This is a genomic window from Streptomyces flavotricini (assembly GCF_020639365.1).
Classification (GTDB): domain Bacteria; phylum Actinomycetota; class Actinomycetes; order Streptomycetales; family Streptomycetaceae; genus Streptomyces; species Streptomyces flavotricini.
The window spans coordinates 6561157-6616478 of sequence record NZ_JAINUL010000001.1; the positions used below are offsets into that span (position 1 = coordinate 6561157).

57 protein-coding genes, 1 pseudogene and 1 riboswitch (1 of these 59 running past the window's edge) are annotated in these 55322 nt (G+C 72.4%); of the genes and pseudogenes, 35 read left to right on the forward strand and 23 right to left on the reverse strand.

Translation table 11 applies throughout. The features are described from left to right. From K7B10_RS29920 to K7B10_RS29930, 3 genes and pseudogenes are all read right to left on the reverse strand, one after another. Nucleotides 1–200, reverse strand: a pseudogene (locus K7B10_RS29920) (cobalamin biosynthesis protein); the annotation flags it as partial. A gap of 38 nt (nt 201–238) precedes the next feature. Then, a riboswitch (cobalamin riboswitch) is annotated at nt 239–389 on the reverse strand. A 134-nt stretch (nt 390–523) separates the two neighbouring features. Next, a complete protein-coding gene (locus tag K7B10_RS29925; protein WP_229340794.1) occupies nt 524–745 on the reverse strand; it encodes a hypothetical protein in 222 nt (73 codons plus the stop codon). A gap of 28 nt (nt 746–773) precedes the next feature. Then, entirely contained in the window at nt 774–2054 is a 1281-nt protein-coding gene (locus K7B10_RS29930; protein ID WP_229340796.1) for an inorganic phosphate transporter, read from the reverse strand. 355 nt (nt 2055–2409) lie between these two features. Here K7B10_RS29930 and K7B10_RS29935 point away from each other — a divergent pair, with 355 nt between their 5' ends. Together K7B10_RS29935 and K7B10_RS29940 are read left to right on the forward strand one after the other, a co-directional pair. Then, nucleotides 2410–3540, forward strand: coding sequence for an alpha/beta hydrolase family protein (locus K7B10_RS29935; RefSeq protein WP_229340799.1), 1131 nt, complete (start codon nt 2410–2412; stop codon nt 3538–3540). Nucleotides 3541–3657: 117 nt separating this feature from the next. After that, the gene (locus tag K7B10_RS29940) at nt 3658–5112 is read left to right on the forward strand and encodes a hypothetical protein (protein WP_372481484.1); all 1455 of its coding nucleotides are present in this window, start codon (nt 3658–3660) and stop codon (nt 5110–5112) included. Between the two features lie 45 nt (nt 5113–5157). On the opposite strand, the gene K7B10_RS29945 is transcribed toward K7B10_RS29940, so the two are convergent. Together K7B10_RS29945 and ypfJ are read right to left on the reverse strand one after the other, a co-directional pair. Then, nucleotides 5158–5553, reverse strand: a complete 396-nt coding sequence (locus K7B10_RS29945; RefSeq protein WP_229340801.1) for a VOC family protein — start codon at nt 5551–5553, stop codon at nt 5158–5160. 60 nt (nt 5554–5613) lie between these two features. Next, on the reverse strand, nt 5614–6504 hold the full coding sequence (ypfJ, locus tag K7B10_RS29950) for a KPN_02809 family neutral zinc metallopeptidase (protein ID WP_229340803.1): 891 nt from the start codon (nt 6502–6504) through the stop codon (nt 5614–5616). Between the two features lie 248 nt (nt 6505–6752). Here ypfJ and K7B10_RS29955 point away from each other — a divergent pair, with 248 nt between their 5' ends. From K7B10_RS29955 to K7B10_RS29965, 3 genes are all read left to right on the forward strand, one after another. Beyond that, nucleotides 6753–8351, forward strand: coding sequence for an ABC-F family ATP-binding cassette domain-containing protein (locus K7B10_RS29955; RefSeq protein WP_030859065.1), 1599 nt, complete (start codon nt 6753–6755; stop codon nt 8349–8351). Between the two features lie 352 nt (nt 8352–8703). Then, the gene (locus K7B10_RS29960; RefSeq protein ID WP_030163146.1) at nt 8704–8925 is read left to right on the forward strand and encodes a helix-turn-helix domain-containing protein; all 222 of its coding nucleotides are present in this window, start codon (nt 8704–8706) and stop codon (nt 8923–8925) included. Between the two features lie 162 nt (nt 8926–9087). After that, nucleotides 9088–9867 (forward strand): enoyl-CoA hydratase/isomerase family protein, encoded by a 780-nt coding sequence (locus K7B10_RS29965; protein WP_053692585.1) that lies wholly within the window; start codon nt 9088–9090, stop codon nt 9865–9867. Nucleotides 9868–9911: 44 nt separating this feature from the next. Here K7B10_RS29965 and K7B10_RS29970 read toward each other — a convergent pair whose 3' ends face one another. After that, complete coding sequence (locus tag K7B10_RS29970; RefSeq protein ID WP_229340805.1) at nt 9912–10820, reverse strand: zinc-binding dehydrogenase; 909 nt, start codon at nt 10818–10820, stop codon at nt 9912–9914. A gap of 231 nt (nt 10821–11051) precedes the next feature. Here K7B10_RS29970 and K7B10_RS29975 point away from each other — a divergent pair, with 231 nt between their 5' ends. From K7B10_RS29975 to amaP, 5 genes are read left to right on the forward strand one after another with little or no spacing between them, the layout of a single operon-like run. After that, on the forward strand, nt 11052–11483 hold the full coding sequence (locus K7B10_RS29975; RefSeq protein WP_229340807.1) for an Asp23/Gls24 family envelope stress response protein: 432 nt from the start codon (nt 11052–11054) through the stop codon (nt 11481–11483). A 14-nt stretch (nt 11484–11497) separates the two neighbouring features. Further along, nucleotides 11498–11680, forward strand: a complete 183-nt coding sequence (locus K7B10_RS29980) for a hypothetical protein (protein ID WP_229340809.1) — start codon at nt 11498–11500, stop codon at nt 11678–11680. 7 nt (nt 11681–11687) lie between these two features. After that, complete coding sequence (locus K7B10_RS29985) at nt 11688–12104, forward strand: Asp23/Gls24 family envelope stress response protein (RefSeq protein ID WP_229340811.1); 417 nt, start codon at nt 11688–11690, stop codon at nt 12102–12104. Then, nucleotides 12101–12703 carry a DUF6286 domain-containing protein gene (locus K7B10_RS29990; protein ID WP_229340813.1) on the forward strand — a complete coding sequence of 201 codons (603 nt, stop codon included), beginning with the start codon at nt 12101–12103 and terminating at the stop codon, nt 12701–12703. The genes K7B10_RS29985 and K7B10_RS29990 overlap by 4 nt, the downstream gene beginning before the upstream one ends. A gap of 3 nt (nt 12704–12706) precedes the next feature. Then, a complete protein-coding gene (amaP, locus tag K7B10_RS29995; protein ID WP_229340815.1) occupies nt 12707–13282 on the forward strand; it encodes an alkaline shock response membrane anchor protein AmaP in 576 nt (191 codons plus the stop codon). 6 nt (nt 13283–13288) lie between these two features. Here the strand turns inward: amaP and K7B10_RS30000 are convergent, their stop codons facing one another. The 6 genes from K7B10_RS30000 to K7B10_RS30025 form a co-directional block, all read right to left on the reverse strand. Beyond that, nucleotides 13289–14044 carry an SDR family oxidoreductase gene (locus K7B10_RS30000; RefSeq protein ID WP_229340817.1) on the reverse strand — a complete coding sequence of 252 codons (756 nt, stop codon included), beginning with the start codon at nt 14042–14044 and terminating at the stop codon, nt 13289–13291. Nucleotides 14045–14054: 10 nt separating this feature from the next. Next, nucleotides 14055–14849: an SURF1 family cytochrome oxidase biogenesis protein gene (locus K7B10_RS30005; RefSeq protein ID WP_229340818.1), complete on the reverse strand. Its 795-nt coding sequence runs from the start codon at nt 14847–14849 to the stop codon at nt 14055–14057. Nucleotides 14850–14932: 83 nt separating this feature from the next. Then, nucleotides 14933–15166, reverse strand: coding sequence for a metallothionein (locus K7B10_RS30010; RefSeq protein WP_078622409.1), 234 nt, complete (start codon nt 15164–15166; stop codon nt 14933–14935). Nucleotides 15167–15230: 64 nt separating this feature from the next. After that, nucleotides 15231–16208, reverse strand: a complete 978-nt coding sequence (locus K7B10_RS30015; RefSeq protein WP_229345512.1) for a DEDDh family exonuclease — start codon at nt 16206–16208, stop codon at nt 15231–15233. Between the two features lie 43 nt (nt 16209–16251). Beyond that, nucleotides 16252–18840, reverse strand: a complete 2589-nt coding sequence (locus K7B10_RS30020; protein ID WP_229340820.1) for an MXAN_6230/SCO0854 family RING domain-containing protein — start codon at nt 18838–18840, stop codon at nt 16252–16254. Between the two features lie 152 nt (nt 18841–18992). Then, nucleotides 18993–19628 (reverse strand): TetR/AcrR family transcriptional regulator, encoded by a 636-nt coding sequence (locus K7B10_RS30025; protein WP_229340822.1) that lies wholly within the window; start codon nt 19626–19628, stop codon nt 18993–18995. Between the two features lie 125 nt (nt 19629–19753). On the opposite strand from K7B10_RS30025, the gene K7B10_RS30030 reads away from it, so the two are divergent. The 7 genes from K7B10_RS30030 to K7B10_RS30060 all read left to right on the forward strand — a co-directional run bounded on the left by K7B10_RS30030 (nt 19754) and on the right by K7B10_RS30060 (nt 27255). Beyond that, a complete protein-coding gene (locus tag K7B10_RS30030) occupies nt 19754–20563 on the forward strand; it encodes an acetoacetate decarboxylase family protein (RefSeq protein ID WP_229340824.1) in 810 nt (269 codons plus the stop codon). Nucleotide 20564: 1 nt separating this feature from the next. Further along, a complete protein-coding gene (locus tag K7B10_RS30035) occupies nt 20565–21449 on the forward strand; it encodes an SDR family NAD(P)-dependent oxidoreductase (RefSeq protein WP_229340825.1) in 885 nt (294 codons plus the stop codon). A 19-nt stretch (nt 21450–21468) separates the two neighbouring features. Continuing rightward, the gene (locus K7B10_RS30040) at nt 21469–22761 is read left to right on the forward strand and encodes an amidohydrolase family protein (protein ID WP_229340827.1); all 1293 of its coding nucleotides are present in this window, start codon (nt 21469–21471) and stop codon (nt 22759–22761) included. Beyond that, nucleotides 22761–23978 (forward strand): amidohydrolase family protein, encoded by a 1218-nt coding sequence (locus K7B10_RS30045; protein WP_229340829.1) that lies wholly within the window; start codon nt 22761–22763, stop codon nt 23976–23978. The genes K7B10_RS30040 and K7B10_RS30045 overlap by 1 nt, the downstream gene beginning before the upstream one ends. Before the next feature lie 562 nt (nt 23979–24540). Beyond that, complete coding sequence (locus tag K7B10_RS30050) at nt 24541–25491, forward strand: sterol desaturase family protein (RefSeq protein WP_229340831.1); 951 nt, start codon at nt 24541–24543, stop codon at nt 25489–25491. Further along, complete coding sequence (locus tag K7B10_RS30055) at nt 25488–26183, forward strand: lysoplasmalogenase (RefSeq protein ID WP_229340833.1); 696 nt, start codon at nt 25488–25490, stop codon at nt 26181–26183. The genes K7B10_RS30050 and K7B10_RS30055 overlap by 4 nt, the downstream gene beginning before the upstream one ends. A gap of 28 nt (nt 26184–26211) precedes the next feature. Further along, complete coding sequence (locus K7B10_RS30060) at nt 26212–27255, forward strand: zinc-dependent alcohol dehydrogenase family protein (RefSeq protein WP_229340835.1); 1044 nt, start codon at nt 26212–26214, stop codon at nt 27253–27255. A gap of 138 nt (nt 27256–27393) precedes the next feature. Here K7B10_RS30060 and K7B10_RS30065 read toward each other — a convergent pair whose 3' ends face one another. Next, nucleotides 27394–28935: a S8 family peptidase gene (locus tag K7B10_RS30065; protein WP_229340836.1), complete on the reverse strand. Its 1542-nt coding sequence runs from the start codon at nt 28933–28935 to the stop codon at nt 27394–27396. Between the two features lie 274 nt (nt 28936–29209). Between K7B10_RS30065 and K7B10_RS30070 the strand changes: the two genes are divergently transcribed. From K7B10_RS30070 to moaA, 3 genes are all read left to right on the forward strand, one after another. Next, nucleotides 29210–29575 carry a DUF485 domain-containing protein gene (locus K7B10_RS30070; protein ID WP_030859109.1) on the forward strand — a complete coding sequence of 122 codons (366 nt, stop codon included), beginning with the start codon at nt 29210–29212 and terminating at the stop codon, nt 29573–29575. Then, nucleotides 29572–31212, forward strand: a complete 1641-nt coding sequence (locus K7B10_RS30075; RefSeq protein ID WP_229340838.1) for a monocarboxylic acid transporter — start codon at nt 29572–29574, stop codon at nt 31210–31212. Before K7B10_RS30070 ends, K7B10_RS30075 begins: the two co-directional genes overlap by 4 nt. A gap of 195 nt (nt 31213–31407) precedes the next feature. Beyond that, complete coding sequence (moaA, locus tag K7B10_RS30080) at nt 31408–32397, forward strand: GTP 3',8-cyclase MoaA (protein WP_229340840.1); 990 nt, start codon at nt 31408–31410, stop codon at nt 32395–32397. Nucleotides 32398–32426: 29 nt separating this feature from the next. On the opposite strand, the gene K7B10_RS30085 is transcribed toward moaA, so the two are convergent. Together K7B10_RS30085 and K7B10_RS30090 are read right to left on the reverse strand one after the other, a co-directional pair. Next, nucleotides 32427–32693 carry a hypothetical protein gene (locus K7B10_RS30085; RefSeq protein ID WP_229340842.1) on the reverse strand — a complete coding sequence of 89 codons (267 nt, stop codon included), beginning with the start codon at nt 32691–32693 and terminating at the stop codon, nt 32427–32429. A 146-nt stretch (nt 32694–32839) separates the two neighbouring features. Beyond that, on the reverse strand, nt 32840–33118 hold the full coding sequence (locus tag K7B10_RS30090; RefSeq protein WP_229345513.1) for a DUF3099 domain-containing protein: 279 nt from the start codon (nt 33116–33118) through the stop codon (nt 32840–32842). A 234-nt stretch (nt 33119–33352) separates the two neighbouring features. On the opposite strand from K7B10_RS30090, the gene K7B10_RS30095 reads away from it, so the two are divergent. Beyond that, nucleotides 33353–33631 (forward strand): GlsB/YeaQ/YmgE family stress response membrane protein, encoded by a 279-nt coding sequence (locus K7B10_RS30095; RefSeq protein WP_229340844.1) that lies wholly within the window; start codon nt 33353–33355, stop codon nt 33629–33631. Between the two features lie 81 nt (nt 33632–33712). On the opposite strand, the gene tyrS is transcribed toward K7B10_RS30095, so the two are convergent. The 3 genes from tyrS to K7B10_RS30110 are packed head-to-tail and all read right to left on the reverse strand — an operon-like array spanning nt 33713 to nt 37944. Beyond that, nucleotides 33713–34978: a tyrosine--tRNA ligase gene (tyrS, locus tag K7B10_RS30100; protein ID WP_229340846.1), complete on the reverse strand. Its 1266-nt coding sequence runs from the start codon at nt 34976–34978 to the stop codon at nt 33713–33715. 57 nt (nt 34979–35035) lie between these two features. After that, entirely contained in the window at nt 35036–36424 is a 1389-nt protein-coding gene (locus K7B10_RS30105; protein ID WP_229340848.1) for a metallopeptidase TldD-related protein, read from the reverse strand. Beyond that, on the reverse strand, nt 36421–37944 hold the full coding sequence (locus tag K7B10_RS30110) for a TldD/PmbA family protein (protein WP_229340850.1): 1524 nt from the start codon (nt 37942–37944) through the stop codon (nt 36421–36423). Before K7B10_RS30110 ends, K7B10_RS30105 begins: the two co-directional genes overlap by 4 nt. A 185-nt stretch (nt 37945–38129) precedes the next feature. On the opposite strand from K7B10_RS30110, the gene fabG reads away from it, so the two are divergent. The 3 genes from fabG (at nt 38130) to K7B10_RS30125 (ending at nt 40327) form a co-directional block, all read left to right on the forward strand. Further along, entirely contained in the window at nt 38130–38849 is a 720-nt protein-coding gene (gene fabG, locus K7B10_RS30115) for a 3-oxoacyl-[acyl-carrier-protein] reductase (RefSeq protein WP_030300576.1), read from the forward strand. Nucleotides 38850–38854: 5 nt separating this feature from the next. Next, nucleotides 38855–39625: an enoyl-ACP reductase FabI gene (gene fabI, locus K7B10_RS30120; RefSeq protein WP_229340852.1), complete on the forward strand. Its 771-nt coding sequence runs from the start codon at nt 38855–38857 to the stop codon at nt 39623–39625. A gap of 243 nt (nt 39626–39868) precedes the next feature. Further along, nucleotides 39869–40327, forward strand: a complete 459-nt coding sequence (locus K7B10_RS30125) for a hypothetical protein (RefSeq protein ID WP_229340854.1) — start codon at nt 39869–39871, stop codon at nt 40325–40327. Between the two features lie 22 nt (nt 40328–40349). Here the strand turns inward: K7B10_RS30125 and K7B10_RS30130 are convergent, their stop codons facing one another. After that, nucleotides 40350–41021: a FadR/GntR family transcriptional regulator gene (locus K7B10_RS30130; RefSeq protein WP_229340856.1), complete on the reverse strand. Its 672-nt coding sequence runs from the start codon at nt 41019–41021 to the stop codon at nt 40350–40352. Between the two features lie 71 nt (nt 41022–41092). Between K7B10_RS30130 and K7B10_RS30135 the strand changes: the two genes are divergently transcribed. The 4 genes from K7B10_RS30135 to K7B10_RS30145 all read left to right on the forward strand — a co-directional run bounded on the left by K7B10_RS30135 (nt 41093) and on the right by K7B10_RS30145 (nt 43557). After that, entirely contained in the window at nt 41093–42412 is a 1320-nt protein-coding gene (locus K7B10_RS30135) for a CynX/NimT family MFS transporter (protein WP_229340858.1), read from the forward strand. A gap of 5 nt (nt 42413–42417) precedes the next feature. Beyond that, entirely contained in the window at nt 42418–42537 is a 120-nt protein-coding gene (locus tag K7B10_RS40975) for an SGM_5486 family transporter-associated protein (protein WP_099893511.1), read from the forward strand. Nucleotides 42538–42684: 147 nt separating this feature from the next. Then, nucleotides 42685–42885: a hypothetical protein gene (locus K7B10_RS30140; protein ID WP_229340860.1), complete on the forward strand. Its 201-nt coding sequence runs from the start codon at nt 42685–42687 to the stop codon at nt 42883–42885. Nucleotides 42886–43035: 150 nt separating this feature from the next. Continuing rightward, nucleotides 43036–43557, forward strand: a complete 522-nt coding sequence (locus K7B10_RS30145) for a SixA phosphatase family protein (RefSeq protein WP_229340862.1) — start codon at nt 43036–43038, stop codon at nt 43555–43557. Nucleotides 43558–43635: 78 nt separating this feature from the next. Here K7B10_RS30145 and serB read toward each other — a convergent pair whose 3' ends face one another. Both serB and K7B10_RS30155 read right to left on the reverse strand, forming a co-directional pair. Then, a complete protein-coding gene (gene serB, locus K7B10_RS30150; RefSeq protein WP_229340864.1) occupies nt 43636–44835 on the reverse strand; it encodes a phosphoserine phosphatase SerB in 1200 nt (399 codons plus the stop codon). A gap of 229 nt (nt 44836–45064) precedes the next feature. After that, nucleotides 45065–46597 carry a streptophobe family protein gene (locus K7B10_RS30155; RefSeq protein ID WP_229340866.1) on the reverse strand — a complete coding sequence of 511 codons (1533 nt, stop codon included), beginning with the start codon at nt 46595–46597 and terminating at the stop codon, nt 45065–45067. A gap of 254 nt (nt 46598–46851) precedes the next feature. Between K7B10_RS30155 and K7B10_RS30160 the strand changes: the two genes are divergently transcribed. Further along, on the forward strand, nt 46852–49383 hold the full coding sequence (locus tag K7B10_RS30160) for an ABC transporter ATP-binding protein/permease (RefSeq protein WP_229340868.1): 2532 nt from the start codon (nt 46852–46854) through the stop codon (nt 49381–49383). Nucleotides 49384–49485: 102 nt separating this feature from the next. Here K7B10_RS30160 and K7B10_RS30165 read toward each other — a convergent pair whose 3' ends face one another. After that, entirely contained in the window at nt 49486–50199 is a 714-nt protein-coding gene (locus tag K7B10_RS30165) for a transglycosylase SLT domain-containing protein (protein ID WP_229340870.1), read from the reverse strand. Nucleotides 50200–50686: 487 nt separating this feature from the next. Between K7B10_RS30165 and K7B10_RS30170 the strand changes: the two genes are divergently transcribed. The 4 genes from K7B10_RS30170 (at nt 50687) to K7B10_RS40980 (ending at nt 53333) form a co-directional block, all read left to right on the forward strand. Beyond that, entirely contained in the window at nt 50687–51817 is a 1131-nt protein-coding gene (locus K7B10_RS30170) for a GAF domain-containing sensor histidine kinase (protein WP_229345515.1), read from the forward strand. Next, nucleotides 51810–52451 (forward strand): response regulator, encoded by a 642-nt coding sequence (locus K7B10_RS30175; protein WP_229340873.1) that lies wholly within the window; start codon nt 51810–51812, stop codon nt 52449–52451. The genes K7B10_RS30170 and K7B10_RS30175 overlap by 8 nt, the downstream gene beginning before the upstream one ends. A gap of 150 nt (nt 52452–52601) precedes the next feature. Then, nucleotides 52602–52847, forward strand: a complete 246-nt coding sequence (locus K7B10_RS30180) for a chaplin (RefSeq protein ID WP_229340875.1) — start codon at nt 52602–52604, stop codon at nt 52845–52847. Between the two features lie 351 nt (nt 52848–53198). Further along, on the forward strand, nt 53199–53333 hold the full coding sequence (locus K7B10_RS40980) for a hypothetical protein (protein ID WP_267501503.1): 135 nt from the start codon (nt 53199–53201) through the stop codon (nt 53331–53333). On the opposite strand, the gene K7B10_RS30185 is transcribed toward K7B10_RS40980, so the two are convergent. Continuing rightward, nucleotides 53330–54139, reverse strand: a complete 810-nt coding sequence (locus K7B10_RS30185) for an Rv1486c family protein (RefSeq protein ID WP_229340877.1) — start codon at nt 54137–54139, stop codon at nt 53330–53332. The two genes, K7B10_RS40980 and K7B10_RS30185, sit on opposite strands and share 4 nt — an antisense overlap. A 145-nt stretch (nt 54140–54284) precedes the next feature. On the opposite strand from K7B10_RS30185, the gene K7B10_RS30190 reads away from it, so the two are divergent. Together K7B10_RS30190 and K7B10_RS30195 are read left to right on the forward strand one after the other, a co-directional pair. Next, nucleotides 54285–55085 (forward strand): ABC transporter ATP-binding protein, encoded by an 801-nt coding sequence (locus K7B10_RS30190; RefSeq protein ID WP_229340879.1) that lies wholly within the window; start codon nt 54285–54287, stop codon nt 55083–55085. Between the two features lie 77 nt (nt 55086–55162). Next, nucleotides 55163–55322, forward strand: the 5' end (the start) of a protein-coding gene (locus K7B10_RS30195; RefSeq protein WP_099893522.1) for an NfeD family protein. 269 nt of this gene lie beyond the right edge of the window; the window shows 160 of its 429 coding nt (coding positions 1–160); its start codon is at nt 55163–55165; the stop codon falls past the right edge of the window.

The window sequence follows — 55322 nt, forward strand, 5'->3', positions numbered from 1 at the left end:
CCCACGGCGGCCGCGCCCCCGGCGCACAGGAGGGTGTGTATGACGCCCCGGCCGCGGTCGTCGCGCCACAGGGCGCGCTCGACGGCGGCGGCGGCTCGTCCGAAGGCGGCCACGGGGTGCCCGCGGCGCGGATCACCGAGGATCCGGTCGCCGATCAGGCCCGCCGTGGCGCCGTACGCGAAGACGCGGTCGGCACGCATGGTGCAGGTATGTCCTCACTCAGGGTCCGCGCCCTGGTTCGACGTGTCCGGCGGTGGGAGTTCCTGGCTCCCGGGGCGCACGAGCCGTGTGCTCCCCGGTGACAGTGGCGGGACCGCGCCGGATTCGCACCGGACTTCCTCTCCATGCCGCCGTATTGGCTCGGGCAGTCCACCACGCACCGCGAAGGCCCGTCAACTCGCCGTTGACCTGCGGCGGGGCAGGTGAACGGCACACGTCACAGACGTACGAAAGCTCCCCCCGGGAAACCCGGGGGGAGCTTTCGTACGCCGTGCCCGAATCGATCGGGTCGTGTCGGCCGGGATCAGCTGACGATCAGGTAGATCCCGTAGGCCACGGCCCCCGCGACGAGCGCGAAGCAGGCGTACGCACCGCTGCGGGCGAGGGTGGCGGTGCCGCCCTGCTCGGTGGCGGCCTCGTGCTTGGAGAGGCCCACCAGGCCCAGGGTGAACAGGGCCACGAGGGCGACGGTGGCGGAGAGGCTGACCCCGAAGACGGAGCCGAGTGCTGCCCAGTCGATCTTCATACTGCGGATTCCTCTGTCGTTCTCGGGGTCAGACCGCGGCGGCGGGAGCCGCCGGCGCGGCCGGGGTGGCCGCCGGGATGGTGGCCTTCAGAGCCTCGTCCGTGACCGCGGCGGTCGTACCGGCGGCGGCCTCGGCGGCCAGCGTCGGCGGGACGGTGACGGCGGCCATGGCCGTGGTGACCACACCCGGCTCCTCGGCGGCGGCCGGCTGCACCTCGTTGACGTTGCTGTGGTCGACGACCTGGCGGCGCGAGATGAGCCAGATGGCGACGCAGGAGGCGGCGAGGAAGAGCGCGACGGCGGCGACGCCGACGTCACCGGTGCGCATGACCAGCTCGGCGCCGGAGGCGACGACGGCGGCGGCCGGCAGGGTCAGGCCCCAGGCGATGAACATGCGGGAGGCGGTGGACCAGCGGACCACGCCGCCCTTGCGGCCCAGACCCGCACCCATGACGGCGCCGGAGCACGCGTGGGTGGTGGAGAGGGAGAAGCCGAGGGTGGAGGAGGCCAGGATGACGCTCGCGGCCGAGGTCTGGGCGGCGAAGCCCTGCTGCGGCTGGAGGTCGGTCAGGCCGCTGCCCATGGTGCGGATGATGCGCCAGCCACCCAGGTAGGTGCCCATCGCGATCGCCATGCCGGCGGAGACGATGACCCAGACCGGCGGGTTGGAGCCGGGCGCGAGCGCGCCGCCGGCGACCAGGGCCAGGGTGATGATGCCCATCGTCTTCTGCGCGTCGTTGGTGCCGTGCGCGAGGGAGACGAGACCGGCCGAGGCGATCTGACCGGCCTTGTAGCCCTTGGCGGAGGTCTTCCTGCCGACGTTCCCGCCCAGCTTGTACGTGACCTTGGCGGCCAGCATCGCGGCCGCGCCGGCCACGATCGGCGCGGCGACCGCGGGGAGCAGCACCTTGGTGACGAGCGTGCCGCCGTTGACGGCGCCGAGGCCGGCGGAGGCGACGGCCGCGCCGACCAGGCCGCCCATCAGGGCGTGCGAGGAGCTGGAGGGGAGCCCGACCAGCCAGGTGACGAGGTTCCAGAGGATCGCGCCGACGAGGGCCGCGAAGATCACTTCCGGCTGGATGCCCTCTTCGTTGACCAGGCCCTTGGAGATCGTCTTGGCGACCTCCACGGACATGAACGCGCCGACGAGGTTGAGCACGGCGGACATGGCCACCGCCGTCTTGGGCTTGAGGGCGCCGGTCGAGATGGTGGTGGCCATCGCGTTGGCCGTGTCGTGGAAACCGTTCGTGAAGTCGAACACGAGAGCGGTGATGATCACGATCCCGAGGAGAAGCGTTATGTGCTCCATTTACCCAGGCTTCTGTTTGGCGTCAGTGGCTCGGCGACCGTAGGCAACCTGGATGAACGGAAGGTGAACTGACTCCGGCGGAGCGGTGTACTGGCCCGTCGTGCCATCGGGACCTTCATCCCCATTTTGGCGCTGATACGGCGATTAATGCACGTCAAAGCCGGGTGAACGGATGGCTCCACAGGGGTTCCGAGGCCCCCGGACCCGCCTCGGAGGCACTCGCGGGGAGACGCAGATCACTCCCGGCCGCCTGCCCCGGCGGTCCGTCCCGGGATCCCTTCCCGGACCCGCCGGGCCGCAATCGGAACATTCCGCTCCAGTGGCCCGCTCGCCCTTGCGCCTCGACACTGGAGCCGTGCCTTCCGCCACAGCGACGGCCGCGGCCGTCGCGACCACTCTCGTCGGGGCCGGCGCCGCCGCGGTCGCGGCCGGCCGGTACGCCGCCGACGCCGCCCTGCGCCACGAACCCGGCCGCCCCCTGCCCGGCGGGCCCCGGCTCAGCGTCCACTCCAGCGGGTCCGGGCGGGTCACGCTGACCCGTTCGCTGGCCTCGCTGCGCCCCGGTACGTACGGGCTCTGCGCCCCCGGGGTGCACGCCGTGGTCGGACCCGTCCTCGACGGATTCGACCCCGGACCGGACGCCGTCGTGCGCCGGCTCCTCGCCGTCACCCACGGCAGCCTCGACCCGGGCGCCCGGGTCACCCTCACCCCCCAGGTGTACGCGGGCAACCCGCGTACCGCCCTCGGCCTCGACCACGCCGACGTGGACGTCCCCGGCGAGCTCGGCGGGCTGCCCGCCTGGTTCGTGCCCGGCACCCGTGACACCTGGGTGATCACCGTGCACGGGCTCGGCACCGGCCGCGAGCACCCGATGGTGGTCATGCCCTTCCTGCACGGCCAGCGGATGCCGGTCCTCGACCTCGCCTACCGCGGGGACCTCGGGGCCCCCGCGTCGCCGGACGGTCTCGGCCACCTCGGTGAATCCGAATGGCGGGACGTGGACGCCGCGATCCGCTACGCCGTGCGCTACGGGGCCCGCCGGGTCGTGCTGCACGGCTGGTCCACCGGCGCCGCGATGGCCCTGCACGCCGCCGAGCGCTCGGCGCTCGCCGACCGCGTCTGCGGGCTCGTGCTGGACTCGCCGGTCCTCGACTGGCACACCACCCTGCGCGCGCTCGTCGCCGCCCGCCGCACCCCAGCCGCGCTGGTTCCGTTCGCGGTGCGGGCCGCCGAGGGGCGCGCCGGACTGCGCGCCGACCGGTCGGGGCCCGGGGCGGACCCCGGGGCGCTGCGCGTCCCCGTACTGATCTTCCACGGGCCGGACGACGCGCTCGCCCCCTGGGGGCCCTCGCGCCGGCTCGCCGAGGCCCGTCCCGACCTGGTCACGCTGCGGACCGTCCGCGAAGCCCCGCACGGGGCCATGTGGAACGCGGATCCGGCCGCTTACGAGGAGGCCCTGAGGCGGTTCCTGACCCCTCTTATGTGAAGGCCGTGTGCCGGACGGGACGGGGCGGGGCCATTTTCCTGGTATGTCCCCCCGTCGAGTGGCGATAATGGCTGGTTCCGTTTGGGCTTTCGGCCGGTGACGGGCGAGACTGCTTCCGTGACGTCCCGAAAGCCTGATGAGCAGTTGGCTCGCGACTCCAGACTCCGACTCGTCTCCCCGCGTTCCGTCGCCGCGGCCCGCAAGGCGGTGACCGACCGACGCGCCCGTTCCGCCTCCCGGCCCCCGGCGGGCACCCCGGCCACGGCCGAACTCGCGAGCCGGGCCCGGGCCTCGCTGGCCGACGCGGTACGGCTCGCCCGCTGGGCCGAGCTCAACCTCGGCGCCGGCGACGGAGGCCGGCCCGCGCCGGCGGGAGCGCTGCCCGCCGCCGACGTCGAACGCGCCGCCGGTGAACTGAACCTGACACACGGGCAGATCCGGGTCGGCTGGGACCGCGCCCGGCTCGCGGGCCTCGTCGAGGTGCACGGCGGCCAGGCCCGGCCCGGCTGGCGGCTGCGTGCCTGGGACCGCGACGACACCGCCGTACTGCGCGGCTGGGTCGCCCTGTTCGACGCCTGGTCCCTGGTCCACCCGGCCCCCGCCGACATCGCCCCCGCGGCCGTCGCCGAGGTGGTCGAGGCGATGCCCCAACTGCTGTCCCTGCTCCAGCTGTCCGCCGGTCCCGTGACCGTTCCGGACCTGCTGGACCTGCTGGGGCAGCGGGTCACCGAACTGCGCGACGAGCGCTGCGAGATCCCGTACGACGCCCCCGCGCGCGAGGCTTCGCCCGCGGACGGCGCGGGGTCCGACCCGGACGCCGGCCCCGAGGCGGCCGGCCACACGGCGCCCGTCCCGCTCGCCCGGCTGCTGCGCTGGGCGCTCGGCGGGCTCGCCGCCGTCGACGCCGTCACCCTCGGCCCCGCGCAGGCCGCCCTCACCCCGCTCGGCAGCTGGGCCGTCTGGGTCAAGCTCGAACAGATCTGCGTCGCCGCGCAGAGCCCCGCCGGGAACATCGAGCAGTCCGCCGCCGCGATGCTGCACGGCTGCGCCCGGCTCACCCCGGGACCGGCCCGCGCCGAATACCAGGCCTGGCTCGCCGCCCGGCCCGTCGGCCACGCCGTCAGCGAACTGCTGCACGCCGCACGCGGCGAGGACGCCCTGCTGCGCGGGCTCGCCTTCGAGGCGCTGCGCGTGGTCGGCGCCCCGGCCGAAGCCGAGGTGCGTGCCGCCGTGCGCGACGCGGCCCTGCGGCCCTACGCCCTGCTCTGGCTCGCCGAGCACGAAGGGGTCGATCCCGACGAGGCGCAGGACGTGCTCACCGCCGAGGAGACGACCTGGCTCTGGGTGGACACCGCCGCCGCCATCGCCGACCACGGCGAGGCGGACCTGCTGGCGCGCCACCTCGACTCGGCCGTCCGCACCACCGTCCCGCGACTGCTGGACGAGGTCCGTGCCGTCGGCCATCCGCGCACCGTCCAGGTCCTGGTCGCCCTGGCGGCGGCGCACCCGGACCCGGCCCTGGCCAAGGCGGTCCGCCGGGCCGCCTTCCAGGTCCACACCGGCGGCGCGTAGCGCCCGGAGCGCCGCGTGCGGAGCAACGGGAACGCGCCGCCGGTCTCAGACCTGCGGCGCGTACGTCCCGAAGCTCCAGATGTTGCCCTCGGCGTCCCTGGCCATGTAGTCGCGGGACCCGTAGTCCTGGTCGGTGGGCTCCATCAGGACCTCCACGCCGTGCTCCGCGGCCCGCCGGTGATGGGCGTCCACATCGTCGACCACCACGTAGACCCCCACGGGCCCGCCGTCGCCCATGGCCTTGTCGAAGACGCTGCCGGTGCCCTTGCTGCCCAGCATCACCAGGCCGTTGCCGTACGCCAGCTCCGCGTGCATCACCGCCCCGTCCTCGCCTTCGTACACCGCGATCTGGCTGAAGCCGAAGGCTTCCGTGATCAGCCTGACGGCCGCCTTCGCGTCGCGATAACGCAGTGTGGGACAGATGGACGGAACGCCTGCCATGACGACCACTCCCTCTCGTGACGGTGACCTGCGTCACAGCATGGCAGGCGCCACCGGCAGTCAGCGGAAGGTGTTGCACTGGGCCATGTCGCCCGTGCGGTAGCCCTGGTAGAACCACTGCTGGCGCTGCCGGGCCGAGCCGTGCGTCCAGGACTCCGGCGTCACCCGGCCCTGGAACTTCTCCTGGATCCGGTCGTCGCCGACCGCGGCCGCCGCGTCCAGGCCGTCCCTGATGTCCTGGTCGGTCAGGCTGGTGATCAGCGGGCGGCCCGTGGACTCGTCCGGGGTCCTCGTCGCGTTGTGCGCCCACACCCCGGCGTAGCAGTCGGCCTGCAGCTCCACCTTGACCGCGTTGCTGTTCGCGCCCTGCTGCCCGTCCTGGGCCTTCTGCAGGGTTCCGGTCAGGTTCTGGACGTGGTGCCCGTACTCGTGCGCGACGACGTAGGCCTGGGCGAAGGGGCCGCCGCTCGCGCCGAACTTCGTCCGCAGCTCGTCGAAGAAGCCCAGGTCCAGGTAGACCTGCCGGTCGGCGGGGCAGTAGAACGGGCCGACCGCCGAGGTGGCGGCCCCGCAGGCGGTGTTCACGCGGCCGGTGAAGAAGACCGTCGAGGCCGGGCTGTAGCGGCCGCCGCGCCGGGTGAACTCGTCCTTCCAGAAGTCCTGGGTGCTGTTGACGACCGCGACCAGCCGGCAGTCCTCCCGGGTGTTCGCGTCCCGCCCGGTCTTGCAGGCCTGCTGGACCTCGCCGGCCGACGAGGAGGTCGCCGCCGGCTCCGGGTTCCCGGAGGACAGTCCCAGCTGGTCCGGGCCCACTCCGAAGAGCAGCCCGAGGATCAGTGCGATGAGGCCCGCGATACCGCCGCCGATCGTCGCGCGTCCGCCCGGGACGCGGCTGCTGCGCACATCCTTGACCTCGGACGTGTCCAGGTTGGCGTCGTCGTCGAACTGCATCCCGCACCGCCTCGTCTCAACGTGGCCGCCCCTGCGGCGAGTATCACCCGGTCCATCCTGGTACGCGCCCCGCCCCACCGGGGTGATCCGTACGCCGAACGGGCGACATGTCAAGGGCGGGACGCCCCCAAAACTGGTTGCGCACCCCCGGTAGAATGAATCCCATGGCAAATCTCCTCGCGGATTAGCGGCGTCGAAGCATCGCGTCCTGCCCCCCTTCCGCCGTCCCCCCGCCCTGGAGTATTTCCGTGATCACCGCCACCGGCGTCGAGCTGCGCGCCGGCGCCCGCGTCCTCATCGAGTCCGCTTCCTTCCGCATCGCCAAGGGCGACCGCATCGGCCTGGTCGGCCGCAACGGAGCGGGCAAGACCACGCTCACCAAGTGCCTCGCCGGCGAGGGCCAGCCCGCCGCCGGCTCCATCACGCGCTCGGGCGAGGTCGGCTACCTCCCGCAGGACCCGCGCACCGGCGACCTCGACGTCCTGGCCCGCGACCGGATCCTGTCCGCCCGCGGTCTCGACGTCCTGCTCAAGAAGATGCGCATGAACGAGGAGCGCATCGCGACCGGCTCCGGCGGCACCCGCGAGAAGGCGCTCAAGCAGTACGAGCGCCAGGAGACCGAGTTCCTCACCAAGGGCGGGTACGCCGCCGAGTCCGAGGCCGCGACCATCTCGGCCGCCCTCAGCCTGCCCGACCGGGTCCTCGGCCAGCCGCTGCACACCCTCTCCGGCGGCCAGCGCCGCCGCGTCGAGCTCGCCCGCATCCTCTTCTCGGACGCCGACACCCTGCTCCTCGACGAGCCCACGAACCACCTCGACGCCGACTCGATCGTCTGGCTGCGCGACTATTTGAAGACCTACCGCGGCGGGTTCGTCGTGATCTCCCACGACGTCGACCTGGTCGAGACCGTGGTCAACAAGGTCTTCTACCTGGACGCCAACCGTTCGGTGATCGACATCTACAACATGGGCTGGAAGCTCTACCAGCAGCAGCGCGAGGCCGACGAGAAGCGCCGCAAGCGCGAGCGCCAGAACGCCGAGAAGAAGGCCGCGGCGCTGAACTCGCAGGCCGACAAGATGCGCGCCAAGGCGACCAAGACCGTCGCCGCGCAGAACATGGCCAAGCGCGCCGACCGCCTGCTCGCCGGCCTGGAGGCCGTCCGCGCCTCCGACAAGGTCGCCAAGCTCCGCTTCCCCGACCCGGCGCCCTGCGGCAAGACCCCGCTGACCGCCGAGGGCCTGTCGAAGTCGTACGGCTCCCTGGAGATCTTCACCGACGTGGACCTGGCCATCGACAAGGGCTCGCGCGTCGTCATCCTCGGCCTCAACGGCGCCGGCAAGACCACGCTGCTGCGCCTCCTCGCGGGCACGGAGAAGCCGGACACCGGCGAGGTCACCCCCGGCCACGGCCTCAAGCTGGGCTACTACGCCCAGGAGCACGAGACGCTCGACCCCGACCGCACGGTCCTGGAGAACATGCGCTCGGCCGCGCCCGACCTGGACCTGGTCGCCGTGCGCAAGACGCTCGGCTCCTTCCTGTTCTCCGGCGACGACGTGGACAAGCCGGCCGGAGTCCTCTCCGGCGGCGAGAAGACCCGTCTGGCCCTGGCCACGCTGGTCGTCTCGTCGGCGAACGTGCTGCTCCTCGACGAGCCCACCAACAACCTGGACCCGGCCAGCCGCGAGGAGATCCTGGGCGCGCTGCGCACGTACAAGGGCGCGGTCATCCTCGTCACGCACGACGAGGGCGCGGTCGAGGCGCTGGAGCCGGAGCGGATCATCCTGCTCCCGGACGGTGTCGAGGACCTCTGGGGCCCGGACTACCGGGACCTCGTCGCCCTCGCCTGATCCTCCCGGAGCCGGTGATCCAGTTCCTTATGGATCATTCGGCTCAGGCGTGATCCATCATCTGAGTGAGACGGTCTCGTACCTCTGCGCTCTGTACGACGGCCTCGGCCGTGCCCGCCCGGGTACGCGTCCGGGGCCGCCGTTTCTTGCCGTCCGGCCCCTGACCTGGAGATTCCCGGTGAGGGTGGAGAAGTGTGACGGACGTCATGCAGCGGAAGAGGAGATTCCGTTCTGCTGATGTGTCCACGACTCGGGAAATGTCGTCGTACCGACCTTGCTGAATGGGTGGCCAGGAAGCCGGGGAGGGGTGATCATGAGAAGTCCAGAGCGCACTTCCCATGAGGAGGCACGGGTGGCCGAGACTCTGAAGAAGGGCAGCCGGGTAACCGGCGCCGCGCGCGACAAGCTCGCGGCAGACCTGAAGAAGAAGTACGACTCCGGTGCGAGTATCCGTGCACTGGCCGAGGAAACCGGCCGGTCCTACGGATTCGTCCACCGGATGCTCAGTGAGTCCGGAGTCATTCTGCGTGGTCGCGGTGGCGCGACGCGCGGCAAGAAGGCGGCTTCGGCCTGACCCCGATCCGGGCCGTCAGGCCCGGCGCCGGGGTGGATCACGCTCGCCTGCCCACACCGCGGTTCCTTCGGTGACCCCCGGTCGGCCCTCCGGCCGACTGGGTGGTTACTGTGCAGTCACTTAGGCCGGGATTGCGGCCGACTGCACACCGGAGGCACACAGATGGCTCTGCTCGACAAGGACGGCGTACGGCTCACCGTGGACGACTCGGTCGCGACGGTGACACTGACCAATCCGGCCAAGCGAAACGCCCAGTCCCCCGCGCTCTGGCGGGCGTTGGCGGAGGCCGGAAGGTCGTTGCCGGGCACCGTCCGGGTCGTGGTGCTGCGCGGTGAGGGCAAGTCCTTCTCCGCCGGACTCGACCGGCAGGCGTTCACTCCCGAGGGTTTCGAGGGTGAGCCGTCCTTCCTCGATCTGGCGCGCGGTTCGGACGAGCTGCTCGACTCCACCATTGCCGAGTACCAGGAGGCGTTCACCTGGTGGCGGCGCAACGACATCGTCTCCATCGCCGCCGTTCAGGGACATGCGATCGGCGCCGGCTTCCAGCTCGCGCTGGCGTGTGACCTGCGCGTGGTCGCGGACGACGTGCAGTTCGCCATGCGCGAGACCAGCCTGGGTCTCGTGCCCGACCTGGCCGGGACCCAGCCGCTGACCTCGCTGGTCGGCTACGCCCGCGCGCTGGAGATCTGCGCGACGGGCCGCTTCGTGCATGCCGAGGAGGCCGAACGGGTCGGTCTGGCCAACCTGGTCGTACCGGCCGATGAGCTGGACGCGGCGGTGCAGGACCTCACGACGGCGCTGCTGGCTCCGCCGCGCGATGCCGTGATCGAGACCAAGGCACTGCTCCGCGATGCCGGATCCCGGCCGTACGACGCCCAGCGCTCGGCGGAGCGGGCCGCCCAGGCCCGTCGCCTGCGCGACCTGGCCGGCCTCTCGGACTGACCCGGAGTTCCGGGGGCTCCCGCCCCCGGACCCCGGTGGGCCCGTCACGGGATCAGCAGGGCCTTGCCCGGGATCTCGCGGGCTTCCATCGCGCGGTGGGCCCGCGCTGCCTCCGTCAGCGGGAACCGCCGCGCGATCACCGGGCGGAGCCGCCCCGCCGCCGCCTCGGCCAGGGCGAAGCCCGCCAGGCGGGTGATCTCCGCCGGTGGGAACTGGACCTCGGCGATCCCGCGCAGCGCGATCCCGCGGCGCTGCGCCTGCGCCGGGTCCAGCGCGGTGAAGCCGCCGCTGGGGGCGCCGTGCGCCGAGACCCGCCCGCCGTCGCGGACCAGCCCGAAGCCGGCCAGGCCCAGCTCGCCGCCGACCCCGTCCAGCAGTACGTCCACCGGACCGCCGACCGCCTCGGTCCACCCCGGCTCCGTGTAGTCCACCGCCCGGTCCGCGCCCAGCTCCCGGATCAGCGCCAGCTTCCGCTCGCCCCGCGCCGCCCCCACCACGTACGCCCCCGCGGCCACCGCGAACTGCACCAGCAGCGTCCCCATCCCGCCGGCCGCGCCCAGGATCAGCACCCTCTCGCCCGCCTCGATGCCGACGCCCTCCGCGATGCCCGAGCCGGTCACCCCGTCGTGCGCCAGCGCCGCCGCCTCCGCCGCCTCGAGCCCGTCCGGGACCGGGACCAGGAGTTCCACCGGGACCCGGACCAGTTCCGCGTACGTCCCCTTCGTCCCCGGGGCCGCCACCACCCGGCGCCCGTGCCAGCCCGGGTCCACCCCCTCGCCCACCGCGACGACGGTGCCGGCGGCCGCGCCGCCCGGCACGTACGGCGGGTGGATGCCGAAGGACTCGCCCCAGCCCCCGCGGATCTGGGTCTCCACGAAGATCGTGTCCACGGCCTCGGCCCGGACCACCACCTCGCCCGGCCCCGGCACCGGATCCGGCAGTTCCACCGGCACCAGGACCTCCGGACCCGTCCACCCGTACCGCCCGCATGACGCTTCCCCCTGCCTTGTCCGAAAACGGCCTCTCGGCCCTGATCACCTGCCCACTCTCCGACCTCAACCGCAGTTGAGGTCAAGGGGTGAAGGGCGTCCGTTCCCGGCCGACCGGCGTAGTCCCGGTGCGCCGCGGGGGCACCGCGCATACCGTGGTGCGGAGTGAGTCCAATCCGCGCGAAGGGACACGCGATGACCGAATCCACATCCGGGGGCGCCTCGCGCAACCCGGCCGACCGTGGCCGCACCACCATCTCGGACGGGGTGGTCGAGAAGATCGCCGGACTCGCCGCCCGCGAGGTGGTCGGCGTCCACGCCATGGGCAGCGGCAGCGGCCTCTCCCGTACCTTCGGCGCCGTCCGCGACCGGGTGCCCGGCGGAGCGAAGTCGTCGGCCACCCGCGGGGTGAAGGCCGAGGTCGGCGAAGTACAGACCGCCCTCGACCTGGAGATCGTCGTCGACTACGGCGTGTCGATCCGCGACGTCGCGAGGGCCGTCCGTGAGAACGTCATCTCGGCGGTCGAGCGGATGACGAGCCTGGAGGTCGTCGAGGTCAACATCGCGGTCAGCGACGTGAAGCTGCCCGACGAGCCCGACGAGGAACCGGAGTCCCGACTCCAGTGAAGGAGGAGACCCCCATGAGGATGGCCGTCGTCGGCCTCTTCGCCGGCATGGCCCTCGCGTTCGCCGGATACTTCGGCGGATTCGGGGCCTTCCTGCTGGTGGCGGCGCTCGGCGCCGTCGGCTTCATCGTCGGGCGGTTCCTGGACGGGGACCTGGAACCCGGCGTCTTCTTCCGCCCCCGCGACCGCGACAGGTGAGGCCCCGATGACCACGCCACGGGTGGTTCCCCCGCACGCGCCCCCCGCCGAACGGGGGGCCACCCGGATCGCCGACCGGGTCGTCGCCAAGATCGCGGCCCAGGCCGCCAGGGAGGCGCTCGCCGCACAGCCGGACGGGTCGCCCCGGCCCGCGGGTGCCCGCGGTTCCGCCGGGGCCGCCGGCGGGCAGGCCGCCCCGCACGCCACCGTCACCGTGCACCACGACATCGCCCGGGTACGGGTGAGCCTCGAACTCGACTACCCTTCCGACCTCGCCGCCCGGTGCGCCGCCGTCCGCAGCCGGGTCGTCCGCCTCGTCGAGGAGTACGCCGGCATGTCCGTGCCGGAGGTGGACGTCGACATCGAGCACCTGCACTCCCCGCACACCCGCACCGCCGCCCTGCGGGACCGGAAGCTGCGGTGACGGCGCCCGCCCCCGGCCAGGCCCCGCCGCGGCAAGCGGCCCCGGCCCGCGTCCGCCGCTTCTGGTCCGCCCGGCGGATCCCGTCCGCGCTGACGGCACTGGCCGTGCTCGCGGCGGCGGGCCTGTTCCTGTACGACCTCGCCGCCGTCCGGGCCGGCCGCCCCGCCATGCAGTGGCGCGGGGAACTCGCCGACCAGCTGGAGCGGCACACGCCCGCGGACCCGTGGGTGATCGTCGGCGCCGCGGTACTCGCCGTGGCCGGGGCGGTGCTGCTGCTCCTTGCCCTCACGCCCGGGCTCCGCGGGATCCTGCCCATGCGGACGCCGGACCCGGACGGCGGGGTACGGGCCGGGCTCGGCCGCAAGGCCGCCGCGCTGGTGCTGCGCGACCGGGCGATGGAGGTGTCCGGGGTGCGCTCCGCGCGGGTCGCGGTGCGGCGCTCCCGCGTCGCGGTCCGGGCGCAGTCCCACTTCCGCGAGCTGGAGGACGTACGGGCCGACCTGGAGGAGGTCCTGGCCGTCGGCATCGGGGAACTGGGCCTCGCGCACGCGCCGAAGCCGCGCGTACGGGTCACCAGGGCCCCCGTCGGGAAGAGGTGAGGGATGCTCGGGACCGTGAACCGGATCCTGCTCGGGATCATCGGCGCCGTACTGCTCGGCGCCGCGGCGGTGGTGCTGACGGCGCTGCGGCCGCTCGGCGGCCGCCACGAGCCGCTGCTGTCCGCGGCGACCCGTCAGCGGTACTGGCATGCCGAGGGCTGGTGGTGGTGGGCGGTGGTCGCCGGGCTCGGGGTGTGCGTGGTGCTCGCGCTGTGGTGGCTGCTGGCGCAGCTGCGGCGCTCGCGGCTGCCCGCGGTGTTGGTGGACACGGGCGACGGCGCCTTCGCGGTGCTGCGCGGGCGGGCGTTGGAGGAGGCGGTGGCCGCGGAGGCGGGGGCGCTGGACGGGGTCGCCCGGTGCCGCGTCGCCCTGCGGGGCAAGCAGGGCCGCCGGAGCCGGCGCGCGGGCCCGAAGCTGCGGATGGAGCTGGAACTGGAGCCGCACGCCGTGCCGGCCGATGCCCTGGCGGGGCTGGCCGGGCCGGTGCTGGGCCATGCCCGCCGGTCGGCGGGCCTCCCCGAACTGCCCGCGGAGGCCCGCTTCCGGATCACCTCCCACCGCGCCCGGCGGGTGGCCTGAAGGGCTTCAGAAGCCGTGGCGGGAGCCGCCGTCGACCGGAAGCATGATGCCCGTCAGGTACGAGGCCGCGGGCGACAGCAGGAACGCCGCCGAACGGCCGAACTCCTCCGGGGTGCCGTAGCGCCGCAGCGGAATGCCGGATTCGTTGGCCGTGCGGGCCGCCGCCGCGTCGCCCGACAGGGCGTCGAGCTCGCGCACGCGGTCGGTGTCGATCCGGGCCGGCAGCAGTCCGACCACGCGGATCCCGCGCGGTCCGAGCTCCACCGACAGGGACTTGGCGAAGCCGGCCAGCCCCGGCCGCAGCCCGTTGGAGATCGTCAGGCCCGGGATCGGCTCGTGGACCGAACCCGACAGGACGAAGCCGATGACCCCGCCCTCACCCAGCTCGGCCGCCGCCGCGCGGGCCAGGCGTACCGCCCCCAGGAAGACCGACTCGAACGCCGCCGCCCACTGCTCGTCGGTGTTGCCCGCCGCCGAACCGGGGGCGGGGCCGCCGACGCTGATGAGGATGCCGTCGAGACGCCCGAAGCGTTCCTTCGCGGTGGCGACGAGCGCGGCCGCCGCCTGCGGGTCGGCGTTGTCCGCGGCGACGCCCACGGCGTTCGGACCGAGCGAGGCGGCCGCCTCGGCGGCGCGCGCCGCGTCGCGGCCCGTCACGATCACCTTCGCGCCGTCCGCCGCCAGTTCGCGCGCCGAGGCGTAGCCCAGTCCGCGGGTGGCTCCGGTGACGACGTAGACACGGTCTTTCAGTCCAAGATCCATGCCCGACACGCTACGCCGTCGGCGCCGGCTCCCGCTCGGGGGTGGCGCCGGCGTCCGCGGCCGCGGCCCGGTCGCGCTTCTCGCGCCGTACGAGGACCAGCCAGCCCACCGGCACCGCCGCGGCGAACAGCCACCACTGCACGGCGTAGGCCATGTGCGGGCCGATCGAGTCGTGGTCGGGATCGGCGATCGGCTCGGGGCTGCCGCCCGCCGGGGCCGGAGCGGTGAGCTCCATGTAGCCGCCGAGGACGGGCTCGCCCAGGTACTTCGCCTGCTGGGCGCTGTTGATCAGCATCACCTGGCGGTCCGGCAGGCCCTTGCGGTCCTTGATGCCGCTGCCGCCGCTCGTCTCGTCGGCCTTCAGCCGCCCGGTGACGGTCACCTCCCCCGAGGGCGCGGCCGGCACCGGCGGGTACGCACGCGGGTCGTCGCCGCCCGCCACCCAGCCGCGGTTGACCAGGACCACCCGGCCGTCGGCGAGCACCAGCGGGGTCAGGACGTGGAAGCCGACCTTGTCGTCGTTGTCGGTGCGCATCCGGACGACGACCTCGTGCGCGGAGTCGTACGTGCCGGTGGCGGTGACGGCGCGCCAGAAATCGGCCCGCGGGACCTGGTGGCCGGGGGAGGTCATCTCGGTCATCGGCACCGGCTTCGCGGACAGGTTCGCCGCGATCAGCTCGTTCTGCGCGACCCGGTGCTCATGGCGGTGGTACTGCCAGAACCCCAGCTTGATCATCGCGGGGACGAGGGCGAGGGCGATGAGGGTGAGGCACACCCATTGCCGGGTCAGCACAAAGCGGTACACGCCCACGACGGTACCCCCAGCCGGGAAGACCCCGGCGGCCGGGTGGCCGTCCGGGGTCGGGAGGGGCGGGAGGGAGAGGAGGGTCACACGCGGTCGACGATGCCCACCTTCCCCTCCGCGCGGGCGCAGTGCGCCCCGCAGTACCACTGGCCCTCGACCTCGACGCCCTGTCCGATGATCTGCACCCGGCAGTGCTCACAGATGGGCGCCATGCGGTGGATGGCGCAGGAGAAGCAGTCGAAGACGTGCACGCTGCCCTGCGCGTGCACCTCGAAGGACATGCCGTAATCGTTTCCGCAGACCTCACAACGTGCCATGCGCCACAGGGTGGGACCCGACGGGCGGGACAGGAAAGGGGGTGCCGGGCGAGTCGCCCGACGCTCACCCGTCTGCCGCAGCCACGTCCCGCAGCAGTTGGGTGAAGGCCGCCTCGTCGACCACCGGCGTACCGAAGGACTTCGCCTTGACCGTCTTGGAGGTGGCCGAGTCGGGGTCGTTCGTCACCAGCAGGCTCGTGAGCCGCGACACACTCGTCGCGACGTGCAGCCCCGCCTCGACCGCCCGGTCCTCCAGCAGCTCCCGGTCCACCGAGGTGTCACCCGAGAAGGCGATCCGCATGCCCTGCTTCAGCGGTTTGCCGTCCTCGAAGCGCCCCGGGTTCGGGTGCGGGCACGGGGGCCGCTTGCGCGACGGCCGCCAGCTGTTGCTCCCGTACGACGCCTGCGGGCCGATCCGCGGGGTGACGGGGGAGTCCGACCACTCCGTCAGCGGCCGGCACTCCAGCAGGGGCAGCCGTACGCCGTCCCGCGCGGCGGCGTGCAGCGACGGACGGAACGCCTCCGCGAGCACGCGGGCGTCGTCGAGGGCGTGGTGGGCGCGCTGCTGGACCACGCCGAAGTGCGCGGCGAGGGACTCCAGCTTGTGGTTGGGCAGCGGGAGGTTCAGCTCCTTCGACAGGGCGATGGTGCACAGCCGCTGACGGACCGGTGCGGTCTCGGCGGCCCGCGCGTACTCCCGGGCGATCATCTGCCAGTCGAACATGGCGTTGTGCGCGACGAGCACCCGGTCCGCGAGCCGGCCCGCGAACTCCTCGGCGATGTCCTTGAACAGCGGCGCGTCCTGGAGCATGTCGCTGGTGAGCCCGTGGATCCAGACCGGGCCCGGGTCCCGCTGCGGGTTGACCAGGGTGTACCAGTGGTCCTCGACATTGCCCTGCGCGTCGAGCCGGTAGACGGCGGCGGAGATTATCCGGTCGTCGCGAGCGAGCCCGGTCGTCTCCACGTCGACGACCGCGTACCCCTGCGGGTACGCGGTCGGCCACGTCGTCTCTGCGGTCGTACGGTCGTCGAGCATGGTCACAGAGGATATCGGCACACACTGACACCCCGCGCCCTGCGGACCCTCACGCCAGGGCCGCCACGAGGTCGCCCGCCGCGAGCTGTTCGAGCCCGCAGCCGTCAACGGGCCCCGGCAGCAGCCGGTATGCGGACCCGCTGGCCCCGGCCGGCGCCACATCGCCCTCGACCAGTGCGAGGAACACCGACTTCCCCGAGGCCGCGGCCCCCGCCAGGGCGTCGACGTCCTGCGCCGGCCGCCGGCCGTCCGGATCGCGCAGCCCGACCAGCCGGGAGGCGAAGGCGACGGTGTCCTCGTCCGCGCCCCGCCGGTACGTCCAGAGCTCGTCCGGGTCGCTCGGCCGCGGGGTGCGCCGCAGGACGAGCACCTCGGGGCAGCGCGCGGCCGCGTGCCAGGCCGCCAGCTCCCACAGGGTGGTGCGGCCCGTCGAGAAGTACGTGAACAGGTCGCGGCCGATGCGGGCCAGGTCCTCCTGGTGCGCCCACACACTGTGGTAGCCCTCGTCGTCCGGCAGGTGCACGTCCGTCCACAGGAACCCGCGCCGTTCCAGGTCGACCAGGAGCGGAACGTGGATCCGGGAGTTCCCCACCAGGTCGTAGCGCTGGCGTACGGTCCGCGGATCGTAGCGGGAGGTGCGCCCGGAGCGGTGGGGCAGGGCCATGAACCCGGCGAAGGCGTCGGGCAGCAGCTCGAAGGGGATGTTGTTGTAGCTGAAGACCACGGGCATGGCGAAGCGCACCCCGGTGTCGGCGAGCCGGTCCAGGTCGATGTCCACGTACTCGCTCGCGCCGCGGGGCGCGGGGGCGGAGGTGAGGTCCCCGGAGTGGACGACGGCTCCCTCGCGAAACACCAGGTTCGTGAAGTCGCACAGGCCCGCGTAGTTCCAGTCGGCGTCGAACAGGACCACGGACAGGTCCAGGTCCACCCGCTTCTTCGGCGGTTCCATCCAGTGCAGGAACATCCGCAGCACGTCGCCGCCGGGCAGTGCCTGGAAACTTCCCTTGGGCACCGTGACCAGCGCCTTGGCCGCCGCCCGCTCGGCGGAGGGCACATGGAGGTGGGCGAGCCGGGAGTCGAGCACCGCCGCCTCGTACGGGTCCGCCGCGGCCAGCCGGCGCAGCAGCTCGCGCTCGAACAGCTCGCACACCGAGCGGGTCACCGCCTCGGCCAGCGGCGCCCGGTCCTCGTCGCGGGTGTACGAGTGCGCGACCCGGCCGCGCGGGAAGAACACCCGCCGGGTGCCGGGCAGGTGGCGGACCCGCAGCCGCCCGAGCGCGCAGAGCACGGGCCCGGGACCCGCCTTCGGCAGCCGATCGGCCAGCACCCGCGCCACCCGTTCGGGCAGCGCCTCGGCCGCGTACAGCCGCAGCAGGTGGTCGAGCCGCCGTACGAGTTCGCCGGGCCGCTCGGCGAGCACCGCCAGGGCCGCGTCCGGGTCGCCGGACCGCAGGGCCTCCTCGGCGCGCCCGGTCCAGGTGGCCGGGCGCAGGCGCGCGCCGTCGACCCGTACGGCCTGCGGGTGCGCGGCGGCGGTCGCCCGCAGAGCGGCGCCGAGCCCGGGCCCGGAGGTGTCGGTCCCCCGCAGGACGGCGAAGGCGAGCGTGGCGCGCGGGTGGCGCTCGTACCGCTCGAAGGGGTGCAGGATCTCCGCGGCGCGCTTCCAGGGGTCGGGGTGGCGCAGGACGTCCTCGACGAGCAGACCCGGATCGAGGGCGTCCAGTACGGCGAGCAGCTCGCGCCGCAGCGCGCGCGGCAGGGAGCGCAGCCGCGGCGGCGCCAGCAGGTCCGCCTCGCCTCCGGACCAGACGGCGAGCAGCCGCAGGACGTCGGTGGCGGTGGTGAGCCGCTCGGGGAGCAGGGCCCGTACTCCCTCCCGGGTGCGGCGCTCACGCAGCAGGGTGCCGAGGACCAGGGCCTTGGTCTCGCGTACGGGGATGGTGTCGGGCAGCCAGTCGAGCGCGGGCGGGGCGTGCGCGAGGAGGACCCGGGCCTCCTCGGTGTCCTGGGCCGAGAGCGGGGTGCGGCGGGCGAGCAGCTTGCCGAGCGCGGTGACGGCGTCGGCGGCGCGGTCGGAGCCGAAGGTCAGCAGCCGCAGCGGGCCGCCCCCCGGGGGAGCGGCGTCGTGCCGCGGCGACGGCCGCAGGAACGGGTCGGCGGGGTCGATCCGGCGGTGGCAGATCGGGCAGCCCGCGTAGTCGGCCCCGTCCCAGCAGGTGCGGCAGACGAGGTGGGCGCAGGGTGCGACGGGGCGGACGGCGCCGACCGTCGCGCACAGGACGCACGGCTGCTCCGGCCACTGCAGGAGCAGCGTGAGCACGCGGCGGGTCCACAGGGCGTGGGTGTCGTCCGGTACCGAGGCGGGGAACGAGCGGAAGAGCGGCATGTGGGTGCGGTCGGCGCCCAGCAGGATGTCGATGTCCTTGACCAACTGGGTTCCCGCGGCGGCGAGTCCGGCGGGCCCGAGCCAGGCGAGCGCCGAACGCAGGGGGCCCGTGAGGGCGTGGCCGCGGTCGAGGAGTTCGGCCTCCAGGGCCGTCAGGCCCTCGGCGGTCGACGGATCGCCCGGGCGGGGCCCGGCCTGGTCGACGTAAACGGTGTGCAGACGGCGCAACAGGACGGTCGACAGCTCGGGCAAAAGGGGGATTCCTCCGGAACCGGAAAGGGTGTGGGGCGGAGGCGGAGAGGGGACGCGCTACGGGTGTCGTCAGAAGGATGAGAAGGAAGCACGTCGCGGAGCCGCCCCCGCGCAGCCGATACAACCACGGACACCCGGGGCCGCAAAGCGATTTATCGCGGGGGTGGAGGGGGCGCCGCCAGCAGCGAGCCGACCAGGGCGCGGACGGAGAGCAGGAACAACCTTTCCGGGTCTGCCGGTCGGGCGAGGGCGCGGGCGAGCTCGGGGTCGTCGGGAGCCGCGGAAGGGTCCCAGAGGTCGCTCTCGGCGGGGGACTGGGCGGGGGAGCGCTCCCGGTTGCGCTCCACCAGGAGGTACCCGACGATCTGGAACTGGACCGCGCGCACGGCGTCGGCGGCCCGCGCCCCGCGCAGCCCGGCCGCGTGCACCTCGTGGACCAGGGCCTGCTGGGCGGGCAGGAACATCCGCTCGGTGAGCCCGCGTTCGTGGACCATCGCGATCAGGTGCGGCCGCCCGCGCAGTTCGCGGCGCAGGGTCCGGGCCACGGACAGGATCCGCTCGACGGGGGTGCGGCCGGCCGGCCGTATCGCGCCCATCTCCTGGACGGTCCGCTCCACCAGGGCGTCGAGCAGCGATTCGCGGTTGCCGACGTGCCAGTAGATGGAGGTCACCGCCGTACCGAGCTCCGCAGCGAGTTTGCGCATGGTGAGGGCGGCCGGGCCGTGCTGCCTGACCAGGGAGGCGGCCGCCGCCAGTACTTCGTCACGGGTGAGCGTGGTTCTGGCCATGGCCGTCTCCCGCCAATCTGTCGGATCGTCAGTTCTGGCCCGTGCAGGGGTCTTTACCCTTCATCGGTAGCGGTGTAACTGTGTTACAGAACCGATCCGCTCAAGGACGAGGGATGGTGCGAGACATGGCACGCGTACGGTACGGAGCACGCACCGAGGCCGAGATCACGGCGTCGCGCGAGAAGAGCGCCAAGCTCCCCGACATCTGGTCCACCGGTGTGGTGGCGGTCTGGGAGAGCGACCCGGACGTGGTGGCGGCGGTCCTGCCGCCGCCGCTCAAGCCCGCCGAGCGGCCCCTCGTACGGGCCAACATCAGCAAGGTCGACCTGCCCGGCTACCCCCTGGGCGCCGGCTCGGTGGCCGTGGCCGCGCGGCACGGCGGGGTCGAGGGCTGGTACCCGCTGGTCATGCCGATGACCCACGAGCGGGCCCTGATCGGCGGCCGCGAGGTCTTCGGCGAGCCGAAGAAGCTGGGCGAGGTCGACGTCGAGCGCGACGGGCTCGTCGTACGGGCGGCCCTGGCCCGGCACGGGATCGCCTTCGTCGAGGTGCGCGGGGCGGTGGACCGCGAACTGCCACTGCCCGAGCCCGCCGCCAAGACCGACTTCTACTTCAAGTTCCTCCCGGCGGTGGACGGTTCGGGCTTCGACGCAGACCCGGTGCTCGTCCACGTCACCCGCAACGAGAAGGTCCGCAAGCTGGAGCACATCACCGGTGACGTGGTCCTGCGCGAGTCGATGTTCGACCCCGTCGCCGACCTCCCCGTACGCCGGATCGTGGAGATCACCATCGGCGAGAAGACCACCGACCAGAAGGGCCGCGTCGTCGAGCGCGTCAGCGCCCGGGCCCTCCTCCCCTACATCCACCAGCGATACGACGACCCGATGCAGATCCTCGACGCGCCCCCGGAGGGATCGTCAGGGGGGAGGGTGTGACATGCGGCTCGAACCCGGACAGGTGGCCGTCGTCACCGGCGCGGCCGGCGGCATCGGGCTCGCGATGGCCCGCCGTTTCGCGGCCGAGGGGCTGAACGTCGTCCTCGCCGACGTGGAGGAGGGGGCCCTGCGCAAGGCCGCCGGCGAGCTGACCGCCGACGGCGCCCGGGTGCTGGCCCGGCTCGTCGACGTCAGCGACCGCGACTCCGTCGTCGCGCTCGCCGACGCCGCGTACGAGACCTTCGGCGCCGTGCACGTGCTCTGCAACAACGCGGGCGTCGGCTCCGGCGCCGAGGGCCGGATGTGGGAGCACGAGCCCAACGACTGGAAATGGGCCTTCTCCGTCAACGTCTGGGGCGTCTTCCACGGCATCCAGGCCTTCGTCCCTCGCATGATCGCGGGCGGCGGCCCCGGCCACGTCGTCAACACCTCCTCCGGCGACGGCGGCATCGCCCCGCTGCCCACCGCCTCCGTCTACGCCGTGACCAAGGCGGCCGTGGTCACCATGACCGAATCGCTGTACGCCCACCTCAAGGCGGAACGCGCGCCCGTCGGAGCCTCCGTCCTCTTCCCCGGACCGCACATGCTGCGCACCGGGCTGTGGGAGTCACACCGCAACCGGCCGGAGCGGTACGCGAAGCAGCGGCCGCGCAAGACCCCGTACCGCAGTCTCGACCAGTACGAGGCCGCCATGAAGCAGGCCGGCCACGAGGTGGAGTTCACCCCGGTCGAGGAGGTCGCCGAGCACGTCGTCGACGGCATCCGCGCCGGCCGCTTCTGGATGCTCCCGGCGAGCGAGCACAGCGACCGGCAGATCCGCGCCCGGTCGCAGTCGATGCTCGACCGCGCCGACCCCGCCTACCTGGAGAGCTTCATCCTCGACTGACTCGCCTGAGGAGCGACCGTTGACCGACAGCAGCGCGTACGAAGACCCGTACCTGATCATCTCCTCCGACTGTCACGCGGGACTGCCCACCGAGCAGTACCGTCCGTACCTCGACTCCCGCTTCCACCCGCAGTTCGACGAGTTCCTGGGCCAGCGCGACGCCCGCCGCGCCGAGGCCACGAAGCTGGGCGTCCGCAACGAGGCCTTCGCCGAGAAGTGGTTCCACGATCACGAGGAAGGCCTGCGGGGCGGCTGGGACACGGGGCAGCGCCTGAAGGAGCTCGACGGCGACGGGGTCGCCGCCGAGGTCGTCTTCCCCGACGCCGACGCCGTGGACAGCCAGACCGCCGCCCCCTTCGGGGTGGGCCTCGGGCTCTCCGGCGACCAGGACCCCGAGCTCGGCATGGCGGGCGCGCAGGCGCACAACCGCTGGCTGGCGGAGTTCGTCTCCGAGACCCCCGCGCGGCACTGCGGGGTCGCCCTGCTGCCCGTCACGGGCGAACCGTCGAAGGTCGTCGCCGAGGTGTACCGGGCCAAGGAGTCAGGGCTCGGCGCGCTGATGATCCCCGCGATGTGGGTGGACAAGGCGCCGTACCACGACCGCCGCTACGACCCGGTGTGGGCGGCCGCCGCCGAGACGCGGATGCCGATCGTCACCCACTCGGGGTCCTCGCCGCGCCACGAGTACGGCGACCACCTGGGCATCTTCGTCTCCGAGGTCACGTGGTGGCCGGCCCGCCCGCTGTGGTTCCTGCTCTGGTCCGGGGTCTTCGAGCGGCACCCGGGGCTGCGGTTCGGCGTCGCCGAGTCGGGCTGCTGGTGGCTGCCGAACCAGCTGTGGTTCATGGACCGGCTCTACCTCGGCGCGCACGGCGGCAAGAAGCTGTCCCCGTTCGAGGAGCTGAAGCGCCCGCCGAGCGAGTACCTGGACCGCCAGGTGTTCATCTGCGCGACGAACACCAAGCGGCGCGAGCTGGCCCAGCGGTACGAGATCGGCGTGGACAACATCCTGTGGGGCTCGGACTTCCCGCACCCCGAGGGGACCTGGCCGAACACCCGGAACTGGCTGAAGAACACCTTCCACGACATCCCGGTCGGCGAGACCCGCCGGATGCTGGGGCTGGCGGCGGCGGACGTCTTCGGCTTCGACACCGCGGAGCTGGTCCCCATCGCCCGGCGGATCGGCCCGACCCCGGCGGAGCTGGGCCAGCCGGCAGACCAGGCGTCGGTGGAGGCCTCGTGGGCCCGCTCGCGGGAGACGGGCCGCCACTGGCTGACGGGCGGGGACTTCCCGGTCCTGGGGGTGAACTGATGTCGGACCGGTACACGGTCATCTCGGCGGACTGCCACGCGGGCGCGGACCTGTTGGACTACAAGCCGTACCTGGAGAAGCGGTACCACGAGGAGTTCGACGCCTGGGCCGCGTCGTACGTGAACCCGTACGAGGACCTCCTCGCGGACACGGCGGACCGCAACTGGAACTCGGCGCGCAGGCTCGCCGAACTGGAGGCGGACGGCATCGTGGCGGAGGTGGTCTTCCCGAACACGATCCCGCCGTTCTTCCCCAAGGCCTCGCTGATGGCGCAGCCGCCCACGGCCGCGGAGTACACGATGCGCTGGGCGGGGCTCCAGGCGCACAACCGCTGGCTGGCGGACTTCTGCGCGGACGCGCCGGGGCGGCGGGCGGGCGTGGCGCAGATCCTGCTCAACGACGTGGACGCGGCGGTCAAGGAGATCCGCCGCACGCGCGAAGCCGGCCTGACGGGAGGCATCCTGCTGCCCGGCGTCCCGCCCGGCTCGTCGGTCCCCGAGCTGTACTCGGCCGCGTACGACCCGATCTGGGCGGTGTGCGACGAGCTGGACGTCCCGGTCAACCACCACGGCGGCTCCGCGTCGCCGCCGCTCGGCGACGAGCCGGCCGCGCGGGCGGTCTTCATGGTGGAGACGACCTGGTTCTCGCACCGGGCCCTGTGGCACCTCATCTTCGGCGGGGCGTTCCGCCGCCACCCCGGCCTGAAGCTGGTCCTGACGGAGCAGGGCTCGGGCTGGATCCCGGGGGTGGTGGAGATGCTGGACTACTACCACGGCCGTCTGGTCGCGGCGTCGGCCACGGCCGAGTCGAAATTCGGGGCGGGCCTGGCGGAGGCGATGGGCAAGGGCCCGAGCGAGGTCTGGCGGGACAACTGCTTCGTGGGGGCCAGCTTCATGCGCCCCCACGAGGTCCCGCTGCGGGAACGGATCGGCCTCGACAAGATCATGTGGGGCAGCGACTACCCCCACGACGAGGGCACCACCCCGTTCTCCCGCGAAGGCCTCCGCATCGCCTACGCGGGCCTCCCGAGGGACGAGGTGGCGGCGATGGCCGGCGGCAACGCGGCCCGCGTCTACGGCTTCGACCTGGCCGTGCTGGACCCGATCGCCGCCGAACACGGCCCCCTGGTCTCGGAAATGGCCGAGCCCCTGAAGGAGGTCCCCCCGGAAGCCACCAGCCCGGCCTTCGCCCGAGGCGGCTCGGTCCGCGTCTGGTAGCCCCGGGATCCCGGCCGCCGCCGGGGCGGCTCAGGTGCCGCTGAGCCTGAGCCGCCCCGGGCCGAACAGTTCGGACCCCACGATCCGGGCGCTGCCCCGAACAGCTTCTCCAGGTCGGGGTGGCTCCGGATCTCCCGGGGAACGGCGTGATCACCCTCCAGGCGGATACGGCTGAGATGCCGTAACGAACGCGTAGGCCGCCCCGTCCGAGTGGTCCGCCAGCCTGGTCACCGCCAGGGCCAGCTCGCCCGTCCGCCGGATCAGTTCCACGTCCGTTCGGGCCCCGAAGCCCGGCAGGGTCGTCAGGCCACCGGGCGGCGCCGGAGCGTGGTGGGGCGGGCCGGGTCGGGAGTCGGGCCCGCCCCGGGGGACCGGGTCGGCAGGGGCTTCACCAGTGCCCTCGCCGCCGTGCCCGGCACGCGTGAGAGAACCGTCTCGAAACCCGTCGTCCCCCACCCTTCCCCCGGCCCGGAGATCATCGCGTGAACCGCCGGTAACCCCGATGGATACCGATCGGTAACAACCCCTAGCGGTGCCTCCGAACCCGCTCTATGGTGCGGGCATGCCGAACCTGCCCGATGTCGTGCTGTGGTCCATACCTGCCTTCGTGCTGCTCACCGTCATCGAGGTGGTGAGCTACCGGCTCCATCCCGACGAGGACGCCGCCGGCTACGACACCAAGGACGCGGCGACGAGCGTCGCCATGGGCCTCGGCAGCATCGGCTTCGACCTGCTCTGGAAGCTCCCGGTCGTCGCGGTCTTCACGGCGGTCTACGAACTGACCCCGCTGCGCGTGCCGTTCCTGTGGTGGACCGTCCTGCTGATGCTGCTGGTCCAGGACTTCCTCTACTACTGGCAGCACCGGCTCCACCACGTCATCCGCATCCTGTGGGCCTGCCACGTCGTCCACCACAGCAGCCGGAACTTCAACCTCACCACCGCCCTGCGCCAGCCCTGGACCAGCGCCACCACCTGGTGGTTCTACCTGCCGATGGTCGCCGTCGGCGTGCACCCGGCCGCGATCCCGTTCTGCTACGGGATCAACCTCCTCTACCAGTTCTGGGTCCACACCGAGCGCATCGGGAAGCTCCCGCGACCCTACGAGTACGTCTTCAACACCCCCTCCCACCACCGCGTCCACCACGCCTCCCAGGGCGGTTACCTGGACCGCAACTTCGGCGGGATCCTGATCGTCTGGGACCGGATGTTCGGCTCCTGGGTGGGCGAGACCGACAAGCCCGTCTACGGGCTCACCAAGAACATCAACACCTACAACCCCCTGCGCGTCGCCACCCACGAGTACGCCGCCATCGCCCGCGACGTCCGCGCCGCCGGCAGCTGGCGCGAGCGCGCCGGACGCGTCTTTGGCGGCCCCGGCTGGCAGCCCGCCGCCCCGGCCGCCGCCGACGCGGCCCCGGCCGCCGAGTCCGCCGCGGCCCCGGCCGCCGAGTCCACGGCCCCGGCCTCCGCCGAGTCCGCCGCCCCCGCGAAGGCCTCGGAGCACGCCGCGTGAGCGACACCGACTCCCGTACGCCCTCCTGGGCGCGCCCCGCGCCCGCGCGGGCGCGGGGCGCCGGTCGCGTCCTGCTCGGCGCCTTCGCCGTCGCCACCGCCGTCGACCTCGGCTCGCTGCTGGCCGGCTGGCACCTCGGGCACGTCCTCGCCAAGCCGCTGCTGATGCCGCTGCTCGTCGCGTACGTGATCACGCGCAAGGCTCCCCGCCCGCTGATCGCGGCCCTGCTCTTCGGGTGGGGCGGGGACCTGGCCCTGCTCTTCGACGCCGACCCCGCCTTCCTCGTCGGCATGGGCTCCTTCGCCGCCGGGCACGTCTGCTACCTCGTGCTCTTCGGCCGCGGGAAGACGCATCCCGCGCTCGGGGGCGCGTACGCCCTCGCGCTCGTCGGGACCGTCGCCCTGCTCTGGTCGGACCTGCCGGCCGATCTGCGGATCCCGGTCGCCGGGTACAGCCTGCTGCTCACCGCCATGGCCTACCGCTCCAGCGCCCTCGGCCTGCGCGCCGGTCTCGGAGGGGCGCTGTTCCTGCTCTCCGACACCCTGATCGCCACCGGGGTCGCGGACTGGCCCCAGCCCCCGCGCCCCGACTTCTGGATCATGGCCACCTACGCCGCCGCGCAGTACCTGCTCGCCACCGGCGCGCTCTCCGCTCCCGCGCAGGCGTACGGTAGGACGGTCATACAAGACTGAACCAACTGATCCGGAGGGCTGCACACCCATGCGCGCCACCGTCATCCACGCCCCGCACGACATCCGCGTGGAGGAGGTGCCCGACGCTGCGATCCAGCGCCCCGAGGACGCCGTCGTCCGCGTCCTGCGTGCCTGCATCTGCGGCAGCGACCTGTGGGCCTACCGCGGCGAGGCCGAGCGCCAGCCCGGCCAGCGCATCGGCCACGAGTTCCTCGGCATCGTCGAGGAGACCGGCTCGGCCGTGTCCGGCCTGAAGGCCGGCGACCTCGTCGTCGCCCCCTTCATGTGGTCCGACGGCACCTGCGACTACTGCTCCGAGGGCCTGTACACCTCCTGCGTGCACGGCGGCTTCTGGGGCTCGGTCGGCTTCGACGGCGGCCAGGGCGAGGCCGTCCGCGTCCCGCACGCCGACGGCACCCTCGTCAAGCTGCCCGGCGCGGCCGTCTCCGACGACCGGCTGCTGACCGGACTGCTGGCCCTCTCCGACGTCATGGGCACCGGGCACCACGCCGCGCTCGGCGCCGGCGTCCGCAAGGGCTCCACCGTGGCCGTCGTCGGCGACGGCGCAGTCGGCCTGTGCGGGGTCCTCGCCGCCAAGCGCCTCGGCGCCGAGCGGATCATCGCTCTGGGCCGCCACACCGCCCGTACGGACATCGCCAAGCTCTTCGGGGCCACCGACATCGTCGCCGAGCGCGGGGAGGCCGCCGAGGCCGCCGTCCGTGAGCTCACCGGCGGCCAGGGTGCCCACGCGGTCATCGAGGCCGTCGGCACCGAGCAGTCCATGCGCACCGCCGTCAACATCACCCGCGACGGCGGGGCCATCGGCTACGTCGGCGTCCCGCACGGCAGCGGCACCGGCCTCGACCTCGGTGTGATGTTCGACCGCAACATCACCCTGCGCGGCGGCGTCGCGCCCGTGCGCGCGTACATCCCGGAGCTGCTGGAGGACGTGCTGAGCGGCGCGATCGACCCGGCGCCCGTCTTCGACCGGGCCGTGTCCCTGGACGAGGTCCCGGACGGCTACCGCGCGATGGACGACCGCAGCGCGCTGAAGGTGCTCATCAAGCCCTGACGGCCCGCGACGGGAGCAGGGGCCGGCCCGGGGAGTCCCCGGGCCGGCCCCTGCCGTTCAGGCCGCTGCTTCACGGCCTTCAGCTGCTTCACGGCCTTGGGCCGCGTCACGGCCTTCGGCCACTTCACGGGGCTTCGGCTACTTCACGGCCTTCAGCGCGTCCACCACGCCGTAGCCGTAGTACCCGGTCTGGCCCCACTTGCTCTGGCACGTCGTGGCGTCGACCAGCGCGCCCGTCGCGTCGTAGACCTTCTCCGGGCAGGCCGCCTTCGTGGCCTGGGCCTTGAGCATGGCCTGGAGCTGCGAGGGCGTGGCCTTCGGGTGCGCGCTCTTCAGCAGCGCCGCCACGCCCGCCACGTGCGGTCCGGCCATCGAGGTGCCCTGCTTGTAGCCGTAGCCGCCGCCCGGGACGGTCGACAGCACGCGGCCGTTGGCGTCCGGGGTGGCCGGGACCTGCCACTTGTCGCCGCCGGGGGCGGCGACGTCGACCACGCCCAGCCCGAAGCTGGAGTAGTACGCCTTGAAGCCCTTGTCGCCGGTGGCGCTCACCGTGACCACGCCCGGGAGCTGGGTGGGGATGTCCAGGCAGACGTGCGGGTCGATCGTGCGCGGGACCGGGGTGCCGTCGTCCGGGCTCGTGTCGTCGAGGATGGCGTTCGACGCCAGGTCGTGGTTCGAGTTGCCCGCCGAGGCCACGCTGAGCACGCCCTTGCGCTCGGCGTACTTGGTAGCCCGGCCGAGCGCCTCCACCAGCGCCTTCTGGTCGTCGTCCGCCTTGCAGTTGTAGAGCCAGGGGTCGACGTAGTAGCTGTTGTTGGTCACCTCGATCCCCTTCTCGGCGGCGAACATGAAGCCGCAGACGACCGCCTCGGTGAAGAACAGGCTGGTACCCGGCTCGCTCACCTTGATCGCGGCGACCTGCACGCCCGGCGCGACGCCCGCGACGCCGATGCCGTTGCGCGCGGCGGCGATGGTCCCGGCCACGTGCGTGCCGTGGTCGCTGCCGTCGGGGTACGGGCGCCACGCGCCGTCGGTGGTGTCCGCGACACCGCCGACACAGTTGGCCGACTGGCCCTTGGAGAAGTTCGGGGCGAGGTCCGGGTGGGTGTCGTCGACACCGGTGTCGATGACGCCCACGGTGACGTTCCGGCTGCCATCGTTGATCTTGTGCGCCTGATCGGCCCTGATCGCCCGCAGGTCCCACTGGTTGGGCTCCAGCGGCTCCTGACCGTCCGTGGCGGACGCCGCGGCCTTGGCGGCGTCCGCCGCGCTGAGCCTCTGCGTCGTGCCCTCCTCGGTGGTCGCCACCGTCTGGAGGGGGGCCGTCCGGGTGGCGCCGACCGACACGAACAGGCCGCGCTGCGCGCGCAGCTGCTTGGCGAAGTCCGGGTTCTGGGAGTGTGCGACGACGACCCCGATCTGCTCATAGGACGTCACCACCGTTCCACCGGCCCGCTCGACTGCCTTCTTCGCGGCCTTGACGGAGGCGTACGTGGTCAGGTTCGCGACGTACGAGAGCTTGGGGCCGGTGGTGTCGGGCTTCGCCGCGGCCGCCGTACCCGCCGTGTTGCCCAGCGGGGCGGCGGAGGCCGCGACCGAGGGCAGGAAGGCGAGCGAGGCCGTGAGCGCCAGGCCGACCGGAACGGCGATACGCCGGCGGCCGGGTCCCAGATGAGCCATGGGTTCTCCACATCATCCGTGAAAGAAGCCGTCCGCGCGGGTTCGCGCCGACGGCGGGTTCATGACAACCGAACCTAGTGCCGACGCTCGACTTTCCGCCATCAGTTCGACGAAATCCGATTCCGAAGAATCATCCGAAGAATCAACGGGTGTTGAACCGTCCCGACGCGCCGTACGTGCCGTTGACAAGGGGGGATCAGCGCCACCGTCCCCCCACACGGAGGTTGTTTTGTCCGTCGTCCCCACCGCACCCGCGTCACAAGGAGAGCCCCCCGTGACCACCGAAGCAGCGCCGCCGCACGGCAGCGCGGGAACGCCCGCGGCGAGCCCCACGGCCGAAGAGTTCTCGGCCGTCCAGCAGAGCGCCGAATTCGCCGAACTGCGCAGTTCCTACCGGTCCTTCGCCTTCCCGCTCACCGTGGCCTTCATCGCCTGGTACCTGCTCTACGTCCTGCTGTCCAACTACGCCGGCGGCTTCATGGGGACCAAGCTCTTCGGCAACATCAACGTCGCCCTCGTCTTCGGCCTCGCCCAGTTCGCGACGACGTTCCTCATCGCCTGGCTGTACTCCCGGCACGCCGCCGCGAACCTCGACCCCAAGGCCGCGGCGATCAAGGCGCGGATGGAGGCAGGCGAATGAGCCACACCCTCCGCCTCGACCTCGCGACGACCACCGCCGCCGGAGCCGGCGAGCACCGGCCGCTGATCATGACCCTGTTCGGGCTGTTCGTCGTCGCCACCCTCGTCATCACGATCTGGGCCGGCCGTCAGACCAAGGACGCCGCGGACTTCTACGCGGGCGGCCGCCAGTTCACCGGGTTCCAGAACGGCCTGGCCATCTCCGGCGACTACATGTCCGCCGCGTCCTTCCTCGGCATCGCCGGCGTCATCGCCCTCAAGGGCTACGACGGCTTCCTGTACTCCATCGGCTTCCTCGTCGCCTGGCTGGTGGCCCTGCTGCTGGTCGCCGAGCCGCTGCGCAACTCGGGCCGCTACACCATGGGCGACGTCCTCGCCTTCCGGATGCGCCAGCGGCCCGTCCGTACCGCCGCCGGCACCTCCACCATCGTGGTCTCGATCTTCTACCTGCTGGCCCAGATGGCCGGCGCCGGCGTGCTGGTCTCCCTGCTCCTCGGGATCACCAGCGACGGCGGCCAGGTCGCGATCGTCGCGCTGGTCGGCGTACTGATGATCCTCTACGTCACCATCGGCGGCATGAAGGGCACCACCTGGGTCCAGATGGTCAAGGCCGTCCTCCTGATCGCGGGCGCGCTGCTCATCACCTTCCTGGTGATGTGGAAGTTCAACTTCAACGTCTCCGACCTGCTGGGCAAGGCCGCCGAGAACAGCGGCAAGGGCTCGTCCTTCCTGGAGCCCGGACTCAAGTACGGCATCACCGGGACCTCGAAGCTGGACTTCATCTCCCTGGGCCTCGCCCTGGTCCTCGGCACCGCCGGCCTGCCGCACATCCTGATCCGCTTCTACACCGTGCCCACCGCCAAGGCCGCCCGTAAGTCGGTGAACTGGGCCATCGGCATCATCGGCGTCTTCTACCTGATGACGATCGCCCTCGGCTTCGGCGCCGCCGCCCTGCTCAGCCCCAAGGAGATCACCGACTCCAACCCGTCCGGCAACACCGCCGCCCCGCTCCTCGCCCAGGCCGTCGGCGGCGGCGCCGACTCCACCGGCGGCGCGATCCTGCTCGCAGTGATCTCCGCGGTGGCCTTCGCGACGATCCTCGCCGTGGTCGCGGGTCTCACCCTCGCCTCCTCGTCCTCCTTCGCGCACGACATCTACGTCAACGTGATCCGCAAGGGCGAGGCCACCGAGAAGGAAGAGGTACGGGCGGCCCGCTGGTCCACCGTCGTCATCGGCGCCGTCGCCATCGTCCTCGGAGCACTCGCCCGGGACATCAACATCGCCGGCCTGGTCGCCCTCGCCTTCGCCGTCGCGGCGTCGGCGAACCTGCCGACCATCCTCTACAGCCTCTTCTGGAAGCGCTTCACCACCCGGGGCGCGCTCTGGTCGATCTACGGCGGTCTGATCTCGTCGGTGGTCCTGGTGCTGTTCTCGCCGGTCGTCTCCGGCAACGACAAGACCTCGATGTTCAAGGGGGTCGACTTCCACTGGTTCCCGCTGGAGAACCCCGGCATCGTCTCGATCCCGCTCGGCTTCCTGCTCGGCTGGCTGGGCACCGTCCTGTCGAAGGAGAAGGCGGACCCCCAGAAGTTCGCGGAACTCGAGGTCCGCTCCCTCACGGGGACGGGCGCGCACTGACACCGTGCTCATCGTGAGATGGGCCGAGCACGCAACGTGGCCGCGTCGTACTTCTCTACGACGCGGCCACGCCGCGTCTCGTTCATTCGGGCATCCCTACGCGCCACGGTCGTCGCGTAGGCTCGAATACGGCGCCGGGCCTTTATCCGGACCGGCGCGAACGTCTCTATGGACCGGACAGGGAGGGGGCCCGAAATGCTTCTGGACACCTACGGCCGCGTGGCCACTGACCTGCGCGTCTCGCTCACCGACCGGTGCAATCTGCGCTGTACGTACTGCATGCCCGAGGAAGGCCTGCAGTGGCTGGGGAAGTCGGATCTGCTGACCGACGAGGAGATCGTCCGGCTGATCCGCATCGCCGTCACGCACCTCGGGATCACCGAGGTCCGCTTCACCGGCGGCGAACCGCTGCTCCGCCCCGGCCTGGTCGGGATCGTCGAGCAGTGCGCCGCCCTGGAGCCGCGCCCCCAGATGTCCCTGACCACCAACGGCATCGGCCTCAAGCGCACCGCACAGGCGCTCAAGGCCGCCGGGCTGGACCGGGTAAACGTTTCGCTGGACACTCTGCGACCCGAGGTCTTCAAGACCCTCACCCGCCGTGACCGCCACCGCGACGTCATCGACGGCATGGCCGCGGCCCGCGAGGCCGGTCTGACCCCCGTCAAGGTCAACGCCGTCCTGATGCCGGGCCTGAACGAGGACGAGGCCCCCGACCTGCTCGCCTGGGCCGTGGAGAACGAGTACGAGCTCCGCTTCATCGAGCAGATGCCGCTCGACGCCCAGCACGGCTGGAAGCGCGAGGGCATGATCACGGCCGGTGACATCCTCGCCTCGCTGCGCACCCGCTTCACCCTCACCGAGGAAGGCGCCGACGAGCGCGGCTCCGCCCCGGCCGAGCGCTGGGTGGTCGACGGCGGCTCCGCCACCGTCGGCGTCATCGCCTCGGTCACCCGCCCGTTCTGCGGGGCCTGCGACCGTACGCGGCTCACGGCCGACGGCCAGGTCCGTACGTGCCTCTTCGCCACCGAGGAGTCGGACCTGAGGGCCGCGCTGCGCTCCGGGGCTCCCGACGAGGAGATCGCCCGCCTGTGGAAGGTGGCGATGTGGGGCAAGAAGGCCGGGTCCGGGCTCGACGACCCGTCCTTCCTGCAGCCCGACCGCCCGATGTCCGCGATCGGCGGCTGAGGGCCCCGGCCCGGCCGGAGCGACGCCTCCTAGGCCCGCTCCGAGCCCTCCGGCCGGACCCACTCGTCGAGCTTCACGACGTCCTTGAGGAACCCGCGCACCCCCAGGAACTGTGAGAGGTGCTCCCGGTGCTCCTCGCAGGCGAGCCAGGTCTTGCGGCGCTCCGGCGTGTGCAGCTTCGGGTTGTTCCACGCCAGGACCCAGACGGCCGCTTCGCGGCAGCCCTTGGCCGAACAGGTGGGCGCGTCCGCGGGTTCGGTGGAACGGGCGGAGCCGGGGGAGTCAGGGGAGTTCACGCCTCAACCCTACAAACCCCTGTCACGGAAAGGCGACGCCGAGCAGCCACGGGGGGAGCTGCCCGGCGTCGGTCCGTCGCTCCGACGGGGGATGCGGAGCGCGTAGGCAGTATGTCACGCGGGACCCGCTGCGGTGCACCGGAACTTCATGATTGATCTGAGCTTTTCTTGAGGTTTCCCGCGTCCAGTGCGGGGCGCACAGGCGACGGGATGAAGTGCGAGGGCAGCGAGGGGGTCGACTCGCGCCCCGCGTTGGCGATGACCACGGCCACGTACGGCAGCAGCGCGCCCGCGACGAGCGTCACGATCGCCACGGGACGTTCCACGTTCCACAGGATCACCGTCGCCAGCACGGAGAGCGTCCTGATCATCATCGAGATGACGTACCGGCGCTGCCGTCCCCGCACGTCCTCGTCGAGGCCCATCCGGGCTCCGGTGATCCGGAAGACCTCGGCCCCGTTCCGCTTCTTCCGCTCCACGCTCCACCGCCCGATCCGCCTGCCGGACACTCCCCGGTCCGGACCCCTCCCACCGTACGCCGCCCGCCCGGTGGCGAGGAGAGGGGGTGTCCCCCGAATGGGGCTGTCCGAAATGCGCAGTACGCCGTACGGGTTGAAACTGGGCCCACATGCGCACAACGCGCCACGAGGAGGCTCGACATGTCATGGTTGTGGGCGATCATCGTCGGTTTCGTGCTGGGCCTCATCGCCCGGGCCGTCCTGCCCGGCAAGCAGCATCAGCCCCTCTGGCTGACCACCCTGTTCGGCATCGTCGGCGGCGTCCTCGGCAACGCCGTCGCGGTGTGGATCGGCGTCGGGGAGACCAAGGGCATCGACTGGACCCGGCACCTGCTGCAACTCGCCGGAGCGGTGCTGATCGTCGCTCTCGGTGAGATGGTCTACAAGTCGCTCAAGGGTGGCAGCAAGCAGATGACCTGAGGGCGGCACGGCGGAGGGGCCGGCCCGGACGTGGTGTCCGGGCCGGCCCCTCCGCCGCGTTCGGGCGTCAGGCCCCGGGCGTCAGCCCGTGACCTCGACCGCCGCCAGGTTCTTCTTGCCGCGCCGCAGCACCAGCCAGCGCCCGTGCAGCAGCTCCTCCCGGGCGGGGACCGCGTCCTCGGCGGTGACCTTCGCGTTGTTCACGTAGGCGCCGCCCTCCTTCACGGTCCGGCGGCCGGCCGACTTGCTCGCCACCAGCCCGGTCTCCGCGAGCAGGTCCACCACCAGACCGAGCTCGGCGACCCGGGCGTGCGGCAGCTCGGACAGGGCCGCGGCCAGCGTGGCCTCGTCCAGGTCCGCCAGCTCGCCCTGGCCGAACAGCGCCTTCGACGCGGCGATCACGGCCGCGCACTGGTCGGCGCCGTGCACCAGCGTGGTCAGCTCCTCCGCCAGTGCCCGCTGGGCGGCGCGCGCCTGCGGCCGCTCGGCGGTCTGCGCCTCCAGCTCCTCCAGCTCTTCGCGGGACTTGAAGGACAGGATCCGCATGTAGGTGGAGATGTCCCGGTCGTCCACGTTCAGCCAGAACTGGTAGAACGCGTACGGGGTGGTCATCTCCGGGTCGAGCCACACGGCCCCGCTCTCGGACTTGCCGAACTTGGTGCCGTCCGCCTTGACCATCAGCGGGGTCGCCAGCGCGTGCACGACCGCGCCCGGCTCGACCCGGTGGATCAGGTCGAGCCCGGCCGTCAGGTTGCCCCACTGGTCGGAGCCGCCCTGCTGCAGCACGCAGCCGTAGCGCCGGTACAGCTCCAGGAAGTCCATGCCCTGGAGCAGCTGGTAGCTGAACTCGGTGTAGCTGATGCCCTGGTCGGAGTCGAGCCGCTTGGCGACCGAGTCCTTCGTCAGCATCTTGTTGACGCGGAAGTGCTTGCCGATGTCCCGCAGGAACTCGATGGCGGACATGCCCGCCGTCCAGTCCAGGTTGTTCACCATGAGCGCCGCGTTCTCGCCCTCGAACGACAGGAACGGCTCGATCTGGGTGCGCAGCCGGGCCACCCAGTTCGCGATCGTCTCCGGGTCGTTCAGCGTCCGCTCGGCGGTCGGCCGGGGGTCGCCGATCTGACCGGTGGCCCCGCCGACCAGCGCCAGCGGCCGGTGCCCGGCCTGCTGGAGCCGGCGTACGGTCAGCACCTGCACGAGGTGTCCCACGTGCAGGGAGGCCGCCGTCGGGTCGAAGCCGCAATAGAAGGTGACCGGACCGTCCGCGAACGCCTTGCGGAGCGCTTCTTCGTCGGTGGACTGGGCGAACAGCCCGCGCCACTTCAACTCGTCGACGATGTCCGTCACGGTTTCTCGACTCCTTCGAATGGTTCTGCGTCGCGCCGAGGATTCAGTCTAGGTGGATCAGACGCCCTTGCTGACCGAGCTCATGTTGAAGTCCGGGATGCGCAGCGCGGGCATCGCGGCCCGGGTGAACCAGTCGCTCCACTCGCGCGGCAGGGTCTTCTCGGTCCGGCCCGCCTCCGTGGCCCGCGACAGCAGGTCCACCGGCGATTCGTTGAACCGGAAGTTGTTCACCTCGCCCACGACCCGGCCGTTCTCCACCAGGTAGACGCCGTCCCGGGTCAGGCCCGTGAGCAGCAGCGTCGCCGGGTCGACCTCGCGGATGTACCAGAGGCAGGTCAGCAGCAGACCCCGCTCGGTGGAGGCCACCATCTCCTCCAGCGAGCGGTCGCCGCCGCCGTCCAGGATCAGGTTCCCGAAGCCCGGCGCGACCGGCATCCCGGTCATGGCCGCGCTGTGCCGGGTCGTGGTCAGCCGGGCCAGCTCGCCGTCGCGGATCCACTCGGTGGCCGGGACCGGCAGGCCGTTGTCGAAGACGGAGGCGTCGTCGCCCGAGCTGTGCGCGATCACGAACGGCGCGGACTCCAGGCCCGGCGCGTTCGGATCGCTGCGCAGGGTCAGCGGCAGCCGGGACAGCTTCTCGCCGAGCCGCGTGCCGCCCCCGGGCTTGGAGAAGACCGTGCGGCCCTCCACCGCGTCCCGGGCCGCCGCGGACCACATCTGGTAGATCAGGAGGTCGGCCACCGCGGTCGGCGGCAGCAGGGTCTCGTACCGGCCGGCGGGCAGGTCGATCTTCCGCTCCGCCCAGCCCAGCCGTACGGCCAGCTCGGCGTCCAGCACGGTCGGGTCCACGTCCTTGAAGTCCCGGGTGGAGCGGCCGGCCCAGGCCGAGCGCTGCCGGTCGGGGGACTTGGCGTTGAGCTCCAGGGTGCCGTTCGGCTGGTCGTGGCGCAGCCGCAGACCGGTCGAGGTGCCGACGTACGTGGAGACCAGCTCGTGGTTGGCGAAGCCGTACAGCTCCCGGCCGCCCGCGCGGGCCCGGGCGAAGGCCTCGCCGAGGGCCGGGGCGAAGTCCGCGAACACCGCCGAGGAGGTCTCGGCCGGCGCTTCGGTGAAGTCCGGCGAGGCCGGGGTCCCGGTGACCGGCGGCTGGGCGTCCTCCGCGGGGCCGGCCCCGCGGGCCGCGGCTTCGGCGGCGCGGACCAGCGGCTCCAGGTCCTCGGCGGTCACGGCGGAGCGCGACACGACCCCCGAGGCCGTGCCCTCCTTGCCGTCGACGGTGGCGATGACCGTCAGGGTCCGGCCCCGGGTGACGCCGTTGGTGGTGAGCGCGTTGCCCGCCCAGCGCAGGTTGGCCGTCGACTGCTCGTCGGCGATGACGACGCAGCCGTCGGCGGTGGACAGCTCCAGCGCGCGCTCGACGATCTCGTGGGGCTTCGTACGGCTCATCGGCCGGCCTCCTGCGTGGTGTTCAGGATGTTCACGTCGCGGAACAGCGCGGACGGGCAGCCGTGCGAGACGGCCGCGACCTGGCCCGGCTGGGCCTTGCCGCAGTTGAAGGCGCCGCCGAGGACGTACGTCTGCGGGCCGCCGACCTTCTCCATCGAGCCCCAGAAGTCTGTGGTCGTGGCCTGGTAGGCGACGTCGCGCAGTTGCCCGGCCAGCCTGCCGTTCTCGATCCGGAAGAACCGCTGCCCGGTGAACTGGAAGTTGTAGCGCTGCATGTCGATCGACCAGGAGCGGTCGCCGACCACGTAGATGCCGCGCTCCACCCCGCCGATCAGGTCCTCGGTGGACAGCCCGCCCGGATCCGGCTGGAGCGAGACGTTCGCCATCCGCTGGACCGGCACGTGTCCGGGGGAGTCGGCGAAGGCGCAGCCGTTGGAGCGGCCCAGGTCGGTGAGTTTCGCGATCCGCCGGTCCAGCTGGTAGCCGACCAGGGTGCCGTCCTTGACCAGGTCCCAGCTCTGCGCCTGGACGCCCTCGTCGTCGAAGCCGACGGTGGCGAGCCCGTGCTCGGCGGTGCGGTCACCGGTCACGTTCATGATGGGGGAGCCGTACTTGAGCTTGCCCAGCTGGTCGAAGGTGGCGAAGGAGGTCCCCGCGTACGCCGCCTCGTAACCCAGCGCCCGGTCGAGTTCGGTGGCGTGCCCGATGGACTCGTGGATGGTGAGCCACAGGTTGGACGGGTCCACGACCAGGTCGTAGCGACCGGCCTCGACGCTCGGCGCCCGCATCTTCTCGGCGAGCAGTACGGGGATCTGCTCCAGCTCGGAGTCCCAGTCCCAGCCGGTGCCGGTCAGGTACTCCCAGCCGCGCCCGGCCGGCGGGGCGATGGTGCGCATCGAGTCGAACTCGCCGGTGGTGGCGTCCACGGCCACCGCGGTGAGCTGCGGGTGGATCCGTACGCGCTGCTGCGTGGTCATGGTGCCGGCGGTGTCGGCGTAGAACTTGTTCTCGTGGACGGCGAGCAGCGAGGCGTCGACGTGCGCCACCCCGTCGGCGGCCAGCAGCCGCGCGCTCCAGTCGGCGAGCAGGGCCGCCTTCTGCGCGTCCGGCACCTCGAACGGGTCGACGTCGTACGCGGAGATCCACGTCTTGTCGGCGTGCACCGGCTCGTCGGCGAGCTCCACCCGCTCGTTCGACCCGGCGGCCTTGATGACCTGCGCGGACAGCTTCGCCATGGCCACGGCCTGCGAGGCCACCTTGGCGGCGCCGTCCATGGTCAGGTCCACACCGGAGGCGAACCCCCAGCTGCCCCCGTGCACCACCCGGACCGCGTACCCGAGGTCGGTGGTGTCGGAACTGCCCGAGGGCTTGGCGTCCCGGAGCCGCCAGGCGGCGCTCCGGATCCGTTCGAGCCGGAAGTCGGCATGGTCGCAGCCGAGCGCGCGGGCCCGGGCGAGCGCCGCGTCGGCGAGCGCCCGCAGGGGCAGCGCGGTGAAGGCCGCGTCGATGGAATGGGGCACGGTGGTCCTCCCGGGGTCGGGGCCGGTCGCCTCGATCATGTCGCGCTCGAGGCTCTTGTGCCTACATCTTTCTGTAGGGACTCGACAGAGCCCGTACCGAGGCCCTGTGGGAGATCGATTCTCCGCTCGGGGGACCTGGCCTATAGGTTTTTGGTACTCAGACAGCTAGTCGAAAGGGTGATCCGTTGAGCCGCTCGGTTCTCGTCACCGGAGGAAACCGGGGCATCGGCCTCGCCATCGCCCGAGCCTTCGCGCAGGCCGGCGACAAGGTCGCGATCACGTACCGGTCGGGTGAGCCGCCGCAGGAGCTCACCGCGCTCGGCGTCCTGGCGGTCCGCTGCGACATCACCGACTCCGAGCAGGTGGAGCAGGCCTACAAGGAGATCGAGGACGCGCACGGCGCGGTCGAGGTGCTGGTGGCCAACGCCGGCATCACCAAGGACACGCTGCTCATGCGCATGTCCGAGGAGGACTTCGCGTCCGTCGTCGACACCAACCTCACCGGCACCTTCCGGGTGGTCAAGCGTGCGAACCGTGGCATGCTGCGTGCCAAGAAGGGCCGCGTCGTCCTGATCTCCTCGGTCGTCGGGCTGCTGGGCTCGGCGGGCCAGGCCAACTACGCCGCCTCCAAGGCGGCGCTGGTCGGCTTCGCCCGCTCCCTCGCCCGTGAGCTCGGCTCGCGCAACATCACCTTCAATGTCGTGGCCCCCGGTTTCGTGGACACCGACATGACGAAGGTGCTCACCGACGAGCAGCGCGCGGGCATCGTCGGCCAGGTACCGCTGGGCCGCTACGCGCAGCCCGAGGAGATCGCGGCAGCCGTGAGCTTCCTGGCGTCCGACGACGCCGCGTACATCACAGGAGCCGTCATTCCCGTTGACGGCGGATTGGGCATGGGTCACTGATCACCATGAGCGGAATTCTCGACGGCAAGCGCATCCTCATCACCGGGGTGCTGATGGAGTCGTCCATCGCCTTCCACGCCGCCAAGCTGGCCCAGGAGCAGGGCGCCGAGGTCATCCTCACCGCGTGGCCGCGTCCGACGCTGACCGAGCGCATCGCCAAGAAGCTGCCGAAGCCGGTCAAGGTGATCGAGCTCGACGTCACCAACGACGAGCACCTGGCCCGCCTGGAGGGCCTCGTCCGCGAGGAGCTCGGCGGCCTCGACGGAGTCCTGCACTCGATCGGTTTCGCGCCGCAGGACGCCCTCGGCGGCAACTTCCTGAACACGCCGTTCGAGTCGGTGGCCACCGCCATGCACGTCTCGGCGTTCTCGCTGAAGTCGCTGACCATGGCCTGCAAGCCGCTGTTCCCGGCGGAGGGCGCGGCCGTCGTCGGCCTCACCTTCGACGCGCAGTTCGCCTGGCCGCAGTACGACTGGATGGGCCCGGCCAAGGCCGCGCTGGAGGCCACCAGCCGCTACCTCGCCCGTGACCTGGGCAAGGAGAACATCCGCTGCAACCTGGTCTCCGCCGGCCCGCTCGGCTCGATGGCCGCGAAGTCCATCCCGGGCTTCTCGGACCTCGCCGACGTCTGGAACTCCCGCTCGATGCTGGAGTGGGACATGAGCGACCCGGAGCCGACGGGCAAGGCCGTCGTGGCCCTGCTGTCGGACTGGTTCCCGAAGACCACCGGCGAGATCGTCCACGTGGACGGCGGCCTGCACGCGATGGGTGCCTGACTCAGGCATCGGCGGTACCGGCAGTACCCATAGGTACGCGTACGTCCGTACGGCGGCGGCCGCGTCTCCCTTCCGGGAGGCGCGGCCGTCGGCGTATCCGCCGGTGGGGGCGGGGATTCCGGCGGGGCGCTCGATCAGATTTTCGCCCTCCGACCGGATCTTCCCGAGTCGAAAACCAGGACAGATGCCTGCAAACTGGCCGAGTCGGGATCTTCCCGGCTCGTGCGGGGAGGAGGTACGGGAGTGCGCACGAGGCGGAGCCGAGCGGTATCGCTGCTGGTGACCTCGGTGGTCCTGACGGGATTCCTGATCCCGGGGGCCGACGCGCAGCCCGAGGGGGGCGAAGGGCTGTCGGGAGGACCGGAGGCGGTGGCCGTCGTGGAGCCCGCGGTCGCGGAGCCCGCCGCCGTGGACCTCGACGAGATCCCCGCCGAGCCGCCCGTACGGCCCCGACCGCCCGCCGAACGGGAGCTGTTCGGCGCCGACTGCGAGACCGTGATCGAGGGCTCGCAGGTGACGGCCGCCTGCCAGAACGCCTATCCCGAGACCGACCTCCTGCGCCTGCACGTGGAATGCGACCGCTGGTGGGACGTGGACGCGGACAGCGCCGCCGTCGCCCTGCCGCCGGCCGGCCGCATCGAGCTGACCAGCCGCTGCTGGAAGGAGGTCCGCTCGGCCTGGGTCACCCACCAGCGGCCGTGACCCCACCGGGCCGTGCGCGCTCCTACTTCCCGCCGAGGCACGCGAACGGGTAGCCCGCCGCCTCCGAGGCCGCGGTGTCCCCGTCCCCGCGCCGGATCGCCTCGATCAGCCGCGCGTGATCCAGGTGCGCCGCGGGATCCAGCTCCGTGCCCACGTCCGTGCGCAGCCAGTCCGCGACCAGGTCGCCGAGGTCCGCGTACAGCTCGATGAGCACCTCGTTCTGCGAGGCCGCCACCACCGCCATGTGCAGGGCGACGTCCGCCGCCACGAACCGCTCCGCGTCCCCGCTCGCCCAGGCCTCCTCGCGCCGCGCCAGCAGCGCGTCCAGCTGACCCAGGTCCCGCTCGGTGCGCCGCTCCGCCGCCAGCCGGGCCGCCGCGGACTCCAGCGTCGAGCGGAGCTCGGCGATGTGCCGCGGGTCGGCGCCCGCGAAGCGGCGGTGCATCACCCCGGCCAGCTCACTGGTGGCGATGACGTACGTCCCCGAGCCCTGCCGGATGTCCAGCAGCCCGTTGTGCGCCAGCGCCCGGACGGCCTCCCGGACGGTGTTGCGGGCGACGCCCAGCAGTTCGACGAGCTCCGGCTCGGTGGGGATGCGGGCCCCGACGGGCCATTCGCCGGAGGTGATCTGGTTCCGGAGCTGGGCGATCACCTGGTCGACCAGCGCGGATCGCCGGGGCGAGGTCAGCGGCATACGGGCGGGTTCCTCTCCAAGTTCAGTCTCGGGGGTGACAACCAATCATCCCATGATTCTATGATGGTGTAATGCCCGACGAAGAAATACAGACCCTGAACCGGCCCGAGGCCGCGCGCACCGTACCCGCACCGTCCCGTTCCGCCGCTCCCACGAGCGCGCGAACGGAGCCGACCCCGGAGCCCTCCTGGCTCGGGCCGGTCCTCATCGTCGGCATCGTGCTGGCCGCCCTCAACCTGCGGCCCGCCATCACCAGCCTCGGCGCCCTCTTCGAGGAGGTCCGCACGGGCCTCGGCATGAGCGGCACCGTCGCCGGACTGATCACCTCCGTCCCCGCCCTGTGCTTCGCCGTCTTCGGCGTCACCGCGCCGCGGCTCTCGCGCCGCTTCGGCCCGGCCGCCGTCGTCTGCGCCGGCATGGCCGCCGTCGCAGCCGGGCTGCTGATCAGGCCCTTCGCGCAGGGCGCCGTAGGCTTCCTCGCCGCCAGCGCGCTGTCCCTGGCGGGCATAGCCCTGACCAACGTGCTGCTCCCGGTCATCGTCAAGCGGCGGTTCCCGGACCGCGTGGGCACCATGACCGGCCTGTACTCCATGGCCCTGGCCCTCGGCACCTCGCTCGCCGCCGCCGTGACCGTCCCGATGACCTCCGCCCTCGGCGGCAGCTGGCGTACGGGCCTGCTGGTCTGGGCCGTGCTCGCACTGGTCGCCGTACTGCCCTGGCTGCCCGTCGCGGCGGCCGCCCGCCGGGAGAAGCGGGCCGTCGCCTCCGGCCCCGCCGCGACAGTCCGGGCGGACGCGGGCCCGAAGATCGTCCGCAGCCGCACCGCCTGGGCCTTGGCCTGCTACTTCGGCCTCCAGGCCACCGGCGCGTACATCACCATGGGCTGGCTCCCGCAGATCTTCCGCGACGCCGGGGTCTCCGCCTCCACCGCCGGTGTCCTGCTGGCCGTCACCATGGTCATGGGCGTTCCGCTCGCCTTCGTCATCCCCAACCTGGCCGGCCGGATGAAGAACCAGGGGTCCATCGCCGTCACCCTGGGCCTCTTCGGCCTCGTCGGATACACCGGCCTCCACTTCGCCCCCGCCGGCGGAGCTTGGGCCTGGGCCCTCCTGCTCGGCGTCTCCAACTGCGCCTTCCCCCTCGTCATCACGATGATCGGGCTGCGCGCCAAGTCCCCGGCCGGCGTGGTCAAGCTGTCCGCCTTCGCCCAGAGCGTCGGCTACCTCATCTCCATCCCCGGACCGCTCCTCATCGGCGCGCTCTACCAGCACAGCGGCGGCTGGGACCTGCCGCTCGCCGTCATGGCGGGCCTGCTGGTCCCGCAGATCGCGCTGGGCATCCTGGCCGGCCGGGACCGCACGATCGAGGACGAATGCGGCATGCGAGACTGAGCGGCATGTCGCCCGTACTCGAACCGAACCCGCAGAACAGCCACAAGAAGCTCGGCCTGGTGCTGGGCGCGATGCTGGTCGTGACCGTGATCATCTCCGTCATCGCGACCGCCGTCTCCCCCTGACGCCCCGGGGGTAGGGGTAACCCCCCAACCCTTAGGGGGCCAGGGTCAGGGTCGACTGGGGTGTGTCCCGGATGGGCACCGCGCCTTCGAATCCATAGATTCGAAGAGAGCGAGCCAGTCCCACCCCGCGTACCCACGGAGGCGGCCATGTCGGCCCCCACGCATACACCCGGTCCCCGAGTCCACGGTGCCAGCACCCGGCTGCACTGGTGGGCGCTGGCCCTGCCCGCGCTCGCCTTCTGCCTCCTGCTGCTGCTCCTCGCCGGCTCCGGCCAGGCACATGCGGCCACCGGCGAAGCCTCCGCGATCCTCCAGGTCACCCAGCAGATCCTGCGCGTCGTCAGCTGACCGGCCGTCGCGGCCGAGCGTGCGACCGGGCCCGCGGCCGAACCCGTGATCGGGCCCGCGGCCGAGCCCGCGATCGGGTCCTGCGGCCGACGTCCGCCGAGCCCCCAACACCCTGAGCTCCGTGGCCCGATTCATGCGAAGCTGGGAGCCATGAGCGCCGACACACCCCGCAGGATCGTCCTCCTCCGGCACGCCAAGGCCGACTGGCCCGAGGTGCCCGACCACGACCGCCCGCTGGCGGAACGCGGACGCCAGGACGCACCGGCAGCCGGGCTGAAGCTGGCCGAGACCGGCATCGCCTTCGACCTGGCCCTCTGCTCCACCGCCGCCCGCACCCGCGAGACCTGGAAGCTCGCCGTTCAGGAGATGCCGCACCGGCCGCGCACCTCCTACGAGGAACGGCTGTACGACGCCTCACCGGGCGAGCTCATCGCCCTGCTCAACGAGACGTCCGACGAGGTCGACGACCTCCTCGTCATCGGCCACAACCCGGGCATGCACGCCCTCGCCGACGCCCTCTCGGGCCGCGCCGAAGGGGATGCCCTGGCGCGGATGAGCCGCACCGGCTTCCCGACCGCGGCCTTCGCCGTCGTCTCCTTCACCGGCTCATGGAAGTCCCTGGAGCACGGGGTGGGCACACTGCTGGACTTCTGGACCCCCCAGGACCACTGAGCACCCGTACGCAGGTACGAGGACGGGCCCCGGCGCGATCGATCCGCCGGGGCCCGTCCTCGTACGTACGCGGGCGTCTCAGGTCAGGCCCGCGGCCTCGACCTCTTCCCGGGTGATCCCCAGCAGATACAGCACCGCGTCCAGGAACGGCACGTTCACCGCCGTGTGCGCGGCCTCGCGCACCACCGGCTTCGCGTTGAACGCCACGCCCAGCCCGGCCGCGTTCAGCATGTCCAGGTCGTTGGCGCCGTCGCCGATGGCCACCGTCTGGGCCAGCGGTACCCCGGCCTCCGCGGCGAACCGGCGCAGCAGCCGGGCCTTGCCCGCCCGGTCCACGATCTCGCCGGTGACCCGGCCGGTCAGCCGCCCGTCGACGATCTCCAGGGTGTTGGCCGAGGCGAAGTCCAGCCCCAGCCGCTCCTGCAGATCGTCCGTCACCTGGGTGAACCCGCCCGAGACCACACCCACCTGGTAGCCGAGCTGCTTGAGGGTGCGGATCAGGGTCCGGGCGCCCGGCGTCAGCCGCACCTCGGAGCGGACCTTGTCCACGACCGAGGCGTCCAGCCCGGCCAGCAGCTTCACGCGGGCGTGCAGCGACTGCTCGAAGTCCAGCTCCCCGCGCATGGCCCGCTCGGTCACCTCGGCGACCTCGGCCTCGCAGCCCGCGTGCGCGGCGAACAGCTCGATGACCTCGTCCTGGATGAGGGTCGAGTCCACGTCCATGACGACCAGGCGCTGCGCCCGGCGGTGCAGCCCGGCCGAGACCACGGCCACGTCCACGCCGATGTGGGAGGCGGCGGTGGCCAGCTCGGTGCGCAGCGGCCCGGTCTCCACACCGGAGACGGCGAACTCGACGGCCGTCACCGGGTACTTGGCGAGCCGGAAGATGCGGTCGATGTTGCCGCCGGTCGCGGTGATGCGGGAGGCGATGGCGGCCGTGGACTCGGCGGTCAGCGGATGCCCGAGCACGGTGACATGGGAACGGCCGCTGCCGCGCGGCCGGTTGTCACCGGTGCCGGAGAGGATCTCGGCCTGCAGCTTCAGCGAGTCGGCCCAGCTGTGGACGGTGGCCCGCAGCTCGCCCTCGCCGCTGCCGGCGGGCTGGGTGACGAGGGCGCACAGGACGATGCGGCCACGGGTGACGACCTGCTCGATGTCGACGACGTCGACGGAGTAGGCGGCGAGGGTGTCGAACAGCCCGGCGGTGATCCCGGGACGGTCCTTGCCGAAGATCTTGACGAGGAGGGTGGGGACGTCGGAGGTCTGCGAAGCGCTCATGGTGCCCTCACCGTATCTTCCCGTCCTGCCCGCCAGGACCCCCGTCCCACCTGCCGGAACCATTTTCCGGCGCGGGGCCCTCCGGCGCCGCCGCAGCGCGGGCGTCCGGGGGACGGCGGGGGAGTGGCGGCGGGGTGAACACGGGCCGGCGGGGAGGTGGCGGGGGGCTCGGGGCAGAGCGGTGGCCGAGCGTGTTCGATTCGATGCGCCCCGCTCCCTTCCCGGCGTCTCAGCCCGGCGGCCCCAGCGGTGGCGGCGGGGGAGGAGGCGGAGGCGGGGTGAACGGCGGGCGGTGGCGGGGCGCCGGGCGCCCGGCGGGCCTCCGGGGCAGCCGGGTGACCGTGACGTCCCAGGAGCCGTCCGGCTCGGCGCAGGGCTCGGGCCCGGGGCCGAGCCCGGGCTCCGGAAGGGCGTACGGGGACGGCCGCCCGGACGGGGGCCCGTACGCGGCCGTCGGCGCCTGCGGGGCCGGTCCTGCCGCCCCGCCGCCCCCGGCGGGGCGGGGCACGGGTTCCGCCGGCCGGCGCCGCCCCGCCAGCAGCGCCCCCGCCCCGCCCGCGGCCGCGCCCCACGCCGCCCCGAGCAGCAGCGCGTACAGCGCGTCCCCCCGCAGCTCCACCCCGGCGTGCACCGCGTCGGCGCCGAGCACCGACAGCGAGCCGTCCACGGACACCCCCGTCAGCAGCGCCAGCACCGCCAGCGCCACCCCGGTCGCGGCGGACAGCCGAGCCGCGCACGCCGCGACCGCGCGCCCCGGAGTCCGTACGGCCGCCAGCACACCGGCGCAGAGCAGCAGCAGCCCCGCCCCCGCGACCAGCAGCCAGATCCGCCCGTCGTACTCCGCGAGCCGGGACACCGTCACCGGAGCGGGCGCCCCCAGCAGATCGTCCAGCGGATCCGGCAGCAGCCGGCCCGGCGTGCCCGTGGCCCGCCCGTCGAACGGAACGAGCAACCCCAGCAGCACCCCGGTCCACGCCCCGTTCGGCGCCCCCAGCAGCGCCGCGCCCAGCACCCGCCCCGGATGCTCGTCGCCCGCGGCCGCCCACACCGCGGCCCCCAGCCCGGCCGCCACCGCCAGCAGCAAGGCCGTCACCAGCGCCGACACCGCGGGCCGCAGCCGCGCGAACGCCGCCGGCCCGCGCCGCGAAGCCAGCAGCGCCACCGCCAGTACGGCCAGCACCCACACCCCCGCGCCCAGCAGCGTCGGCCCGGACTCCACCGAGAACCCCACCCGGGCCCGGGTCTCGACGAGGTCCCCGACGCGGTCCGGGAGCAGCCCGCCGAGGTCCCCGATCCCCGGGACCACCTTCGCCGGCGGGGTCCCCGGCAGCCGCGCCCCGTCCAGGGTGACCACGTCGCGCCCGGCCCGGGCCAGCCCGCCCGCCGCGGCGACGAGCAGCACCGCCACGGAGGCCGCCCGGGCGGCGAGTTCCCCGCGCGGCGCCCCGGTCCGGATCGAACGCAGGAAGATCCGGGCCAGGACCAGCGCCCCGGCCAGCCCCACCCCGAGGGGCATGACGTCCAGTGAGGACTGCGCCCCCGGCCCGGTGATCCCGAGGACCGACACGTCCCCCGACGGGGTGACCGTGCCACCGATCGCGAGCACCACCACCGCGGCGGTCATCGCCCCGAGCGAGCCGCCCGCGGCGTCGGCGCCCAGGAGACGGAGCCCCAGGGCGGCGACCGCGGCCATGGTGACGAGGGCCCAGCCGGTGGCGGCGACGCCCGACACGACCACGTCTCCCCAGCGAATGCGGCGCATGCGTACCCCCGGTGCGTGTCGAGCGTGCGTGCCGAGCGGGACGGGGTCGAACCAGGGCGAGAAGTCCCGTATCTCACTCTCCGGGTGACTTTCGCCCCCGTCAACGGGCAGGCGTAGACGCCCCGGGAAGGCCCCGATTCCACATGTGGCCGCAGGCCTGAAATAGTTCCCCCGGATGTTCGCCATCCCTAGACTCCCTGACGTCGGACTCCCTGGCGTCAGGGGGATTCTCGGGGGACTTAAGTGGGGCTGGAGTGCCGGAACTCGTACTGGAATTGAATGGAAGGACCTGGACGCTCGATCCGTCCAGGTCGTACTCGTTGGGGCGCGACCCCCAGGGAGACGTGGTCATCGACGACGCCCGGGTGTCGTGGCGGCATGCCACCATCGCCTGGAACGGCCGGGGTTGGGGCATTGAGGACCACGGCAGCACCAACGGAACCTACGTGCGCGGCGCGCGGGTCCAGCAGACCGAGCTCGTGCCCGGTACGCCGGTGCACCTGGGCAACGCCACCGACGGCCCGCGGCTGAATCTGAGCGCAGCCGCCGCGCCGCAGCAGGCCGTACCGCAGCAGGCGGCGCCCGCCTACCAGGCACCGGCTCCCGCCTACCAGGCCCCGGCCCAGCAGGCCGCCCCCGCCTACCAGGCTCCGGCCCAGGCGCAGGCCCACCAGCCGCAGCAGCAGGCCTGGCAGCAGCAGCCCCAGCAGGCCGCCCACCAGCAGCCGCAGCAGCCGCACGTCCCTCAGCAGCAGGGCGCGGGCCCCGCCTACGGCGGTGACCGCAGCCCGACCACGTTCCACCAGATCGCCGTCGGCCGCGTCATGCGGATCGGCCGCGCCCTGGAGAACGAGCTGGTCGTCTCGGACCTCCAGGTCTCGCGCCTCCACGCGGAGTTCCGCTCCACGGGCGGCCGCTTCGAGATCCACGACCTCGGCAGCCACAACGGCACCTACGTCAACGGCCAGCCGCTGCCCAAGTCCGGCACCGCGCTGCTCGGCCCGAACGACATCGTCGGCGTCGGCCACTCGACGTTCCGCATCGTCGGGGACCGGCTCGAGGAGTTCGTCGACACCGGTGACGTCTCCTTCTCGGCCCGCCACCTCACGGTCACGGTCGACGGTGGCAAGCAGATCCTCAAGGACGTCACCTTCGGCGTCCCGGAGAAGTCGCTCATCGGCGTCATCGGCCCCTCCGGCTCCGGAAAGTCGACGCTGCTCAAGGCGCTGACGGGCTACCGGCCCGCCAACCAGGGCGACGTCCTCTACGACAACCGCAACCTGTACAAGCAGTTCGCGGAGCTCCGCCAGCGCATCGGCCTGGTCCCGCAGGACGACATCCTGCACAAGGAGCTGAAGGTCAGCACGGCCCTCAAGTACGCGGCCAAGCTCCGCTTCCCCGGCGACACCGCCGAGGCCGAGCGCGCCGCCCGCATCAACGAGGTCCTGCGCGAGCTCAAGCTCGACATCCACAAGGACAAGAAGATCACCTCGCTCTCCGGTGGTCAGCGCAAGCGCGTGTCCGTGGCGCTGGAGCTCCTCACCAAGCCCTCGCTGATCTTCCTGGACGAGCCCACCTCGGGCCTCGACCCGGGCATGGACCGCGACGTCATGCAGCTGCTGCGCGGCCTCGCGGACGACGGCCGCACGGTCCTCGTCGTCACCCACTCCGTCGCCGAGCTGTCGCTGTGCGACAAGCTGCTGGTCATGGCCCCGGGCGGTTCGGTCGCGTACTTCGGCCCGCCGGACGAGGCGCTGAACTTCTTCGGCTACAGCACGTGGGCGGACGTCTTCTCCGCGTTCGAGAACTACCGCGACTACGACTGGGCCGGCCGCTGGAAGGGCTCGCAGCACTACCAGCTGTACGCCGCCGACCTCGACGCGGTCGCCCCGCAGCAGGTCGCCATGCCGCCGATGCAGCAGATGATGCCGCCGAAGGCGCAGGGCTGGGGCGACCAGCTGTGGACCCTGATCCGCCGCTACGTCTCGGTGATCGCGTCCGACAAGGGCTTCATGGCCCTGATGCTGATCCTGCCCGCCGTCCTGGGCATCGTCTCGACGGTCATCCCCGCGACCTTCGGCCTCGCCCCGCCGAAGCCGCCGTCCCGGTTCAACGGCGACGCCGGCACGATCATGCTGATCCTCTGCGTGGGCATGTGCTTCTCGGGCGCCGCGAACTCGGTCCGTGAGCTGATCAAGGAACGGGTCATCTACGAGCGCGAGCGCGCCACCGGTCTGTCCCGGTCGGCGTACCTCATGTCGAAGGTGATCGTCCTCGGCTTCATCACGGCCATCCAGGGCGCGGTCATCTGCGCCATCGGCTTCGTCCCGCGCGACCTGCCCACCGAGGGCCTGCTCATGCCGCCGGCCGTCGAGCTGTGCCTGTCGGTCACCGCGCTCGGCTTCACGTCGATGATGTTCGGCCTGGTGATCTCCTCGCTGGTGAAGACCGCCGAGAAGACCATGCCGCTGCTGGTCATGTTCGCGATCGTCCAGGTCGTCTTCACCGGCATCCTCTTCCAGGTGTACGACTCGCCGGGCCTGGAGCAGTTCGCCTGGCTGATGCCGTCGCGCTGGGCGGTCGCCGCCGCGGGCACCACGCTCGACCTCGGCAAGCTCATGCCGCCGTGGGACCAGCAGAACCCGACCAACACCGACCCGCTGTGGGAGCACTCCGTCGCGCAGTGGGGCGTGAACATCACGATCCTGCTGCTCATCGGAGTGGCCTGCGGCTTCGCGGTGCAGAAGCTGCTGCGCCGCCACGAGCCCGAGGTCATGCGCAACTAGCCGGCCCGCTCCGGCGCAGCCCCACGGACAAACGCCTCAGGGCGGCACCCGGACACCGGGTGCCGCCCTGAGGCGCATGGGGGGTTGCTACGCCCGTCGCCGTCAGTAGGCGCTGTTGACGTTGTCGATCGAGCCGTAACGGTCGGCGGCGTAGTTGGCCGCGGCGACGATGTTGGCGACCGGGTGGTACTGGTCCAGCGGGGTGCCCGGGACGTGGTACGCGAGGAAGGTCGGCTTGATGACCTGGAGCAGGCCCTTCGAGGGGATGCCGTTCTGGGCGTTGATGTCCCAGTTGTTGATCGCCCGCGGGTTGCCGCTCGACTCGCGCATGATGTTCTTGTACAGGCCGTTGTACGTGCCCGGAATCTTGTGCGCCTTCATGATCGCCAGCGACTCCTTGATCCAGCCGTCAAGGTTGTTCGCGTAGACCGGCTTGCGGACGGTGGAACGGCTGGCAGCCGCCTTCGCCTCGCGGTCCTTCTTCGCCTTGGCCTCGGCGTCGGCCTTCGCCTTCGCGGCGTCGGCCTTGGCCTTGGCGGCGGCGGCCTTGGCCTTGATCGCGGCCTCGACCTTCGCGGCGTCCGTGGCCAGCTTCGACTGGGCGCTGAGGTGCTGCACGGTCTTGGCCTGGACACCCTCGACAGTCTGGGTCCACGCCACGGGGGCGGCGGTCACGGTCGTACCGGCGTCGGCGGAGCCGGCGGGGACGACGGTGGCGGCCAGGGCGGCGGCGCCGATGGTGGCGAACGCGGCGAAGGACATCTTGTGCGCCTTCGTCAGACGACGACTGTGGCCGGGGGTGCTGGTCTTGGACATGCGTAGCAACCTCTTCGAATCGGGGAGCCGCAGGAAAGCGCCGCTCGGATCCGGGATCCGCGGCGCTGTGCGACGGGAGCAATTCTTAGCGGCGGCAAAATCGCCTGGCAAAGGTGTGACGTACGATCCCGCTTAGTGGATCAGGGGGCTGCGACGAGGCCGGAATTCCAGGCCACGCGCTAGGCGTGGCAGCGCTGACACGGTCTTTATTTATCCACTAGGCGCCTTCGTAAGTGACGTGGGTCCTATGCGCGGGCTCACATCGGCCATGTAACGGTCTCACCATGTGTTGCGAAAGCAATGCATTGCGTAACGGAATTCTCCACCCTGAGGACCACAAGCCCGCCGCCTGCCTCATCCCCAGGGCAGAGAAGCACCCCCCGGCCCCCTCCCCGAGGAGGAGGACACACCGCCCCCAGCCCTAGGGCCCCAGCCCGATCCCGCAGGTCAGGGCCGCGAGTACGGTGAGCCCATGACTGGTAGTCCCGTGTTCGGCGGCCCCCGGGGCGGCCTCGCCGCCGTGAGCACCGCCCTGCTCGCCATGAGCCGCCGGCTGGAGGTCCGCGACGTCCTGCGCACGATCGTCGTCTCCGCCCGCGAGCTCCTCGACGCCGAGTACGCGGCCCTGGGCGTCCCGGACGACCACGGCGGCTTCGCCCAGTTCGTCGTGGACGGCATCAGTGAGGAGCAGTGGCGCCGGATCGGCCCGCTGCCCCGCCAGCACGGCATCCTCGCCGCGATGCTCCACCAGGACGGACCCGAGCGGCTGGCCGACGTGCGCGAGGACCCCCGCTTCGAGGGCTGGCCCGCCGCCCACCCCGAGATGTCCGACTTCCTGGGCCAGCCCGTCCGCGACGGCGAGGAGACCCTCGGCGCCCTCTTCCTCGCGAACAAGAGGAGCCCCGGCGGCTTCACGGAGGAGGACGAGGAGCTCCTCGCCCTCCTCGCCCAGCACGCGGCGATCGCCCTCACCAACGCCCGCCTCTACGAGCGCAGCCGCGAGCTCACCATCGCCGAGGAACGCTCCCGCCTCGCCCACGAGCTGCACGACGCCGTCGCCCAGAAGCTCTTCTCGCTGCGTCTGACCGCCCAGGCCGCCGCCGCCCTCGTCGACCGCGACCCCGTCCGGGCCAAGGGCGAGCTCCAGCAGGTCGCCGCCCTCGCCGCCGAGGCCGCCGACGAGCTGCGGTCCGCCGTGACCGAGCTGCGCCCGGCCGGCCTCGACGAGGACGGCCTGGCCGCCACCCTCCGCGACCAGGTCCACGTACTCGACCGCGCCCACACCGCGCACGTCACCTTCACCTGTGACGGCATACGGGCCCTCCCGGCGACCCAGGAGGAGGCGCTGCTCCGGGTCGCCCAGGAGGCCCTCCACAACGCCCTGCGCCACTCGGGCGGCGACCACGTCGCGGTCACCCTGGCCCGCCGGGCCGCGGGAGCCGTGCTGACCGTCACGGACGACGGGAGCGGCTTCTCCCCTTCCTCCATCCGCGCGGCCGGACGCCACCTCGGCCTCGTCTCCATGCGGGACCGGGCGAGCGGCGTCGGAGGCCGCCTCACCGTGCACTCGGAGCCCGGTACGGGCACCACGATCGAAATGGAGGTCCCCGGTGGCTGACACGCCCATCCGCGTCCTGCTGGTGGACGACCACCAGGTGGTCCGCCGCGGCCTGCGCACGTTCCTGGAGGTCCAGGACGACATCGAGGTGGTCGGGGAGGCCGCCGACGGGGAGGAGGGAGTGGCCCGAGCCGAGGAGCTGCGGCCCGACGTGATCCTCATGGACATCAAGATGCCGGGCACCGACGGCATCGAGGCCCTGTGCCGGCTGCGCGCGCTGGCGAACCCGGCGCGGGTGCTGATCGTCACCAGCTTCACCGAGCAGCGGACGGTGGTCCCGGCCCTGCGGGGCGGCGCCGCCGGATACGTCTACAAGGACATCGACCCCGACGCCCTGGCCGGAGCCATCCGCTCCGTCCACGCCGGGCACGTACTGCTCCAGCCGGAGGTGGCGGAGGCCCTGCTCTCCCAGGAGGGGCCGCCGGCGCCCGGCCGGAGCGGCTCCCTGACCGAGCGGGAACAGGAGGTGCTGTCACTGATCGCGGACGGCCGGTCGAACCGGGAGATCGCCCGCGCGCTGGTCCTGTCGGAGAAGACGGTCAAGACGCACGTCTCGAACATCCTGATGAAACTCGACCTCGCGGACCGCACGCAGGCCGCGTTGTGGGCGGTCAGGCACGGGATCACCGACTGAACCCGGCCGGATCGGACCGTCCGGCTCCGATCTGAGATTCATACGGTCGGGTGGATGTCGCCCACATGGCGCATCCCGTTCGTCCGATGACCGTTCTTCATGACGTGCCGCGGCGGCTGGCCGCGGCAGACGTACTGGAGGACGAAGAACGTGAAGAACATCAAGAAGGCCACTGCCGTCACCATGATCGCGGGCGGCCTCCTTGCCGCGGGCGCCGGTGTCTCCTCGGCGCACGGCGGGGCGTCGGCCACGGGCGAGGCCGTGGGCTCGCCCGGTGTCGCCTCCGGCAACCAGGTCCAGGTCCCCGTCCACGTTCCGGTGAACGTGGTCGGCAACGCGGTCACCGTGATCGGCCTGCTGAACGGCGCCTGGGGCAACACCGGCGTGAACGCCTGACCAGCCCCGCCCGCCGGCCCCGCTTCCCCCACCTCTCCCCGGGAAGCGGGGCCGCGCCGCATCCGGAGCAGGCCCTCGGCGAGACACGGCCGTGTCTTTCGATCGGGCGGGCCCGGGGCGCCTGGCACCGTGCCTCGCGGCGTTCTCGGCGGTCGCCGACACACCACGTCGGCTCCCTCCTCTGCCGTGCGATGCACGGCACCAGACGCCCCGGGCCGGTCCACCCTGATCCGAAGGCACGGCCTAGCTGTATTGACCACGAGCGTTGTTAACGGTGCTGGGTCTTGATCATGGCGGAGACCTCCGGTGTGGTGGAGGTGTCTAGGCTCCACACCACACACGGAGGTCTTCGTGTCCCACCGTAATGCCCGGCTGACCGTGCACGGCAGGCGCGAGGCCCGGCCCTTCAAGTGGACCAAGACCGCCGACCAGATCCTCGACCGCATCTGCCGCTACTGCGACAGGATCTCCAAACCAGGTCACTAGCCCCGCTCGCGCTCCTCGACCGCCGAGTTGTACGCCGCGACCAGCGCGCGCCGCGCGACCCGCTCCACCGGCCGCAGCGCCTCCGCCCGCGCCGCCATCTCCGAGGCGGCCACCGCACCGCCCGGCCCGTGCTCGTACGCCAGCGACACCAGCAGGTCCACCCGCTGCGCCAGCGCCAGCACCCGTACCGCCCGCGGCGGGTACCCCGGCGCCAGCACCTCCCGCCCGGCGTCCGCCCGCGCCCGGTACGCCGACAGAGCGGCCTCCGCCACCGGCCCCGACCCCGCCACGTCCAGCCGGGTCAGTACGACCGTCGCCTCGCGCAGCGCCTCCGCCAGCTCCCGCTCCGCCTCACCGAGCGACGGCACGTCCGCCGGCGGGGCCTCCCGTACCGGCAGGCAGTGCCACGTCACCGAGACGTGCACGTCCCCCGCGGGCCCCGCCTCGACCACCTCCGGCACCAGACCCAGCGCCGCGCCCACCGCGACCACCGCCTCCTGCGCCTCCAGCGCCCGCGCGTTGAAGTCGGCGGGCCCGCTCAGCCCCAGCGGATGTCCCGGCGCGGGCAGGGCCACCCGCAGCCCGGTCACCCCCAGCGCCCGCATCTGCCCGAGCGCCAGCGTCAGGCCCACCGGACCCGATGCACCGGGCAGCCCTCCCCCCGGCTTCGCCGGGGGGACCCCCACCACCCGGTGCACGGCGTCCTCGCCCACGATCGACAACACGGCCTCGTCGGGCGAGACCAAACCGGCCAGCAGTGCGTTCCCCCAGGCGGCCAACCGCCCTGAACGTGGTTCGAAAAGCATTCCCCCACTTTACGGATCACCGCGGATCCGGCCCCGCGGCCAACCTGGCGCCCGGACCACTCTCCGAGTGGCGTAGGTTTTCCCCTGGGGCTGCGCCTACCGGTGCACAGACGAAACCGAGACTGCAAGGGGAGACAACACGCTCATGAGCGATGTTCTGGAGCTGGTGGACGTATCCGTGGTCCGCGAGGGCCGGGCTCTGGTGGACCAGGTCTCCTGGTCGGTGAAGGAGGGGGAGCGCTGGGTGATCCTCGGCCCCAACGGCGCCGGCAAGACCACGCTGCTGAACCTCGCCTCCAGCTACCTCTTCCCCACCAAGGGCGCCGCGACCATCCTCGGCAGCACCCTCGGCAAGCCCGGCAGCGACGTCTTCGAGCTGCGCCCGCGCATCGGCGTCGCCGGAATCGCCCTGGCCGACAAGCTCCCCAAGCGCCAGACCGTTCTGCAGACCGTCCTCACCGCCGCGTACGGCATGACGGCGACCTGGCAGGAGGAGTACGAGGAGATCGACGAGCAGCGCGCCCGCGCCTTCCTCGACCGCCTCGGCATGACGGAGTACCTCGACCGGAAGTTCGGCACCCTCTCCGAGGGCGAGCGCAAGCGCACCCTGATCGCCCGCGCCCTGATGACCGACCCCGAGCTGCTCCTCCTCGACGAGCCCGCCGCCGGCCTCGACCTCGGCGGCCGCGAGGACCTCGTACGCCGCCTCGGCCGCCTCGCCCGCGACCCGCTCGCGCCGTCCATGGTGATGGTCACGCACCACGTCGAGGAGATCGCCCCCGGCTTCACCCACGTCCTGATGATCCGCCAGGGCAAGGTCGTCACCGCGGGCCCGATCGACCTCGAACTGACCTCGCGCAACCTCTCGCTGTGCTTCGGCCTCCCGCTGATCGTCGAGCGCAACGACAGCGACCGCTGGACCGCCCAGGGTCTCGCGCTGCGCTAGTACGCCCGCCGCACACCGTCGGTCCGCGACCCGTCGCACCCTGTCCTGACCGCGCCCGCCCGACCTACCATGACCATGTGAACATCGACGCGTGGCTGTGGTGGCTCATCGGCGCGGTCGGACTGGGCATTCCGCTCGTCCTGACGGCGATGCCCGAATTCGGCATGTTCGCCGTCGGCGCGGTCGCCGCCGCCGTCACGGCCGCGTTCGGCGGGGGAGTGGTCGCCCAGGTCCTCG

Bases quoted from the DNA above. Each gene is read 5' to 3' on its own strand.
- amaP (WP_229340815.1), top strand. From the start codon at position 12,707: ATGCTCGGGACCGTGAACCGGATCCTGCTCGGGATCATCGGCGCCGTA.
- K7B10_RS30095 (WP_229340844.1), top strand. From the start codon at position 33,353: ATGTCATGGTTGTGGGCGATCATCGTCGGTTTCGTGCTGGGCCTCATC.
- K7B10_RS29985 (WP_229340811.1), top strand. From the start codon at position 11,688: ATGACCACGCCACGGGTGGTTCCCCCGCACGCGCCCCCCGCCGAACGG.
- K7B10_RS30140 (WP_229340860.1), top strand. From the start codon at position 42,685: ATGTCGGCCCCCACGCATACACCCGGTCCCCGAGTCCACGGTGCCAGC.
- K7B10_RS30030 (WP_229340824.1), top strand. From the start codon at position 19,754: ATGGCACGCGTACGGTACGGAGCACGCACCGAGGCCGAGATCACGGCG.
- K7B10_RS30105 (WP_229340848.1), bottom strand. From the start codon at position 36,424: ATGAGCCGTACGAAGCCCCACGAGATCGTCGAGCGCGCGCTGGAGCTG.
- K7B10_RS30165 (WP_229340870.1), bottom strand. From the start codon at position 50,199: ATGTCCAAGACCAGCACCCCCGGCCACAGTCGTCGTCTGACGAAGGCG.
- K7B10_RS30155 (WP_229340866.1), bottom strand. From the start codon at position 46,597: ATGCGCCGCATTCGCTGGGGAGACGTGGTCGTGTCGGGCGTCGCCGCC.
- K7B10_RS30185 (WP_229340877.1), bottom strand. From the start codon at position 54,139: ATGCTTTTCGAACCACGTTCAGGGCGGTTGGCCGCCTGGGGGAACGCA.
- K7B10_RS40975 (WP_099893511.1), top strand. From the start codon at position 42,418: ATGTCGCCCGTACTCGAACCGAACCCGCAGAACAGCCACAAGAAGCTC.
- K7B10_RS30060 (WP_229340835.1), top strand. From the start codon at position 26,212: ATGCGCGCCACCGTCATCCACGCCCCGCACGACATCCGCGTGGAGGAG.
- K7B10_RS30000 (WP_229340817.1), bottom strand. From the start codon at position 14,044: ATGGATCTTGGACTGAAAGACCGTGTCTACGTCGTCACCGGAGCCACC.
- moaA (WP_229340840.1), top strand. From the start codon at position 31,408: ATGCTTCTGGACACCTACGGCCGCGTGGCCACTGACCTGCGCGTCTCG.
- K7B10_RS30050 (WP_229340831.1), top strand. From the start codon at position 24,541: ATGCCGAACCTGCCCGATGTCGTGCTGTGGTCCATACCTGCCTTCGTG.
- K7B10_RS29965 (WP_053692585.1), top strand. From the start codon at position 9,088: ATGGCTCTGCTCGACAAGGACGGCGTACGGCTCACCGTGGACGACTCG.
- K7B10_RS30090 (WP_229345513.1), bottom strand. From the start codon at position 33,118: ATGGGCCTCGACGAGGACGTGCGGGGACGGCAGCGCCGGTACGTCATC.
- fabI (WP_229340852.1), top strand. From the start codon at position 38,855: ATGAGCGGAATTCTCGACGGCAAGCGCATCCTCATCACCGGGGTGCTG.
- K7B10_RS30135 (WP_229340858.1), top strand. From the start codon at position 41,093: ATGCCCGACGAAGAAATACAGACCCTGAACCGGCCCGAGGCCGCGCGC.
- K7B10_RS30045 (WP_229340829.1), top strand. From the start codon at position 22,761: ATGTCGGACCGGTACACGGTCATCTCGGCGGACTGCCACGCGGGCGCG.
- K7B10_RS29980 (WP_229340809.1), top strand. From the start codon at position 11,498: ATGAGGATGGCCGTCGTCGGCCTCTTCGCCGGCATGGCCCTCGCGTTC.
- K7B10_RS29975 (WP_229340807.1), top strand. From the start codon at position 11,052: ATGACCGAATCCACATCCGGGGGCGCCTCGCGCAACCCGGCCGACCGT.
- K7B10_RS30035 (WP_229340825.1), top strand. From the start codon at position 20,565: ATGCGGCTCGAACCCGGACAGGTGGCCGTCGTCACCGGCGCGGCCGGC.
- K7B10_RS30025 (WP_229340822.1), bottom strand. From the start codon at position 19,628: ATGGCCAGAACCACGCTCACCCGTGACGAAGTACTGGCGGCGGCCGCC.
- K7B10_RS30075 (WP_229340838.1), top strand. From the start codon at position 29,572: ATGAGCCACACCCTCCGCCTCGACCTCGCGACGACCACCGCCGCCGGA.
- K7B10_RS29925 (WP_229340794.1), bottom strand. From the start codon at position 745: ATGAAGATCGACTGGGCAGCACTCGGCTCCGTCTTCGGGGTCAGCCTC.
- ypfJ (WP_229340803.1), bottom strand. From the start codon at position 6,504: ATGCAGTTCGACGACGACGCCAACCTGGACACGTCCGAGGTCAAGGAT.
- serB (WP_229340864.1), bottom strand. From the start codon at position 44,835: ATGAGCGCTTCGCAGACCTCCGACGTCCCCACCCTCCTCGTCAAGATC.
- K7B10_RS29945 (WP_229340801.1), bottom strand. From the start codon at position 5,553: ATGGCAGGCGTTCCGTCCATCTGTCCCACACTGCGTTATCGCGACGCG.
- K7B10_RS30130 (WP_229340856.1), bottom strand. From the start codon at position 41,021: ATGCCGCTGACCTCGCCCCGGCGATCCGCGCTGGTCGACCAGGTGATC.
- K7B10_RS30190 (WP_229340879.1), top strand. From the start codon at position 54,285: ATGAGCGATGTTCTGGAGCTGGTGGACGTATCCGTGGTCCGCGAGGGC.
- K7B10_RS30010 (WP_078622409.1), bottom strand. From the start codon at position 15,166: ATGGCACGTTGTGAGGTCTGCGGAAACGATTACGGCATGTCCTTCGAG.
- K7B10_RS30145 (WP_229340862.1), top strand. From the start codon at position 43,036: ATGAGCGCCGACACACCCCGCAGGATCGTCCTCCTCCGGCACGCCAAG.
- K7B10_RS29930 (WP_229340796.1), bottom strand. From the start codon at position 2,054: ATGGAGCACATAACGCTTCTCCTCGGGATCGTGATCATCACCGCTCTC.
- K7B10_RS30065 (WP_229340836.1), bottom strand. From the start codon at position 28,935: ATGGCTCATCTGGGACCCGGCCGCCGGCGTATCGCCGTTCCGGTCGGC.